We start from the raw sequence: 56,370 nt of genomic DNA, 5'->3' as shown, positions 1-56,370 counted from the left end.
GGCGCAGCACCGTGGCGACGAGCGAGGTCGTCGTGGTTTTTCCGTGCGAACCCGCGATGGCCACGCCGTACTTCACGCGCATCAGCTCGGCGAGCATCTCGGCGCGGCCGATGACGGGGATGCCGAGGGCGCGGGCCTCGACGAGCTCGGGGTTTTCCGGGCGGATCGCGCTCGAATACACGACGACGTCGACGCCGCGCACGTTCTCGGCGCGGTGGCCGATGTCGATGCGCACGCCGAGCGAGGCGAGGCGCTGCGTGGTACCGCCGCTCTTCACGTCGGAGCCGGAGACGTCGAACTCGAGCGAGCGGAGGATCTCCGCGAGGCCGCTCATGCCAACGCCGCCGATGCCCACGAAGTGGATGTGCCGGACGCGCCCGCGGAACATCATGCCGTCCTTCCCCGGGCTTTCTCCCGGTGTTTCGATTCCCGCAAACGCGCGAGCTCGAGCAGATCTGCCGCCACGGCCTTCGCCGCGTCGGGCGCCCCGATCTCGGCCGCGGCGCGCGCCATGGAAACGCGTCGTTCGGGCGACTCCGCGAGCCTCCGGATCTCGTCCGCGACCCGATCGGCCGTGGCCTCGGACTGCGGCAGCGCCACGGCCGCGCCGCGCTTCTCCAGCGAACGCGCGTTCTTGAGCTGATGATCGTCGGCCGCGAACGGATACGGGACGAGGATCGCGGGACGGCCGACGGCGCAGAGCTCGGCGAGCGTGGAGGCGCCGGCACGAGCGATCACGAGGTCGGCCGAGGCGAGCGCGCGGGCCATGTCGTCGATGAACGGGACGACCTCGGCGGTCCCGGACAAACCGAGCGATTCGTAGAGCGCACGGGCCTCGACCTCGCGCTCGCGGCCGGTTTGATGAAGGACGCGCAGGCCCGGGACCTGGCTTCCGATCTGGGAAATCGCACGCGGCACCGTCTCGTTCAGGGCCTTCGCGCCCTGGCTGCCGCCGAGAACGAGGATCGAGAGTTTGTCCTTCTGGACCTCGTACGGCGCGGGGGCGAAGGCCTTGCGGAGCGGCACGCCGAGACGGCGCACGATGCTCGGGCGGAAGAAACGATCGACCTCGGGAAACGTGGTGTACGCACGGACGGCGAACGGCGCGAGCAGGCGGTTCGACAGGCCCATCACGCTGTTCGGTTCGAGCACGGTGACGGCGACGCCGAGCGTGCGCGCGGCGAAGCAGACGGGGCCGCCCGCGTATCCGCCGACCGAGAGGACGGCCGAAGGACCGAGGCGGCGGACGAGATCCCGCGCCGCGGGGATCGAGGCCGCGGCGTGCTGCGCGCCCTTCAAGAACCCGGACAAACCACCACCACGAAGAGGCAGGATGTCGAGCAGCTCGAGCTCGCCGCCCTGCTCGGGCACGACGCGCGCTTCGAGGCCGCGAGCGGTGCCGACGTAGACGACACGCGCGGAAGGGTCGGCGGCGCGGACGGCTTCGCCCACCGCGAGCATCGGGAAGACGTGGCCGCCGGTGCCGCCGCCTGCGAGAAGAAGGGTCGTCACGCGCTCACTCCCTCCGCGGCGCCTTCCTGGGCCTCCGTCGCGATGAGGACCGACGCGCTCGGCGCGCCCTCGCTCGTGCGCACGGGCGCGGGTTTGTCTTGCGGAACTTCGTTCGTCCGCGGACGGCTGATGCTGAGCAGGATGCCCGCGCCGGCGGCGTTCACGAGCAGCGACGAGCCGCCGTAGCTCATGAACGGCAGCGTGAGACCCTTCGTCGGCAGGATGGCCATGGCGACGGCGAGGTTCACGAGCGCCTGCACGCCGAAGAGCGTGGCGATGCCGAAGGCCATGAAGCTGCCGTAGTCGTCGTGCGCCTCGAGGGCGATCTTCACGCCGCGCGAGACGATGACGAGGTAGGCGCTGACGAGGCCGAGGATGCCGAGGAAGCCGAGCTCCTCGCCGATGATCGCGCTGATGAAGTCCGTGTGCGCCTCGGGCAGGTAGAGCACCTGCAGGCCCTTGCCGAGCCCGAGCCCGGTCCAGCCGCCCGAGCCGAAGCTCATGACGGACTGGAACGGCTGATAGGCGAGGTCCTGGCGGTGGTTGTCCATGTCGATGAACGCCAGGTAGCGCCGGTAGCGGTAGTCGCTGAACGCGACGAGCGCGGCGGCGCCCATGCCGAGCAGGGCCGTGAACGCCGCGATGTACGGCAGGCGCGCTCCTGCCACGAAGAGCAGCGTGAACGTGAGGAACAGGAGCACGACGGCGCTGCCGAAGTCGGGCTGCTTCAAGAGCAGCATGATGAGGAAGCCGACGACGATCAGGTGCGGCAAGAAGCCGATCGAGAAGCTTTTGATCTTTTCGGCCTTCTTCGACAGCGAGTACGCGAGCCAGAGGACGATGCCGAGCTTGGCGGTCTCTGCTGGCTGGATGTGCACGGGGCCGATCGCGATCCAGCGGTAGGCGTTGCCCGCCTTGTGGCCGAGGCCGAGGATCGTCAGGCCCAGCATGAGCGTGACCGCGACGAGGATCGGGTACGTGAAGGGCTTGAGCTTGCGGTAGTCGAAGCGGCTCACGAGCCACATCGTCGAGAGCGCGACGAGCGCGTAGATGCCCTGGCGCTTCAGGAAGAACTGCGCGTCGTGGTACTTCACGGTCGCTTCGATCGCGCTCGCGCTGTAGACCATGACGACGCCGAACCCGACGAGCGCGATCACCACGGCCGCGAGCACCGAGTCGACGGGGCCGGCCTTGCTGGAACGCAAAAGCGCGGTGACGCCGCTGCCGGCGCTCTCCTTGCGCGGCGCGCGGGGTTCGTTCTTCGGCGCGGGCGGCGGCGGATCACTCGGCGGAAGGAGGCGGTTCCTCGGCGGAGGCGCGCTCGAATGGCGGCGCTCGCCGACGACGTTGTTGCCCGAGAGGACGGCGCTGCTGCTCACGACCGAACCTCCAGCATGGACTGGACCGCCTGGGCAAATTGATCGCCGCGATCCTTGTAGTCGCGGAACATGTCGAAGCTCGCGCAGGCCGGGCTGAGCAGGACGGCATCGCCGGCCTCGGCCAGGCGGCGCGCGATCTGCACGGCCTCGGCCATGGATCCGGCGCGCTCGATGGGGAGCACGCCCTTGGCGGCCGCGGCGATACGATCGGCCGCCTCACCGATGAGCACGAGGGCGCGGCCCTTGTCGCGGAGCGCATCGACGAGCGGCTCGTACGCGCCGAGTTTGTCCTTGCCGCCCGCGATGAGGACGGCCTTGTCCTCGGAGAGACCACGCAGCGCGGCAACCGAGGCGCCGACGTTCGTGCCCTTCGAGTCGTCGTAGTAACGCACGCCGTCGATCTCGCCGACGAGCACGGTGCGATGGCCGAGGCCGCGGAAGTTGCGGACGGCACGCGCGAGCCACGAGTCGGCGCTGTCGTCGAATGGGACGTCGAACCCGGCCACGACGCCGAGCGCCGCGCAGGCGTTCTCGATGTTGTGTTTGCCGGCGATCTGGAGCGCGCCCCGCGGGAAGCTGTGCCACGCGTCGCGATGCACGATCGAGCCGCCGACGGGGCGCACGGTGGCCGCCTCGTCGGTCGCGCTGAACGTGACCACACGTGCGCCGCCACGCGCCGCCTGCCTCGCGCAGAGCGCGTCGCCGTGCGGGATCACGGCCGTGTCTTGCGGCCCCATCGTGACGAAGGGATTTCCCTTGGCGTCGGCGTACGCCTCGAAGCTCGGGTACCTGTCGAGGTGATCGTCCGTGATGTTGAGCAGCGCGTGCGCGCGTGCATGCAACGTGGGCACGCGCTCGGCCTGGAAGCTTGAAATCTCGAGGACGATCGCGTCGAACGACTGCCCCACGACCTCCGCGAGCGGCGTGCCGAAGTTGCCGCCGATGAACGTCTTTTTCCCGGCCGATTCGAGCATCGCGTGCACGAGCGCCGTCGTCGTGCTCTTGCCGTTCGTCCCGCCGATCAGCGCGATCGGCGTCCCCACGAAAAACCGCGCCGCAAGCTCCAGCTCGCCGATGACCTCGCCGCCCGCCCTCTCGAACGCTTCGAGTGCGGGGAACGAGGGCACGCCGGGCGAGATCACGACGAGGTCGATCCCATCGAAGATCGAGGCCGGATGCCCGCCCGCGACGAGCGTCGCGCCCGCGGCTTCGAGCGCGAGCGCCTCCTTGGACAAACGCTCGCGCGCAGTCGCGTCGGTCGCCGTGACACGCGCGCCCTTGTCGAGGCAAAGCCGCGCCGCAGCAACGCCGCTGCGGCCGAGCCCGATGGTGAGAACCCTTTGACCTCCAAGATCCATGGGCTTCACCGGAGCTTCATGGACGCCAGCGAGACCAGCGCCAGGAGGATGGAGATGATCCAGAAGCGAACGATGATCTTGGGCTCCGCCCACCCCTTCTTCTCGTAGTGGTGGTGGATCGGCGCCATCAAGAACACGCGCTTGCCCGTGAGCTTGAACGACGTCACCTGCGCGATGACGCTGATCGTCTCGACGAAGAAGACGCCGCCGAGCAGGACGCTCAAGAGCTCGTTCTTCGTGAAGATCGCCAGCATGCCGAGGCCCCCGCCGAGGGCCAGCGATCCCACGTCGCCCATGAAGACCTGGGCTGGGTAGGTGTTGTACCAGAGGAACCCGATGCCCGCGCCGATGACCGAGCCGCAGTAGACGCTGAGCTCGCCGGCGGAGGCGATCTTCGGGATGTCGAGGTAGTTCGCTAGTGAGAAGTTCGCGATGGTCGCGCCCGCGACGTACGACCAGATGAGGTACGTGCCCGCGTTGATCATCACGGGGCCGATCGCGAGGCCGTCGAGGCCGTCGGTGAGGTTCACGGCGTTCGACCAGGCCACGACGACGAAGACCGCGAACGGGACGTAGAACCAGACCGGCAGATCGATCGAGTGCTTCGAAAAGGCCGCGAACGGGAGCGCGAGCCGCGTCTTGATCTCGGCCCAGTCGGCCGGAAGCTTGGAGGTGAAAAGAAACGTGTACGAGATGGCCGAGCCGCCGATGAGGACCTGACCGATCAGCTTGTACCGTCCGGGCAAACCGCCCGTGTTCTTGCGCTTGATCTTGAGGTAGTCGTCGAGGTAGCCGATGACGCCGTAGCCCGCCGTCACCGCGGTCGTCGCGAGGACGAAGGGGTTGCGCAAGTCGGCCCAGAGCGCGGTCGGCAGGAGCAGCGAGAGCAGGATCAACGCGCCGCCCATGGTCGGCGTGCCCGCCTTGACCTTGTGCGTCTCGGGGCCCTCCTTGCGGACGACCTGCCCGATCTGCTTGCGCCGGAGCTCGCGGATGAACCACGGCGCCAGCACGAACGTGAGGATCATGGCGGTGATCGTCGCCATGATGGTCCGGAACGGGATGTACCGGAGGACGTTCAGCCAGGAGAGCGAGCTGTAATGAAACTTGAGCGGGTAGAAGAGCTCGTAGATCACGACGGAACCTCCGCGAGGGCACGCACGATTCGCTCGGTCCCGACGCCGCGCGAACCCTTCACGAGGACCAGATCCCCAGGCTGAACCGCGAGCGCGACGGCCGGGGCCGCGTCAGCGCTCGTCTCGAAGAACCTCGCAGGAACACCTGCTTCCGCAGCGCGATCGGCGATCCGACGCGCATCGCCATTGACCGCGAAGACGAGCGCCGCGCCGCTCGCCGCCGCGACGCGGCCGACGTCGTCGTGCCCGCGCGGCGACTCGTGGCCGAGCTCGTACATCGCGCCGAGCACGAGCACGAGCCTGCGACCCGCGTCACGCGCGAGCTCGGCCGCCGTGCGGATCGACGCGGAGGACGAAGCAGGATTCGCGTTGTAGCTGTCGTCGATCACGATGACGTCGCGGGCGAGGAGGCGCGGAACCAGGCGACCGCCGCCGCCGCCCACGTCCGCGAGGGAGAACGCTTCCTCGGCGATCAGCGACGTCACGTGCTCCCCCGTGAGGGCCTCCGCAGCCGCCACGGCCGCGGCGCATGCATAGGCGCCGGCCTCGCCGATGAGCGGGGTCCGGAACCAGAACGACGAGCCGTCCGGGCGCGCGAGCGTGACGCGCGACGAGGAAAAACCGTCCGGCCGACGCTCGACGATCCGCAGATCGAGCCCGTCTCCCGTGCCGTAACGGACACGGCGCGTCGCGGGCGAACTTGCCATCTCCGCTGCGACACGCGCGTCGTCGCCGTTGCCGATCGCGACGCCGCTCTCCGAGAGCGCGCGAAAGAGCGCTCCTTTCTCGTGCGCGACGCCCTCGATCGAGCCGCACCCCTCGACGTGCGCAGCCGCGACGAGCGTCACGATCGCGACGTCCGGCTGGGCCATCGCCGCGAGGGACGCGATCTCGCCGGGCTTGTTCATGCCCATCTCGACGACCGCGTACTTGTGCTGCCTGTCGAGCCCGAACAGCACCATCGGCACGCCGACCTGGTTGTTCAAGTTGCCCCGCGTCGCGTGCACGGCCTCCGGGAAGAGGCGTTCGAGGAGTGCAGCCGTCGCCGAACGCGTCGTGGTTTTACCCGCCGAACCCGTGATCGCGACGATCTTGCGGTCGCCCTTCCCGCGCGCGCGCCACGCGTCGACGTGGGCCCGCGCGAGCGCGCCGAGCGCGTCGATCGTCGAGCGAACGCGAAACATGGTCAGGCCCGGGACGTCGTCGACGGGCCGCTCCACGAGCGCCGCGCGTGCGCCTTTTTCCGCGGCCTCTGCGAGGTAGTCGTGCCCGTCGAAGCTCTCGCCCTTGAGGGCCACGAAGAGCCCGCCGGGCACGATCGTGCGCGTGTCGGTCGAGACGCCTTGCACCGAGCCGAGCAGGAAGAGGCTGCGGCCGTAGAGGACGTCGCCTTGCACGATCTGGATCAGATCGAGGGCCTGGAAAAAGGCATGATTCGTGGGGATGGGCGTGCCCATGTCAGGCCCCTCCCCGCGCCGCGCGACGCAGCCCGAGCGCGCGCTCGGCCTCGACCCGATCGTCGAACGGCAGCGTGACCGCGCCAATGATCTGGTAGGGCTCGTGCCCCTTGCCCGCGACGAGCACGACGTCGCCCGGCGCCGCATCGAGCACCGCATGCTCGATGGCCTTCGCGCGATCGAGCTCGACGCGCACCGTGGCCTTCCCGCCCGCGAGCCCCGGCAGGATCGCGTCCGCGATGGCGCGCGGATCCTCGCTGCGCGGGTTGTCGTTCGTGACGATCGCGACGTCCGCGCCACGCGCCACGGCCTCGCCCATGAGCGGGCGTTTCTTCGGATCCCGATCGCCGCCGCAGCCGAAAACGCAGTGCACGCGACCCTGCCCGAACGCGCGCACGCTCTGGAGAACCCGATCGAGCGCGTCCGGCGTGTGCGCGTAGTCGACGAGGACGATGACGTCGTCCCGCGTCGGATCGTCGCAACGCTCGAGCCGCCCCGGCACGCGGATCGTCCCCGAGAGGACACGCGCCGCGGCGTGGAGGTCGATCTCCAGAAGCCAGCAGATCGCCACGGTCGCGAGCAGGTTCTGCACGTTGTGCGCGCCGACGAGCGGCGACCGGATCGAGAGCTGCCCCGCGGGCGTCCGCGCCACGAGCCAGATGCCCGACGACGTGTGCTCCACCGAGACGGGCGCGATGTCGGCCTCGTCCGGCGAGATGCCGATCCGCGTGGAAAACCGCGCGATCGTCGACGACGACGGTCCTGCCAAACCACGCGGCGCGAGCCTCTTCACGAGCTCGGCACCGAACGGATCGTCGACGTTGATCGCCGCCGAGCCGGGTCCGAGGTCGACGAAGAGGCGCGCCTTCGCCTCGGCGTAGGCCTCCATCGTGCCGTGGTAGTCGAGGTGATCCTGCGTGAGGTTGAGGAACGCCGCGACGCGGAAGCGCACGGCCTCGACGCGACGCGCCGCGAGCGCGATGCTCGACACTTCCATCACGAGGTGCGAGGCGCCGCGCAGGTGCATCGCCGCGGCGATCCGCGCGAGCTCGTCGGCCTCGGGGCTCGTGTGCGTCGACGGCAGGTCGAGATCACCGAACCGATACCCGAGCGTGCCCACGATCCCCGGCCGCTGTCCCGCGGCCGCGAGGCACGCCTGCACGAGGTGCGTCGTCGTGGTCTTGCCGTTCGTCCCCGTAACGCCCACGACTTCCAGCGCGAACGTCGGGTGCCCGTACACGGCCGCCGACGCGTACGCGAGCGCGCTCGGCACGTCCACGACCTCGATCCGCGGCAGGCCGTTCGTCTCGACGCTCGCCCCCGACGCCGTGAGCACCGCGCTCGCGCCGCGTCCGATCGCGTCCACCACGAAGCGCTCGCCGCTCGTGTGCGCGCCCGACCGCGCGACGAAAAGGTCGCCCGGGGAGACACGCCGCGAGTCGTGATGCACGCCCGTGATGAAGACGCTCGGATCCCCGAAGGCGAGCTTTGCGCCCGGGATCTCGTTCACGAGATCGCCGAGCTTGCGGCCGAGCTTCGCCTGCTTGCAGGACGGCGGCGCGCCTTCGCTCGTCTCCCGCGGGTGGAGGAGCTCTTCGTTCGTCCTTTCGTTCGTCATGACGAGGGCTCGAAGAAAAGCTTCACCGTCGAACCTTTGGGCAGCACCGTCCCCGCGGGCGGCTCGGCCCGCGACAGGCGGCCCGTGCCGAACGCCGTGGGCGAAAGGCCCGCCGCGCTCGCCGCGCGGATCGCCTCGCGCACGGGTTGTCCCGTCAGATCCGGGACACGCGTCTCGCCGCTCTTCATCGGCGCCGACGGCGTCACGACGCCTGCCGTGATCGGAGCCACGGCCGCGCGCGCCTCCGTGAGGACCTGGTACGTACTCGTCGCCGGATCCCCGACCTTCGCTCGCTCCGAAACCTCGCTCAGCTTCATGGGCACACTGCCGCGAGGTGTGACACCGAGGTAACGCAGCGCCATCTCGCCGATGCGACGGAACACCGGCGCCGCGACCGAGCCACCGCCGTAGGTGCCGCCGAGCGGCTCGTCGAGCACCACCGAGATCACGAGACGCGGCTTGTCCGCCGGGACGAACCCGACGAACGAGGCGACATAGTGCGTGTCCGTATATCGCCCCGTCGCCGGGTCGATCTTCTGCGCCGTCCCGGTCTTCCCGGCGACACGAAAGCCTGGAATCGCGGCCTCGACGCCCGTGCCTTCGCCCTCGGTGACGGCGACGAGCATCTCCGACATCATCTTCGCGACCGTCGCCGACACGGCCTCGCGCCTGACGCGCGGCTGCGTCTCCGAGAGCATCGTGCCCCCGCCGTCCGTCACGCGCTTGATCAGCACGGGCTCGAGGAGTTTGCCCCCGTTCGCGATCGCGACCATCGCCATCGTGAGCTGCAGCGTGGTCACGCTGATGCCCTGACCGAACGAGGCCGCCGCCGTCTCGACCGAGACCCACGGCCTGCCGCGCGGCCGCAAGACACCCATGCTCTCGCCGGGGAACGGGATGCCCGTGGTGTCGCCGAAGCCGAACCGGCGGAAGCCCTCGTAGAGCCGCTGCTCGCCGAGGCCGAGCGCGATCTTCGACGTCCCGATGTTCGAGGACAAACTGAGGATCTGCGTGACGCTCAGAAACTTCGCCGGGTGCGTGTCGTGGATGACGACGTTGTCGATCGCCATGTTCCCCTCCTCGCAGTAGATCGAGGCGGTGGGGCTCACGCTGCGCGCGGCGAGCGCGGTGCCGATCGAGAAGATTTTGATCGTCGAGCCGGGCTCGAAGCGATCGACGACGCAGCGGTTCCTGCGCGCGTCGGGGTCGGCGACCGAGTAGTCGTTCGGGTTGTAGCCGGGCGCGCTCGCCATCGCGAGGATCTCGCCGCTCGACGGATCCGCCACGACGACCGCGCCGCCCGTGGCCTCGTACGTCTTCATCGCGGCCTCGAGCTCACGCTCGGCCGTGAACTGAATCCCCTTGTCGATCGTGAGGTAGACGTTGTGGCCCGCGAGCGCGGCCTCGTCCTCGATCCCCTCGGAGAAGATCAAACGACCCGAGCGATCACGCAGACCGCGCACCTCGGAGCTCTTGCCGCGCAACTCGTGATCGAGCGCGAGCTCGAGGCCCTCGCGCCCCTCGCCGTCCGGCGAGACGAACCCGATGAGCGGGCCGCCGAGCTCGCGGTTCGGGTAAAACCGATGGCCCTCGCCCTCGATCTGGAGGCCACGCAGCGGGTAGCGCTGGTTCTTCTCGCCGAGCGCGCGCACGGCCGCGACCTCGGCCTCCGAGACGCGGCGCTTCAGCCACACGAAGCGCCGGCGACGGCTGATCTTGTCGACGACCTCCTCCTGCGGGAGGTTCAAGGCCTGCGCGATGCGCTCGCCGTACTGCTGGATCCGCATCGGCAGGTAGCGGTCCTCGATGCCACGCAGAAGCTCGACCGCGTCGAGCGAGACGCTCGGCACCTCGACGCTCTCCGCGAGCGACGCGCCGTTGCGGTCGTAGATCGTGCCGCGCTTCGGCGTCACGTGCAGGCGCCGCTGACGCTGCCGCTCGGCGAGGTCGTACCAGTCCTGCCCGTCCTCGACCTGGATGCGGTGCGCGCCCGACACGATCACGCCGAGCCCGAGGCCCATCATCCCGCAGAGGATCCCCATGCGGATGCGGATCCAGCGCGCGCGCTTGGGATCGAGGTTTTTCACGGAGAACCTCCGGGCGCAGGGGCAGCGGGATCCGCGGCCGTCGCAGCCGGATCCGGCGCCGCGCCCTCCTGCGCCTGTTCGTCCTGGATCTTCACGACCCAGCGCACCGGGACGACGCGCTCCGGCGGCGGCGGCGTCATGCCGAGCAGCGTCCGCGCGACCATCTCGACGCGCTGCGGGGTCTCGTAGCTCGCCGCCTCCAGCGAGAGCACGCGCTTCACCTCGCGCAGGCGCCCTTGCTCGGCGCGCGCGCGGCCGAGCTTGTAGCCGAGATCCACGATCTTCCCGCGGAGGCCCAAGTGCACGACGAACGCCGCCACGCTCGCGACGACCGCGAGCGACCAGAGCGCGAGGAACGGCCGCTGCTTCATGCGCTCGTTCATGCGAACACCTCGTCCCCCGCGAGCGCGACGCGACGCGCCGCCCGGAGCTTCGCGCTCCTCGCGCGCGGGTTCCCCGCGACCTCCTCGTCCGACGCGACGAGCGGCTTCTTCCAGAGCTGCTCCCACACGCTCGCCTCGCGCAGCGCGTGCTTGACGATCCGGTCCTCCAGCGAGTGGAACGAGATCACCGCCACGATGCCGCCGATCTTGAGGACACGCGTCGCCGCGCGGATCAGCGCTTCCAGCTCGTCGAGCTCGCCGTTCACCGCGACGCGCAACGCCTGGAACGTCCGCGTCGCCGGATCGACCCCGCCCACGCGTGACGGCCCCACGGCTCGCACCACGGCGCGGCGAAGATCCAGCGTCGTCTTCAGTTCCCCGTTCGCCAGCGCTTGCTTGATGCAGCGCGCCACCCGGCGAGACCTTCGCTCCTCGCCGTAGTGGTAGATCACGTTCGCCAGCTCGTCGTCGTCGAGCCGCTCGATCAGCTCGAGCGCCGTCTCGCCCGTCGACGGATCCATCCGCATGTCGAGCGGACCTTCGGCGCGGAAGCTCATCCCGCGCGTCGCGTCATCGATCTGCATCGACGACACGCCCACGTCGGCGACGAGCCCGTCCACCGGACCCACGCCGAGTTTCGCGAGGTGGTCCTCCACGTCCGAGAACCGCCCGTGCACGAGCGTTACCCGATCGCCGAATGGAGCGAGCCGCTCCTTGGCCAGCGCGAGCGCTGTCTCGTCGCGATCGAGCCCGATGAGCCGGCAGCCTGGGGCTGCTTCGAGGATTGCCTCGGCGTGGCCGCCTGCGCCGAGGGTTGCGTCCACGTAGACGCCGCCTGTTTCGGGCGCGAGTGCCTCGACCACCTCGCGGCGGAGGACGGTCACGTGGGGCGCCTTTTGCGGCTCGGGGGGCGGGGGGGCCTTGTCTCGCATCGGCACGACGTTCACCACGTTCATAGGCGGAACTGCTCCGCGATCGCGGCCTTGAAGCTCGCGAGCTCGGCCTCGCTCATCGTCTGGGCGGCCTTCCACCGCTCCTTCGACCAGAGCTCGGCTGTCGCGCCCATCCCGGCCCACAGGACTTCCTTGTGCAGATCCGCGTGCTCGCGGAGCGACGGCGGCACGAGGATCCGTCCTTGTTTGTCGAGCTCGCACTCGACTGCGGCCGACAGGTATTTCCGGCGGAAGGCGACGACGTTTGGCTCGAACTGGGGGAGCGCCGCGATCTTGGCTTCGAGCTCCTCCCAGGCGCGCAGCGGGTAGCAGTGCAGGCAGGGGTCGAAGAGAGCGGGCGTCAGGATCAGCGCGATCTGCCCCTCGGGGGCTTCGAGCACGTCGCGAAAGCGCGCGGGCAGGCTGGTCCGCCCTTTCGCGTCGATCGCGTGCTCGAAATGACCGCGAAACATGGTTCCCACCGAGTCGGCTCCGCTCGTGCCCGCTGGCCGGACGAGACGCCCGCGCCGGAGGTACCCTCCGGGTCATGGGCATCTTTGCCACTTTCTCCCACGGGGCACCGCCACGCTACGGAGAGGGCCCTTGGGTGTCAACAGTTTGCATTTTTTGTGGAGTTTGGCGGATCCCAAGGAAGGTGGGAGTCCTCCCCTCTCCTACCTTTCCAGACCAACCCCGGACCCGACGAACCGGCCGTCGGAGGCGAGATCCAGGCTCTGGTGGGAAGAGGTGGTGGGATCTGGATCGACCCGCGGGTGGTCACTGGACGATCCGGAACCGATGCGCCTCTGCACGAGTGCGCAGGTAGACCGATAACGATGGAAATGGCCAAAAAAGCGGCGCCGTTTGGCGAGACCGCTTTCCTTGGCTTTTGGTTGAGGAGGAAGGAAGTTCGCAGGCTTGCATCGACCGCATCGCGGTCGATGCACCTTCGGTCCAGGCCGTGCCTGGTCCGGGTCCAGGGGTGGACAACCCCTGGTCGGGGTCTGGGGTGAAACCCCAGCGCTACGGCCTACGCGGCCACGTGTTCGTGGACCCAGTCGATGATGCTCTTCAGCGGGGTCCCGGGGGTGAAGACCCCCTTCACGCCGGCTTCTTTCAGCCGGACGATGTCGTCGTCGGGGATGATTCCGCCTCCGAACACCACGATGTCGTCTGCGCCGCGGGCGCGGAGGGCCTGGATTACGGCGGGGAACAGGGTGTTGTGGGCGCCGGACATGATCGACAGGCCCACGGCGTCCACGTCCTCCTGGATGGCGGCGCTGGCGATCATGTCGGGCGTCTGGTGCAGGCCTGTGTAGATGACCTCGAACCCCGCGTCTCGTAGCGCGCGCGCGACGACCTTGGCGCCGCGATCGTGGCCGTCGAGGCCGGGCTTGGCGACGAGGATGCGGATCTTTCGTTCGGTCATGGCGATTCGATACCGTCCTCTCCTCAGGAAATCAAAGCGGTTTTGTCGTTCGGGCTCATTGCGCCGCGAACACGAATGGGATGTTCACCGGGGTGGAGCCCCCGGAGGCTGGGAATTTCCAGCCCTTGATGCGGCCTGCGATGCAGCTCGACAAGCCCGGATAATCCTTTTCTGCCCCACTCGCGCTCACCGATTGCACCGTCCCTGAAGGCGCGATGACAATCGAGGCCGACACGCGTGCCGACGAGCCGCCCATCCCCTTCGTGGCGTCGAGGGCCGGCTGCCAGCAGCGGCGCTTGACCAGGGGCCGGTTTGCCTCGACGACGGCGCTGATCTCGCCCGTGGAGAGCTGCCCCGCGCCGGCCGTCTGGGGGCCGCCCGTGGTGCCGGCGGTCGGGCCGGCCACGTTGGGGCCCTGGAAGCCGGACATGTCGATGGCGGCGGCTGGCGTGCCGGTCTTCGCCGTCTGCGGCCAGGGTCCGCCGAGGGGCCGCGCTGAGGCGCCGGCCTTGGGGGCCTCGGTGGGGTCGCCTACGGGGGCGGTGGCCTCCGTGGTGGGACCGCCCGAGGGCGGGGCCGTCGGGGCGGCGCTGGCGGAGGCCGTCACGTAGACGATCTGCGTCGGCTGCGGGGCTGGGCGGAGGAGGAGGAAGGCTGCGACCCCGCCGAAGACGGCGCCCGCGGCGATCAGGGCGAGCGCGGCCGGGTGGAGGGAGCCTTTTTTGCGACGGCCGAGGAGGGCGTCCTCGTCGATGTCGTCCGGGACCTCGGGGGCGAGGGTGCCGAGTGACGTGGCTGGGGCGCGCGGGGGCTCGAGGGGCTCTGGGGCGGGCGCGGGGGCCGGGCGGACGAGGGTCGCGGCGGCGTCGCTCGTGGTCGCCGCGCCGGGGGAGACCTGGGGTGCCTCGGCGAAGGGGTCGCGCAGGGCGAAGGGGTCTTCGAGGACGTCGAGCGCGTCGGATGCGGCTGCGGACGCGTTTTTTTCCGTGGGAAACGTCTCCGCGGCCGCCACGAACGCGTTTTCTACCCGATCAGGCGCCTTCGCAGCCGCCGCGAACGCGTTTTCTGTCGGAAAAACGGGTTCGGGCGCGCCGGGAGCCGTTTCCCCCTGAAACATCGGGTTCGCGGGCGCCCCGAAGCCGTTTCCCATCGGCACGGGCGCCTTCGCGGCCGGCGCGAACGCGTTTCCCACGCGCGGCGGCGCGATCGGGCGCGGCGCGGAAGGACCGACGGCCGAGGCGCCGATCCCGGTGGGCCGGGGCGGAAGGCCTGCCGGTGCGCGCGGCGGGACGAAGCTCACGTGCCCGCACGATGCACACGTCACGCGGCCTGTCGCGCCGGGGTCCAAGGGGGCTTTGCACTTCTGGCAAGAGAGGTTCATCGACTGACGCCGCGCGCGGAGGCTCGGAGTCTACTCGACTCGGTCGCGGGGCGAAACTTCCGGGCGCAGAGCCTTGGGTGCGCTGCCCGCGTTGAAGCTTCACGGCGGTCCATTTATCCCTGAGGTCGGATGGAAACGTCGAGCGACGGCTTCAGCTACGTCGGACCCCACCTCATACGGTTCGAGCCGCCGGACATCGTCTTTTGCAGGCCCATCGGACGGATCTCGGCCGCCGACGTGCGCGGCGTGCTCGACTTCAACGCGACGATCGCCAAGCAGATCGGGCGCGGCACCTTTTATCTGGGGGATTCGTCGCGGATCACGGGGTACTCGATCGCCTCGTCGCTCCAGCTCTTCCAGTCGAGCCCGATGGAGTACCTGCGGGGCACGGCCATCTTCGGCGCGAACTTCCATCAGCGCACGCAGAACAGCGCGGTCCTGCGCGCCATCCGGCTGCTCGGGCAACCGATGAGCCGCCTGCCGATCGAGACGTTCCCCGACGAAGCCTCGGCGCGCGCCTGGATCGACGAGCTCCGCCGCAAAGGATAGACATCAAGAGATGGACACGCCGAGCGACGGCTGGGAGTACCTGGGTCGCCATCCCATCCGGTTCGAGCCGCCGGACATCGTCATCTGCCGGCCCATCGGCGCCGTCACCGCCGACGACGTGCGCGCGGGGATGGCGTATCTGGACAGGACCTCGAAGCAGATCGGGCGCGGCGTGATCTACCTGGCGGACCTGTCGGAGCTCACGCGGTACGCGCCCGAGATGGTGTTGCAGAACTTCAAGAGCTTCCCGGTGGGCGCCATGCGCGCGTCGGCGATGTTCGGCGCGAACGCCTACCAGCGCGCGGTCACCGACATGATCCTGCGCGCCACCCGACTGCTCGGGCTCGAGATAGGCCGCATTCCAATCGCGTCGTTCCCCGACGAAGCCGCCGCCCGCGCCTGGGTCGAGGAGCTCCGCCGCAAGGGCTAGAGCAGGCCGACGAGGATTTCCTTGATGGACTGGCGCGTCGGTTCGTCCGGCGCGACCCGCAGCGCGCGCTCCCAGATCTCGACCGCTTTGTTCCGGAAGCCAGCCTTTTGGTAGAGGACCGCGAGGTTCTTCAGGGCCGGGAAATGCCGGTCGTTGATGCGCAGCGCCGTTTCGAGCTCGCTGATCGCGTCGTAGATCTGGCCACGCTTGCCGAGCAAGAGGCCGAGGTGGAAGTGCAGGCGGTACGCGAGCGGATCGATCTTCGTCCCCTCGCGGAGAAACGCGATCGCCTCGTCGAAGTTGCCGGCCTGGTACGCCGCGATCCCCGCCGCGAGCTTCTTCTCCGCCTCCGCCGAGATCCGCTCCGGATCCGCCGGCGCCGCCTTGCCCTGCCCCTGCTCGATCGCGCGTTCGAGCGCCTCGATGACGTCCGTCACGCGGAACGGTTTTTCGACGTACGCGTCGACCTTGTAACTCGCCTTGAGGTCCTCCGCGAACCGCCAGCCCCGGTACACCGCCGAGACGATCACGATCGGGATGTGCCCGTACCGCTCCGAACCCTTGAGCTGACGCGCGATGTCGAACCCATGCAGCTCGCCCGGGAGCATGGCGTCGAGGACGATCGCGTCGGGCACCTCCTCCTTGAGGATGCGCAGCGCCGCCTCGCCGCGATCGGCTTCGAGGACGCGGTAGCCGCGCTGCTCGAGGACGAGGCGGAGGATGTTGCGGATCTCGACCTCGTCGTCGACGACGAGCACGGTGCGTTTGCCCGGCTGGCGCGGCGGGCGGAGCGCGCCCGGGCCCGCGATGACCGAGAGATCACGCGGAGCCTTGCCGAAGTCGGCGTCGGAGACGTCGGCGTCCGCGGCCGCGCGTTGCATGGCGTCGTCGACGATCGCGCCGATCTGGTTGCGCGTCGTGACGCGCTTCGGCGGCGGGATCGCGGCGTGCGAGGCGTCGGCCGGCGTAGGCGCGGGCGCGACGACGCTGCCCTCGAAGGGCGCCTCGGTCGCGCCGACTTGCGTGCGCGTGGGGAGCGGGACGCCGGCCTTGCGGCGGACCTCGGGCGGGCAGTTCGGCCCGACGTAGTGCGATTCGCCCCGCTCCTTCATTTCGTACGCGATCGGAATGACCTTGAGGAGCTGGGCTTCGAGCGCGACGTACGGGAAGACGCGTTTGCCGGTGGTGAACTCGATCTCGTCGATGACCTTGCGGTTCGTCGGGGCCGCCATCGCGAGGTGGACCTTGTCGTCCCGCACGACCACCGGGAGCAGCTTGTGCTGCAACGCGATCTGACGCGGCACGATCGCGAGGTCGGTGAGCTTCAAGCAGATCTGCTTGAGGTCGACGCCTGGCACGCCGTTCTGCTCGCTGAGCGCCTTCAAGGCGGCGAGCTCGCTGATCGTGCCTGCCTCGGTCAAACGCGACGCGAGGGGAACGGCCGAGCCCTTGCCCGTTTCCAGCGCCCGCTCGAGCTGCTCTTCGGAGAGCGCGCGTTGCTGGACCAAGATCTTACCGATCGGCTTTTTGTTAGGAATTTCCACGCCGTTCCGCGCCTCTACCTCCACCGTATCCGAGCGGGAAATTCCGGGCAAGATGCGCACGGGCGCGCCGGGGCCGAGCAGGAGGGTGCCGCGCCGAGCCCCCCGATTTCCGCGTTTCCAGGCCAAGACACCCAGCAAGCGCTGGTACGGCGCTCGCTCGGGTGCGAGGGGTGCGACTCGACGCGTGGCTCAAGCGGTATTTTCCGGTTGTCGTGGGCCTGCTCCTCCTGGCTTCGGCCTATTTCCAGGCCAAGGGGCTCGGCTACCTCGCAGGCGCGGCGATGATCGACGAGGCCCCGGTGACGAAGCGGCCGGGGCCGAAGATCGCCGCGCATCACGAAGAAGAGCCTGCCCGGCCGAGCGCAAACGTGATCCTCGAGCGCAATCCGTTCGACTCGTTGACGGGCCCGCTGGTGCCGCAAGAGCCCCTCGGGCCTCTACCGACGCATCCGCTCGCCGATCCGCCGTGCGAGGTCGGCATGGTGACGCTGATCGTGTGGTCGGAGGAGGACCCCGCCTGGTCGTTCGCGGCGATCGCAGGGCCGGAGGGCGTGCATCTGCATCGGCAAGGCGATCAGCTCGGCAGCTTCCAGGTGGCGCACATCGGGCCGGATCGGATCTGGCTGATGCGCGAGGGGCGGTTCTGCCAGATCGAGGTGCACGACACGGAGCGGCGCAAGGCGATGCAGGGGCCGCCGCCGATGAACGAGCCGCCGCGGATGACGCCGCCGATGAACGGGAACGGGCCTCAAGCGGCGCCGCCGGCGACGCCGGGCAAGAGGCCGAAGGGGCAACTGCCGCCGCACATCGCCGAGCGGATCCGGCAAACGGGGCCGAACCAGTACGACATCGACCGCACGGTGGTGGACGAGATCCTGACGAACCAGGCGGAGTATCTGCAGAAGGTGCGCGTGGTGCCGGCGCGGCAGGGCGATCAGACGACGGGCATGAAGGTCATGGGCGTGCGCAAAGGCACGGCGCTCGACGCGATCGGGCTGAAGCACGGCGATCAGCTCCAGCGCATCAACGGGTTCGAGATGACGAACCCGCAGAGCGCGCTCGAGGCCTACGCGCGGCTGATGTCGGCGAACCAGATCCGCGTGGACGTGATCCGAAATGGCCAGCCGACGACGCTGGAGCTGAACATCAAGTAGCCATCTCCCCTCTCCCGCCAGGGAGAGGGGGCGGGGTGAGGGAGTCGCTCTACGCAGAACGTGCTTCCAGCCCCGCGAGCCACTCCTTCGCGAACGCGTCGTACCGCCCCGCGAGGATCGCCTCGCGCGCCTCGCGCACGAGCGTGCCGTAGAGGTGCAGGTTGTGCGCGGTGATGAGGCGCAGGACGAGGATCTCGCCCGCGAGGAAAAGGTGCCGGAGGTAGGCGCGCGAGTAGCCCGCGGCGCAGGTCGGGCAGGTGCAGGTGGGATCGAGCGGCGATGGATCGGTCCGGTAGCGCGCCTGCTTGATGACGACCTTGCCGGTGCGCGTGAGGGCCTGGCCGTTGCGCGCGTTGCGGGTCGGCAAGACGCAGTCGAACATGTCGACGCCCGCGCCGATGGCTCGCACGAGATCGTAAGGCGTGCCGACACCCATGAGGTAATGCGGTCGCTCGGGATCGAGCGTGGGCCCGACCTCCATGAGGACCTCATGCATGCGGGCGATCGGCTCGCCAACGGAAAAACCGCCGAGCGCGAGGCCGTCGAAGGGCATCGCCGCGAGCTCCTCGGCATGCGCGCGCCGGAGGGCCGGATCGGTGCCGCCCTGCACGATGCCGAAGACGGCTTGATCCGGCCGCTTGGCCGCGAGGCACCGCTTGGCCCAGCGCGTGGTGCGCGCGCAGGCGGCCTCGAACTCGGCGCGCGAGGCGTCGCCGGGCGGGCAGATGTCGAGCTGCATGGCGATGTCGGCGCCGATCTGTCCCTGCACCTGCATCGCCACCTCGGGCGTGAGGACCTTCTTCGAGCCGTCGAGGTGCGAGCGGAAGACGAACCCGTCCTCGCTCGTCTGCCGCCGCTCGGCGAGCGAGAAGGCCTGAAAGCCGCCCGAGTCCGTGAGCATCGCGTGCGGCCACTTCGTGAAGCCGTGCAGGCCCCCGAGCCCGGCGACGACCTCGGGGCCGGGCCGGAGCCAGAGGTGGTAGGTGTTGCCGAGGACGATACGCGCGCCCGTGGCCGCGACCTCCTCCGGGCTCATGGTCTTCACGCTGCCCTGCGTGCCGACGGGCATGAACGTCGGCGTGGGGACCTCGCCGTGTGGCGTCGTCAGGATGCCCGCGCGCGCCGCGCCGCTCGTGGCGAGGGTGCGGAAGGCATATCCGGGCGTGCTCGGCCCGCTCATCGTTGTCTCCTCAGCAGCATCGCGTCGCCGTACGAGTAAAACCGGTACCTCTCCTCGATCGCGACGCGGTAACTCTCGAGGACACGCGGCAGGCCCGCGAAGGCGCCGACAAGTGCGAGCAGTGTCGACTCCGGCAGGTGAAAATTCGTCAGCAGCCGATCGACCACGCGAAAGCGATAGCCCGGCTGGATCAAAAGGCGCGTCTCCCCTTCCCGCGCGACGACGTGGCCCTCGCGCTCGGGGTCCGCGGCGCTCTCCAGGGCGCGCACGCTGGTCGTCCCGATCGCCACGATCTCCCGTCCTTTCAGACGCGCGCGGGCCACGGCCTCGGCCGTCTCGGGCGGCACGCGGTAGGCCTCGGCGTGCATCGGGTGATCATCGAGATCGGACACTGTCACCGGCTGGAACGTGCCAAGCCCGACGTGCAACGTGACCCGCGCAAGCTCCATCCCGCGCGCGGAAAACCGCTCGATCAAGGTCTCGGTCAGGTGCAGGCCCGCGGTCGGCGCGGCGACGGCGCCGGGCTCGCGGGCGTAGACGGTCTGATAACGCGCGCGGTCCGTGGCGTCGTCGTCGCGGCGGATGTACGGCGGGAGCGGGACGTGGCCGGCGGCCTCGACGGCATCGGGGACGGAGCGGCCCTCGGGCGAGAAGAGGACGACGTCGAAAAGGCCTTCGGGGTCCTTGCCTTCGATGCGCGCGACGAGCGAGACAGGGCCGTCGATCGTGATCTCGGCGCCTTCGCGGAGGGGTTTGGAGGAGCGACCGAGGGCGCGCCATCGCTCGGCGGGGAGGCGCTGGCCGCTGCGATCGACGTGCGTCTCCGCGACCTTCCGAACGAGGAAGATCTCGACCTTGCCGCCGCTCGTGGTCTTGCGGCCGAGGAGCCGTGCGGGCAGGACGCGGGTGTCGTTGACGACGACGAGCGCGCCTTCGGGCAAGCGGTCGGGCAGGTCGCGGATGAAGGCGTGTTCGAGGCGGCCGGGCTCGTCGTCGACGACGAGCAGGCGTGCGCTTTCACGATCCGCGGACGGATGCGCGGCGATGAGCTCGGGCGGGAGTTCGTACGTGAGAAGGTCGCGGCGCACGCGCGCCTGTTAGCACGCGACTTGCGCCGGAGCCGGCGTCTTGCTCTGCAAGAGACGGCTGAGCTCGGAGAGGGCGTAGGGCTTGGGGATGAAGCCGGCGGCGCCGCAGTCGGCGCGCTCCATCTGGCGCGAGGAGAGGTGGTAGGCGCTCGCGAGGTAGACGCGCACGTTCGGGAACATGCGGCGAATCTGACGCACGAGGTCCAGACCACTCATGCCTGGAAGCATCAGGTCGACCATCGCAACGTCGACGGGCTTCTCGGCAAGCAAGCGCAGCGCCTCTTCCCCGGAGGCCGCGCCGAGGACCTCGAAGCCCTCCAGCCGAAGGCCAATGGAGAGCGTCTTGCGTTGATTCTCCTCGTCGTCGACGATCAACACGCGCGGCATGGGAAGGACCCCTTCGGAGACGACGCCGACACGAAAGCGCTCGGGTTCGTCTTTGCCGTTTTTCAAAGCAACGCGCGTTCCATCGATGGATCCCGCGGAAAACCTGCGGTGATCGACGCCGCAACGCATCATCCGGGGCAGATGATTTTCGCCTCGAACATTGCATGTCGGAAAGGTGCTCCGTGGAACACCTTGCAGATCTGCAATGTCTCGGGGGCGGAATCCGGGGGTTGGGCGGGGTTCAGGCGGGGGGATAGGTGATCGCCAGGCGTGTCATCTTGCGCCAGAGCGTGGTGGCGCTGATGCCGAGCACCTCGGCGGCGCGCTCGCGGCTGCCGTCGCACTCGCGCAGCGCCACCTCGATGGCTTGACGTTCGGCGGAGTCGACCACGTCGGCGAGGGCGCGGCCGCCGCTTGTCGGGGCCGTCTTCTGCGAAGGACCGGGCGTGAGGCCGAGGTCGTCGATCGTGATGATGCCGCCGCCCGAGAGCGCGACGGCCTGCTCGACGAGGTTCTCGAGCTCGCGGATGTTGCCCGGGAACTCGTAGCCCGAGACCGCCTCGAGCACGCCGTCGGCGACGCGCGCCTTGGCGCTCATCTTGCGGTTGTACTTGTCGAGGAAGAACTCGAAGAGGACCGGGATGTCCTCGCGACGCTCGCGCAAGGGCGGCAGGATGAACCGCGCCACGTTGAGGCGGTAGTAGAGGTCCTGCCGGAAGCGACGCTCGGCGACGGAGGTCAGGAGGTCCTGGTTCGTCGCGGCGATGATGCGCACGTCGACCCGGATCGGCTTGTTCTCGCCGACGCGGCGGATCTCGTTCTCCTGGATCGCGCGGAGGAGCTTCGCCTGGAAGGTCAGCGGCGTCTCGGCGATCTCGTCGAAGAAGAACGTGCCGCCGTCGGCCTCCTCGAAGAGGCCCTTGCGCGCCGAGACCGCGCCCGTGAAGGACCCTCGCGCATGGCCGAAGAGCTCGCTCTCGAGGAGCGTCTCGCTGATGGCCGCGCAGTTGACGGGGACGAAGGGACGATCGGCACGCTTCGAGTTCGCGTGGATCGCCTTGGCCACGAGCTCCTTGCCCGTGCCGCTCTCGCCCGTGATGAGCACCGTCGCGTCCGTGGGCGCGACGCGCACGATGCGCGCGAGCACCTCGCGGATCGCGTGCGAGCGGCCGATGATGTTCTCGAACTTGTATCGCTCGCGGAACTCGGTCGCGAAGAGCGAGACCTGGCCCGTGAGCCTGCGGTTCGCGATCGCGCGCTCGACCTTCACGAGCAGCTCCTGCTCCGTGAAGGGCTTCTGGATGTAATCGAAGGCGCCGAGGCGCATGGCCTCGACGGCGCTCTCGATTGTGCCGTACGCGGTCATCACGATGACCTCGGTCATCGCGTGCGTCTCTTTGACCGAACGCAGGACGCCGATGCCGTCGTTACCGCCCATGCGCAGATCAGTGAGCACAAGGTCGTATGCGCCCTTCGAGCCCCGATCTGCGCCTTCTTTTCCGTCGCTCGCCTCGTCGACTTCGTAGCCCGCGCTTCGCAGCATCATCGCGAGCGTCGTGCGCATGTTGCGCTGATCATCGACGACGAGAATCTTCGCCATGGATTCCCCCGGCCTCCGTCTGGGGGCCTTGTGCACGTGAGAGCGTGTCGCGCGGACAGCCAGCTACCTGGTGCCGCGCGACCCTATCATCGCCACGATTGGCCCGCTCGTCAGCTCTTGTGGTGCGAGAGCTGCTGCGAAAGGTAGAGCGGTTCGCCCAGCTTCTGAAGCAAATCGAGCTGTGTTTCGAGCCAGTCGATGTGCTCTTCCTCGCCAGCCAGGATGCTTCGGAGCAAGGATTCGCTCGTGTGGTCACCCTTCTCACGACAGAGAGCGATCGAGCTGTTCAGTCGGGTGACGGCCGCGTACTCGAGATCGAGATCGCTCTTGAACTGCTCGGGCACGGTCTGGCCCACGTTCAGCTTGTCGAGACGCTGCAGGTTCGGCAGCCCTTCGAGGAAGAGGATGCGCTGCATGATCGCCTCGGCATGGCGCATCTCGTCGATCGATTCGTCACGGCTGCGCGCGGCGAGCGCCAGATATCCCCAGTTCTCGCACATCTTGGCGTGCATGAAATACTGGTTGATCGCCACGAGCTCGGCGGCGAGCACCTCGTTCAGCGCGTGGATGACGTCTCTGTCGCCCTTCATGGAAGACCTCTAGCCTGCAAGGGTTACGGCTCCGGCGATACGGTCGCCGCGATGTCCGCCTAGCACGCTATCGGAAAAATGGGCAGGCTCTCGATACAAAACACCCCCCAGCACGCGACAAACGCAGCCGCGCGCACGTAACGCTGGAGATGTCGAAAACCAATATCGAGAACCGAACGAGCCGAGCCGAACCGTCAAGCCGCCGACGAAGCGGATCGAATCATGCGCAACCGACGAACCCCGCACGTCGGGGCGGAATCGGCGCATTCCGTCGAAACCGGTCCGTCCCCCTCGACGAGGGACTTCACGGTCGCCCGACACGAGCCGCATCGCGTGCCAGCCCGCGTCTTTTCCATGACCTCATGGGCCGTCGAGGCACCAGCGCCCACGAGGTCCAAGATGTCCTGCTCCGATACCGCCTCACAGATGCAGACGTACATAGGTGCTTCCGACCGTCCGGCGTCCTGTTGATGTTGAGAATAGCTTTCAACATCATCAGGGTCAACCCCGTTCGCAAGGATCGGCCGTCTGTTCGAGGCGGAGGGGTCACATGGCGAGGCCGCCGTCGACGTCGATGGTGCGGCCGTTGAAATACTCGCACTCGATGACGAAACGGACCGCGAGCCAGAGGTCCTCGGGCAGGCCGATGCGGCCGACGGGAATCGCGGCGACGAGGGCGTCCTTGGCCTTCTGGTTCATGCCCTGGGTCATGGGCGTCTCGACCATGCCCGGCGCGACACAGCCGACGCGGATGCCAAACGGCGCGAACTCGAGGGCCCAGGTCTTGGTGTTGGTGGCAAGTGCGGCCTTCGCGGCGCTGTAGTTCGACTGTCCACGGTTTCCATGGCGCGCGATCGAGCTGATGTTGACGATGACGCCCTTTTCGCCGCTTGCCGCCATCTTGGCGACGACGTCGCGGACCATGTAGGTCGCGCCGGTGAGGTTGACGTCGATGACGGCCTGCCACTGCTGGGCCGAAAGCTTCGTGATCGCGCCCGTCGTGCGGTCCTTCTTCACGAGCAGGCCGTCGCGCAGGATGCCGGCGTTGTTGACGAGGCCGTTCAAGCCGCCCATGGCCTCGTGCGCGAAGTCGACGAACGCGGAGACCTCGGCCTCGCTGCCGACGTCGATGCGCTTCGGGTGAATTTTGCCGCGGAGATCCTTGGCTTCCTCGGCGAGCGAGGCGAGCGCGGCCTCGTTCACGTCGCCCGCGACCACCTGTCCGCCCGCCTCCGCGAGGCGATAGGCGTAATGACGGCCGAGGCCCGAGGCGGCGCCGGTGACGATGAACTTGGTGTCTTCGAGTCGCATGGTCTCCTCCAGAGAACGAGGGCCGAAGAGCCCTCGGAGCGGGGTGATACACGGGCCGATGGAGATCGGGAAGGCCACGCTTGCACCGGATGCGCCGGGTGTTATTTCCCGAGCCATGCTCCGCCGCGCGCTGCTCGTTCTGTGCATGGCCCTCGGCTCCGTGGCCGCATGCAACCGCGACGTGTCCGTCCCCGCCTCGTCCGATCCCAACGGGAAGGACCTGGTGGAGGGCGCCGTCGTTGCGGCCGCCGAGTCGAGTGGAGGCATCCGGCTCTACAAGATCGTCCACGTCGACGACTACCCGGAGCCCGCAGGGCCCGAGTACCACATGATCGCCTACAACCCGAAGGTGCCGACGTTCCAGGACGCGGCAAACCTTTGGAAGCACAAGCGAAGCGAGGTCACGGTCGCGCTCGACCACATCTTCGTGCGGCTCGTGAGCTTCGGCAAACGCGACCACCGGGTGCTGTTCGTCGAGCCGGTGACCGAAGACGAGAAGGCGCCGTACCTGAAGGCACGGCGCTAGAACATCGATGCTCTAACGCGTCCGGGCCGCGATCGCAGTCGCGAGCGACTGGATCGCCTGCGCGTGCAGGCGACTCGCCCAGCTCTTGCTGATGCCGAGGTCCGCGGCGATCTCGTCGAAATCCTCGCCCTGGAAGTAGTGCCGCTCGACGAGCGTGCGCTCGCGTTCGGGGAGCGCGCCGATGGCATGGCGGAGGGCGTGTGCCATCTCGGCGCGCGAGGTGTGCTCCTCGGGCGTGCCCGCGCCCGAGACGAGGCCGAGCGCGAGCGCCGCAGCATGCGCTTCGAGGAGGCGATCGAGGGCGGAGACGTGGTCGTCCTCGGAGAAGCCCGCATCGTCCGGGGCCGAGGCGAGCTCGAGGGAGAGACGCTCGGCACAGAGAAGGGCCGTGGCGCGGGAGAGCGCCCGGCGTGAGCGGCGCTCGCGCTTGACGCCGTCGAGGATGGCCCAGCGGACCTTGCGCGCGACGTACGTGGGGAGCGAGGCGCGGGTCGGATCGAAGGTGCGCACGGCTTCGAGCAGGCCTTCGTGCGCACAGGCGCGCATGTCTTCGGGCGGGACCATGTTCCCGAGCCTGCGCTCCATCCAGCGCAGGACATGCTCCAGCACGGGCCGTCCCTCGTTGTAGTAGCGCTCGATCGCGGGGTCTTCGCCGAACGGAGCGACGCGCAGGTTCACTCGCCGGCCCCGGACCCAGTTCGCCGAGAACGAATGCCGCTGGCCCGCCGGGTCTCGGGCGCATCCTCGCCTTCGAGGGCCGCACCAATGAACGCCTCGCCGCTCTCTTCGACATGCCTCGGCGCAGCCCGGCGGAGGACACGCGCCGCGTGCTCGTCGGTCGCGAGCCGCTCGGCGAGCTCATCCCGCAGGAAATCGAGGTCCGCGCTGGGAAGGAGGCCGCGGTACGGGGCGACGGCTGCGTCGATGCGCGCCGCGACCCAGGGGTCGGCAAGGAGAGGGTGCATCGGTAAGGACAAACCTAGCACCCGGAGGAGCGGCGAAACAAGGGGAAAGTGCACGGCCGAGGTCTGCTCGGACGAACCCGGTTTTTCCGCGGGGTTTTTCCGGGGCGCGCGGGCGAACGGCGCGCCCTCGGATCACTTCGGCGGGTTCTCCCCGTTGAGACACTCGTCGAACGCCTTCACGCTCTTCGAGGCCATCGCGCACTCGAGGCGCTTCCTCTCGGCCACCTTGCCGACGAGGCTCTCGATGCAGCCGTTCGCCCACGGCTCGCCCATCTTGCCGACCACCGCGTCGATGTTCTTCACAGCCTGCTCGCGCTGTTTGTCCGTGAGCCTCTTGTCGAGCCCGGCGATCTGGTCTGCGCGCTGCACCGCGACGTACTGCTTGCCGAGCTCGATGCAGTCCTTCTCCGTCAGCGTGTAGTCGTTGGCGGCGCCCTCGTCGGTGATCTTCTTCGCGCCGTGCGAGAGCGGCTTCGGCTCGGGTGCCGTGGGCTCCGTCGTGGCCTCGTGCGGCTCGCTCGCCCCGTCGTCCGGGGCAGAGTCGTTCTTGCTCGTGGCGTCCTCGGGCGGCGGGGTGGAGGCGCCGCAGCCGAGGGCCGCGAGCGAGAGGAGCGTTGCGAACGTCGTGGCGAGCGCGGGCGCGGCGAGCGTGGAGAGCAGGGAGCGACCGTTCATGGACGGAGAAGCGTACGCTCGCTCCTTTTGGCCTGTCCATCCTCGCCGGTACGTCGGTGCACGGACCGAGGTCCTTGCCAGGCCGATCGCCGTTGGCAAAGCGCGTGCAGGCAGGTCGCACGGGGCGGAAACCAATGCGATCGTTCTGGGTTTACATCCTGCTCGTCGTGGGCGCGGTGCTCCTGCTCGGCTCGCTCGAGGGGAGCGAAGAGCGAATTCCTTACGCTCGGTTCCGGGACATGGCCGAGCAAGGCGTGCTCACCGAGGTGCAGATCAAAGGGGATACGTACATCGGGCGCACGGCGCCGAACGCGCCCGTCGGCACGTCGCAGACGTTCCGGACCGGGCGTATCGAGGGAGCCGAGACCGCCCTGCTCGCGACGCTCGACGCGAAGGACGTCCCGTACACCCGGGTCTCCGACGGCGGGCCGTCGCTGTCCATGATGCTGCTCTGGGCGCTTCCGCTCGTGGGCGTGCTCCTGCTCGTGGGCTCGATGTCGCGCAAGGCGCCGACGCCGAACATCACGAACCCCGCGCTGAACTTCGGCAAACACAAGGCGCGGCTCTACGTGGACAAGGGTGCGCCGATCACGTTCCGCGACGTGGCCGGCAGCCACGAGGCGAAAGCGGAGCTCACCGAGATCGTCGAGTTCCTGAAGGCCCCGGAGCGCTATCGCAGGCTCGGCGGGCGCATCCCGAAGGGGTGCTTGCTCGTGGGGCCCCCCGGAACGGGCAAGACGCTGCTCGCGCGGGCCGTGGCCGGCGAGGCGAACGTGCCGTTCTTCAGCATCTGCGGCTCGGAGTTCGTGGAGATGTTCGTCGGCGTGGGCGCGGCGCGCGTGCGCGACCTCTTCGCCCAGGCGCGCGAGAAGCCGGCCGCGATCCTGTTCGTCGACGAGCTCGACGCGGTCGGCAAGGCGCGCGGCGCGGCCGGGCCGATCGGCGGCAACGACGAGCGCGAGCAGACGCTGAACCAGCTCCTCACGGAGATGGACGGCTTCGACGGCGCGACGGGCCTCGTGGTGATCGCCGCGACGAACCGCCCCGAGATCCTCGACCCGGCGCTCACGCGCGCCGGGCGCTTCGATCGGCGCGTCTACGTCGATCGGCCGGACCTCCGGGAGCGGCGCGAGATCCTGGAGGTGCACGCCCGCCGGGTGCTGCTCGGCCCGGACGTGAACCTCGACGACATGGCCGCGCAGACAACAGGGCTCGTGGGCGCGGACCTCGCGAACCTGCTCAACGAGGCGGCGCTGCTCGCGGCGCGCAGGCACGCGACCGCGGTGAGCAAGACGGATCTCGAGGAGGCGATCGAGCGCGTGATCGCGGGGCTCGAGCGGAAGAGCCGTCGGCTCGGCGCGCACGAGCGGGTGGTCGTGGCGTACCACGAGGCGGGGCACGCGATCGCGGCGGAGCTCTTGCCGACGCAGGATCCGGTGCGGAAGGTGTCGATCGTTCCGCGCGGGATCGGCGCGCTCGGCTACACGCTGCAGAAGCCGCGCGAGGATCGGTACCTGATGAGCCGGCAGGAGATCCTCGATCGGCTCGTGGTGCTGCTCGGCGGGCGCGTGGCGGAGCAGCGGACGTTCGGCGACGCGTCGACGGGCGCGCAGGACGACCTCGTGAACGCGACGGACATCGCGCGGCGCATGGTGCGCGAGCTCGGGATGGGCGGCGCGTCGATGGGGCTCGCGTCGTTCGATCCGCGGCGAAGCGTGACGTTCGAGCGCGGCGGCTACGACTACAGCGAGGAGACGGCGCGGGCCGTGGACGCCGAGGTGGGGCGGCTGCTCGCCGACGCGGAGGCGCGGACGAAGGCGCTCGTCAACGAGCACTTCGCGGCGCTCGAACGGATCGCGCGGCGGCTGCTCGAGGTGGAGACGCTGTCGGGCGAGGAGGTGCGAGCGCTCTTGCACGCGCCGTCCGCAGAGAAGCCGAAGGCGGAGACGGAGAACGTCGACGTGACGATCGAGGACGTGCCGACGAGCGAGGCGCGGCCGCGGGCGGCCTGTCGGTAGGAGGGGGATCAGAGCTCGCCGGCTGCGGGCTCTTCGTCCTCTTCGTCGTCCCCGAAAAGAATGCCTACCTGGAGCGGGATCGCGTCGAACGGCTCGGCGCGAACCCGCTCGCCGCGTTCGGCGACGAGGATCTCCAGGTAGCCGGCAGGCTCCCAGCGATACACGGACAGGCTCTCCTCGACCGGATCGACGATCCAGTAGTGAGGGACCTCGTGCCGATGGTAGACGCGCTTCTTCTTGACGAGATCGTTGCGTCGGTTCGTCGAGAGAATTTCGCAGACCCAGTCGGGGCGAACGCGGATGGGAAAATCCGTCGGGAGCTCGAGGAGGCGCTCGCGTCGCCAGCCCGCGATGTCCGGGATGAAGGTGTTCGTCGCGTCGAAGAAGACGTCGACCTCCGTGCTGAACCACCAGCCGCCGGGGAAGCGGCCACCAGGTCGACGACCGAACGGCGCTGTCCAGCCAGACAGCGCCCACTGCGAGCTCCCATGCCGCACGGTCGCTGCCCCCTTCTCGACGATCGAGCCCTCGATCAGCTCGTGCCGCCGCTTTTCCTCGGGGATGGCGTACAGGTCCTCCAGGGTCGCGGGAGGCGGAGCAGGAGGAGCCTTGCGAGCCGGCACGTTCATGCGCCCGAGGATACTCGATCCCCGCGCGCCCCGCCCCTCACCGGATCGACCGGAACAACCGCTCGAAATCGAGCCCCTCTCCCCGGAACAGCACCCCGAGCACCTGCCCGCGCACGAGCGCGCTCGGCACCGTGCCCATCACCCGGCTGTCGAGCGACGCGGGGCGGTTGTCGCCCATCACGAACAGGTGATCCGGAGGCACCACCGCAGGGCCGAAGTCCTCGAAGTCGCGGCCTCCCGACTCGTGCGCGAGCGCGCCGAGGTGCTCGAGGAACCGGCCGTCGGGGAGCCGCTCGATGCGCTGCGGACGACCGTCGATGTAGAGGATCCCCCGCTTCACCGCGACAGACTGTCCCTCCGTCGCGACCACGCGCTTGACCAGCGGGATCGCGCCGCCGCGCGGATCGGCGAAGACCACGACGTCCCCGGGGCGCGGGCTCCTGTGGTGGAAGAGCCAGGCTTCGGTGAACGGGATGCGCAGGCCGTAGGCGGCTTTCGCCACGAAGATGCGATCGCCTGGCTCGATCGTCGGCCACATCGAACCCGTGGGCACGTGGTACTGGTCGGCGAGCGAGGCGCGCGCCGCCGTCAGCACGAAGACGAGCGCGACGAACTTGAGGGTCCGCTTGAAGAGGGCTGCGAGGAGGCGCTTGCGTCGCGACGCGACGGGCGGCGCAGCCTCTTCGGAGAGCGTGAGGGAAGGCTCGAACGAGGCCATCGCGTGGTGGTCGGTAGCATCAGGGCCAAGGCCGATCCAGCCTGCGCGCATGACGAACGCCCACGCCTCCGGCGCGAAGCTCACGCTCTGTGGATCGATTTCGCTTTATCCGGTCTCCCTCGGCTCCGCGATGCATCTGGCGGGCTACCGCGCGCTCGGCTTGCCGTTCACGTACGTGCCGTTCCGCGTGACCGATCTCGGCGGCGCGATCACGGGCATGCGCGCGCTCGGGATCCGCGGGCTCGGCGTGTCGATGCCGTACAAGCAGCAGATCCTCCCGCTGCTCGACGCGATCGATCCCCTCGCGGCGAGGATCGGCGCGGTGAACACGGTCGTGCAGGAGGACGGGCGGCTCCTCGGGTACAACACTGACTGCGTGGGCGCGGTGCGCGCGCTCGAAGAGGTCGCGAAGGTGTCGGGCGCGCGCGCGCTCGTGCTCGGGGCCGGCGGGGCCGGGCGCGCGGTGGCGCACGGGCTCGCGGATGCAGGCGCGAAGGTTGTCGTGACGAACCGGAGCCTCGACAAGGCCGAGGCGCTCGCGGCCGAGGTCGGAGGACGCGCGGCCGGCGTGGAGGAGGCGCGGAACGCGGGGGACTACGACATCGTGGTGAACGCGACGTCCGTGGGCATGGGAGAGATCGCGGCGACGAGCCCGGTGCCGGAGGAGGCGATCCCCGCGGGGCTGCTCGTGATGGACATCGTGTACAAGCCGATCGAAACGGCGCTCGTTCGCGCGGCGAGCCGGCGAGGCGCGCGGGTGATCCACGGCGGGCGCATGCTCTTGCACCAGGCGGCGCGGCAGTTCGAGCTCTACACGGGCGAGCGAGCGCCGCTCGACGCGATGGATGCCGCGCTTCGGGAGCAGATCGCCATGCTCGGGTGAGCCCGGCCCGAGGCAGGCCCTCTGTCAAACGATGGGGGCTACGCTCGGACAAGCCGAGCTACGCCCCCAAGCCCCCTTTTGTTTGCAGACCGTCGTCGACTGTCGGCATGCTCCGCGCCGTGGATCGTCGGGCCTTGCTCCTTGCGCTGCTCTCCGTCGTGGCCCTCGGATGCAGCGTCGAGGCATCGCCCGCGCCCGCGCCCGCCTCGACGAACGTCGCCGCAGCCGCAGCCGCAACCGCTCCCGCTTCCGCTTCCGCCGCCGCTTCCGCTTCCGCTTCCGCCGCCGCTTCCGCTTCCGCTCCCGCGCCCGAGCCTCCGCCCGAGGGCATGATCGCCCTCCCGCCGGCCATCTACCTCATGGGCTCACGCGCGCTCGAGGGGCTGCCCGAGGAGAAGCCGATGCACGAGGTCGTCCTCGCCGGCTTCTATCTCGACCGCACCGAGGTCACCGTCGCCGCCTACCGCGCCTGCGTCGCCGCCGGCGCTTGCACCCCCGCGCACACCGGCGAGACCTTCTGCCCCGGCGACGCCCCCGACAAGGCGGATCACCCCATCAGCTGCATCGACTTCCCCCAGGCCGAGGCCTACTGCGCCTTCGCCAAGAAGCGCCTGCCCACCGAACGCGAGTGGGAGTACGCCGCCCGCGCCGGTAGCGAGCACCGCAAGTTCTCCTGGGGCGACGACCCGCCCGACGAGAAACACGCCTGCTACGACCACCCCGGCACCTGCCCCGTCGCCTCGTTCCCCGCCGGCGCCTTCGGCCTGTACGACATGTCGGGCAATGTGTGGGAATGGACCTCCACCGTTTACGGCTCCTACCCGGACGAGCTCACCACCGGCACCCACCGCGTCTACCGCGGCGGAAGCTGGAGCCGCCGCTTCCCCAAGTGGCTCCGCACGGCCCTGCGCAATCGTTACGAACCCACCAAGTGGAGCGCCTCACTCGGCGTGCGTTGCGCGAAGTCGCAAACCCCCCTCACCTGCCCTCCCGAGACCGAGCCCCGCGGCGCTGCCTGCGTCCGTGTGAAGGGCGCACCCATGTGTGAGCCCGGCCTCTCGTGGAATGGGAAAGCTTGCTCGCTCGGTGGCGTCGCCCTGCCCGTCGCCGAGGTCGCCGCGACCCCAGCCGCCACGACCGCCCCCGCGGCCGTTCCCCCCGCCTCTGAGCCCGCGCCCGTCCGCCGCACCCGCACGCCTCGATTCGACGATGATTGCAAGGCGCATTACGCCGGACGCCCTGCGGCTTATCGTTACGAGGGAGGCACGTTTTACAGCCGGAACCCGGTCATCGCCGGCGACGGCTGCACAAAACGGGATATGGGCGAGAACTGGACGAGCGCATGCTGTTCGGGTTAACGCACCCACCGGGGGTGCGGTTTTCGCGGGGCCGCCGGAGCTCGTCACCGTCCCAGGTGGCCTAAGGCCGCTCGCCCATCTAGGCTGTCGCGCCTCTGGGGGACCCCGCTGAGCTCGGACAAGCCGAGCCACCGCGCCACCCGAGCCTCAGTTTCCCATGCTGCCCTACGAGATTCGCGCCGCCACCCTCGGTGATGAGGAGCAGATGCTCCGCGTCGCGCGACACCTCAACTCGGTCAACCTGCCGCACGATCGGGACGAGATTCACGAGATCGTGAGTGTCTCCCACAAGAGCTTCACCGGCGAGATCAAGGATCCACGCCTGCGGCAGTACGTCTTCGTGCTCATCGACAACGAAAAGCAGCACATCGTCGGCACGTCGATGATCATCGCGCAGCTCGGCCGGCGCGGCGCGCCCTACATCTACTTCGACGTGCTCGACGAGGAGCGGTACTCGGCCACGATCGACCGGCACTTCCACCACACGCTCCTGCGCATCGGCTACTCGTACGACGGCCCGACCGAGATCGGCGGCCTCGTGATCATGCCCGAGTACCGCCGCACCGACCGGCTCGGCACGCTCATCTCGTATGTGCGGTTCCTCTATCTCGCCGCCCACCGCGAGCTCTTCCAGCAGGAGGTCCTCGCCGAGCTCCTGCCCCCGCTCGAGCCCGACGGCACGAGCCACCTCTGGGAGGCCCTCGGCCGGCGCTTCACGGACATGACGTACGCCGAGGCCGACCGGCTCTCGAAGAAGAACAAGGAGTTCATCAAGGGCCTCTTCCCCGAAGGACCCATCCACGCGTCGCTCCTGCCCGAGGACGCGCAGAAGGTCATCGGCAAGACGGGCATGCAGACCCGCGGCGTGGAAAAACTCCTGCGCCGCATCGGCTTCCGCTACGCCCACCGCGTCGACCCCTTCGACGGCGGCCCGCACTACACGGCGCGGATGGATGAGATCACGCTCATCGCCGACACGAAGCGCACCCGCGCCGATCGCCCCTACGCCCCGAGCCCCGGCGACCGCAAAGGCATCCTCGCCGTCGAGATGCCCGAGCCCCCGTTCTTCCGGGCCGTCCTCGGCCACCTGCGCGAGGGCCCGCGCGGCGTCGCGATCGACGACGAGGCCTGGGAGACGCTCAACCTCCACCACTCGAGCCCGCTCATCGTCCTCCCGATCGAATGACGCTTGGGGGCTACGCTCGGCGAGCCGAGCTGCGCCCCCAAACCCCCCGGCCGCGGCGCGCTGCGGCACGGCCGTGTTCGCCCCCTTGTATTCTGTGCGTTCTTTCGCTACAGAATTTTTAGTACACAAGGGAGCCACGCATGGTTGCTCACCCGGACCCTTCGCTCTCCGTCCCCAGCGATCCCGCGGGCCTCTCGCGTGGCCTGCGTCGCAAGGCGCCGGCCCCCGCACGCGCCGACCGAGACCGGTGGCTCTCCGCGCGTGAGCTCGACATCCTGACGGCGGTCGCCGAGGCCGCCCTCCCCCCGGGACGTTTCCTCGAAGGGGCGGGCCGCGCGACCGCCGAGGCCACGCACCGCTACCTGTCCGACATCCCCCGCGAGGCGATCCGCGTCTTTCAGGCCTCGCTCTGGGCCGTCGAGCTCTCCACGCTGCCCACGAAACGAAGGCCGTTCTCGGAGCTCTCCGCGGAGGACCGGCTCTCGGCGCTCCGGCGCTTCGAGCAATCGCGCGTGCTGCCGATCCGCGAGATCGTCCGGGTCCTGCTCACGCCGCTCAAGGCCATGCATTTCGACCGGCCCGAGATGTTCCGCCACGTCGGCTGCCGCTACGAGCTCGAGACGGTGCGCGACGAAAAACCCCGCTGGATGGCCCGCGTGACCGACGGGCGCGAAGTCGATACGGATCTCGACCTCGAATGCGAGGTCGTCGTCGTCGGCACGGGCGCGGGCGGCGCCGCCGCGGCCTACGAGCTCGCCTCGCGCGGGCGAGCCGTGCTCCTCTTGGAGGAGGGGCATTACCACCGGCGATCGAGCTTCAACGGCAGGCCCTCGCGGGCGTTTGGCAATCTCTATCGCGACAAGGGAATGACCGTCGCCCTCGGCAACGTGAACATTCCCGTTTGGGCCGGCCGCGCCGTCGGCGGCAGCACGGTCATCAACTCGGGCACCTGCTACCGCGCCCCCGCCCGCACCTTCGCCTACTGGCGTGATCATCACGGCCTGCCCCGCGACTTCTCGCCCGAGGGCCTCGGCCCTTATTACGAGCGCGTCGAGGCCATGCTCGGCGTCGCCCCCGCGAATCCGCTTCATCTCGGCAAGATCGCCGGCATCATCGCGCGCGGCGCCGAGCACCTGGGACTGCATCACCACGCGCTCACCCGCAACGCCCCCGATTGCGACGGCCAAGGCATTTGCTGCTTCGGCTGCCCCACGGGCGCCAAGCGCTCCACCGACGTGAGTTACGTGCCCGCCGCGCTCGCTCGCGGCGCCGAGCTCGTGACGGCCGCGCGCGTCGATTTCGTCGACATCGTGGCCGGACGCGCCCGCGGCGTCACCGCGACGCTCGGCGCCGAACGGACGAACGGCCGCGCCCCGCGCCTCCGCGTCCGCGCGGATGCCGTCGTCGTCGCCGGCGGCGCGCTCATGACGCCGCTCCTCCTCCGCCGCAGCGGCGCGTGTTTGTCCTCGGGGATGCTCGGGAAAAACCTCTCGATCCACCCCGCCTCGAAGGTGATGGCGCTCTTCGACGACCGCGTCGATCAATGGAACGGGATCCCGCAAGGGTATTCGATCGACCATTTCGCCGAGGAAGGCCTGCTCTTCGAGGGTGGCTCGCTCCCGTTCGACGTCGCCGCGCTCGGCGTACCCTGGTCGGGGCCGAGGTACGTCGAGGTGATGGAAAAATACCCATACCTCGCGACGTTCGGCTTCATGATCCAGGACCATAGCCGCGGCGAGGTCCGCACGGGCCCCGGCGGCCGACCGCTGCTCTTTTATCGCATGAACGAGCGGGATACGCGGCTCCTCCAGCGCGGCGTCGAGATCCTCTGCGACGTCTTTCAGGCCGCCGGCGCGCGCCGCGTCCTGCCTTTCGTCGCGGGTCATGACGAGGTGAGCACGAAAGAGGCCCTTGCCCGGCTCCGGTCGAGCCGCATTCAGCCGAGCGACATCGAGGTGACGGCGTACCACCCCCTCGGAACGTGCCGTATCGGAACCAATCCTGCCCGCTCCTGCCTCGGCCCCGACCACGAGGCTCACGACGTCGCCGGACTCTACGTATGCGACGGCAGCGCCATCCCGTCGTCCCTCGGCGTGAACCCGCAGATGACCATCATGGCCATGGCCCTGCGCGCCGCCGAAATCCTCCATCAGCGGCTAGGCTAGCAGCGATTCCACTTTGCTAGACAGAATGCCGCTTTAACAGACATTTTCCCTGGTCATCGGACATTCCACGTCCTTCCGAGAATCGTCCGACGCTTCCACGTCCGTCCAAGCAGTGGTAAGGTCGGTCGCCCGAGGGACGGTCCCCGGGGCGATTCCAGCGGATCATTTCCTTCCGAAAACTGCGGCATGGTCGCCTGAAAAAGTACCGCGCGTGCGGCCGGAGCGCCGACGAACGCGAAAGACCGTGCGGTGGGGGACAGAAATGAACCGCTCGAATCGAGATGTGCCTGCTTTCCAGGAAGGTTCCAACAGCAATGAGTAGCAAAGCGCAGTCCCCCCGCGGGGGGTGGCGATGGGCGCTCACGGCGGCTTTCATGAGCCTCGCCGTGGCTTCGTGGACGGGGTGTAGCGACGGCGGCGGATCGAACACGACCGACGGCAATGGCGGCGCCGGCGCGACCGGCGGCAACGGCGGCAGCGGTGGCGCGGGCGGCGGCACCGGCGGCACCGGCGGCGGCGAAACGTGTCCGTCCGGACAAACCGACTGCGACGGCACCTGCACGCTCACCGACATCGATCCGAACAACTGCGGCGCGTGTGGCAAGGCGTGCGCGGCCGGCGAGACCTGCACCGCGGGGATGTGCGGCCTCGCGTGTGCCGGCGGCACGACGAACTGCGAAGGCAAATGCGTCGACACGACCATCGACCCGACGAACTGCGGCACGTGCGGCACGGCCTGCGCGGCCGGTGAGGTCTGCTCGGCCGGCCAGTGTGGCACGCAATGCGTCGGCGGCACGACGAACTGCGAGGGCAAGTGCGTCGACACGACCATCGACCCGACGAACTGCGGCATGTGCGGCACGGCCTGCGCGGCCGGCGAGGTCTGCGCGAACGGGCAATGCGGCCTCGCCTGCGTCGGCGGCACGACGAACTGCAATGGCAAGTGCGTCGACCTCACCATCGACGCGCTGAACTGCGGCATGTGCGGCACGGCGTGCCCGGCCGGCCAGGCTTGCTCGAACGGCCAGTGCGCCACGCAATGCGTCGGCGGCACGACGAACTGCAATGGCAAGTGCGTCGATACCACCATCGACCCGACGAATTGCGGCATGTGCGGCACGGCCTGCGCGGCCGGCCAGGTCTGCGCGAACGGCCAATGCGGCCTCGCCTGCGTCGGCGGCACGACGAACTGCAATGGCAAGTGTGTCGATACCACCGTCGACCCGCTGAACTGCGGCATGTGCGGCACGGCGTGTCCGAACGGCCAGGTCTGCTCGAACGGGATGTGCCAGCTCGCCTGCGTCGGCGGCACCACGGTCTGCAATGGCAAGTGCAGCGACCTGTCGCTCGACCCGCTGAATTGCGGCGCCTGCGGCACGGCGTGTCCCTTCGGCGAGGTCTGCACGGCCGGCAAGTGCCAGCTCAACTGCGTCGGTCAAACGACGAAGTGCGGCTCGCTCTGCGTCGACATCAAGACGGACACGGCGAACTGCGGCATGTGCGGCAAAGCCTGCGCCGCTGGCCAGGTCTGCTCGAACGGCGTCTGCCAGCTCAGCTGCGTCGGCGGCACGACGAAGTGCGGCAACGAGTGCGTCGATACCGAGACGGACGGCGCGAACTGCGGCATGTGCGGCAAGGTCTGCGCGGCCGGCGAGGTCTGCGCGGCCGGTCAATGCAACCTGAACTGCGTCGGCGGCACGAAGAAGTGCGCGAACACCTGCGTCGACACAAAGAACGACCCGGGCAACTGCGGCGCCTGCGGCAACGTCTGCGCCGCCGGCCAGGTCTGCACGAACGGCCAGTGCGCCGCGCAATGCGGCCCCGGCACGACGAAGTGCGGCAACGTCTGCGTCGACACGAAGCTCGACCCGAGCAACTGCGGCATGTGCGGCAATGCCTGCGCCCCCGGCCAGGTCTGCTCGAACGGGCAATGCGGCGCGACCTGCGCGGCCGGCACGACGAAGTGCGGCAGCGAATGCGTCGACACGCAGACGGACGAGGCAAACTGCGGCATGTGCGACAACGCCTGCCTGGCCAGCGTCGCCTGTTATGCCGGCGTCTGCCAGCCGCCCGGTGGCTGTGACACGCTCGGGAGTTGCGGCACCTGCAATCAATGCGCGTTCGACGGCGTCTGCTCGGACGAGCTCGCGACGTGCGCGAACGACCAGGACTGCGTCACGCTCTTCAACTGCCTGAACCCCCCGAGCGGCGTCTGCGACGCGGCCTGCCAGGACATGTGCGTGCAGCAAACGACGCAGGCCGCCATCGACCAGTACAACAACATCATCGAGTGCATCTTCTGCCAGGAGTGCGGGACGAGCTGCAACGTGGACCCGATGGCGGCTGGCTGCCCGGCGAGCTGTGACAACAACCCCAATGGCTGCAACGGCTGCTATGCCTGCGCCGCGGGGATGGGCGGCAACTGCGAGGACGACCTGCAGATCTGCCTCAACAACCCCGAATGCGTCGCGCTCGACGACTGCTTCGTGATGTGCCCGCCCGGCGATCAGCAGTGCCAGCTCAACTGCGAGCAGGCGCACGTGTTCGGCATCGCCGACTACAACGCCATCGTTCTCTGCGGCTTCTACCAGGAATGCCCGAACGACTGCCTCGGGCCGTGAAGCCCTAAGCGTTTGTCCGAATCCCGGTTTTCCCGGGATTCGGACAAACGCGGTACCCGGCCTCACGTGGGCGGAGTAAGCTCCGCCCATGCCGAAGACCCCTCCCCAAAAGCGCGGCCCGGGCCCGAAGAAGCCGTCCGGCGTCGAGCTCCCGCCCGCGCAACGATTCGCCCCCCTCGCGATCGGCCTCGGCATCGGCATGATGTTGCTGATCACGGTGACGGCGCTGCGAAGGCGGCCCCCGCCGGCGCCCGCCGCCTCGGCCGAGCCGGGCACCGAAACCCCCGCGCAACGAAGCGAACGGCTCGCCCGCGCCTGCGAGGCCGCGCGCACGATGCTCTGGACCGGCAGCTCCTGGGGCGCGATGCCGCTCGAAGGATTCACGGTGCGGCTGTGGCTCGGCCCGAAAGACGGGAAGATGGTCACGCATCCGGTGATCGAGGCCGCGGGCCAGAAGAGCAAGCTCGGCGAGGACGTGGACGCGGTGCTCGCGAAGGTGAACGACGGGTCCGTCTCCGTGGTGCGCCACGAGCCCGAGGGCGAGCTCGAAATCGCTTTCTCGGAAGGGTATGCGCGGGCCTTTTTCGAGCTCGAAGGCCGCAATCGATTCATCGGCCTCGGCGAGCGAATCGCGCGCGAGACGAACGCCGACGGCGCCGCGCTCTACGCCGGCTGCGCTCATCTCGACACGCGCGACGTCGGCGCCTGGTTCCACGGCAAGGACACGAAAAAGGCCGCCGCCGCCCTCGTCTATGTGATGGGTTTGCCCGGGGGCGTCCGCACGCCGAAACACGTGCCGGCCGCGAAAGATCTGGCCACGATTCAGGCCGCCACGGCCCCGCTCGACGAGAGCACGATCCTCGAGATCGTGCGCGACGACGGCGCGCGCACGGTCACGACCGACGGCGTCTCGATCACGTTCCCGTTCTCGAACCCGGTCCGCGCCGCGCAATCGAGCGCGAAGATCGCGGAGAAACTCTCCCTGGCAAAACCCTAGGCTTCGGCCGCCGCTGCGGGCGCCGCGGCCGCAGCGCCCGCTTTTTCGCTCTCGAACGGGGATTGACCGCGACGCACGTCGCTCTCGATCCTCCCGTCGGTCACCGTCACCATCCGCGGCATCGACTCGGCGAAGCTCGGATTGTGCGTGACGACCACGATCGTCGTGCCGTGCTTGCGATTGATCTCGAAGAAGAGGTCGTGCATCGCCTTCGAGGTGCTCGAATCGAGGTTGCCCGTCGGCTCGTCGGCGAGCAAAAGCTTCGGCGAGAGCACGAGCGCGCGCGCCAGCGCCACGCGTTGCTGCTCGCCGCCCGAGAGCTCGCCGGGCCGATGCGTCACGCGGTGCGCGAGACCCACCTCCGTGAGCAGCGCCGTCGCGGGCGCCTCCATTTCCCGGCGTGATTTGCCCTGGATCAGGCCGGGCATCATCACGTTCTCCAGCGCATTGAACTCGGGCAGGAGGTGGTGGAACTGGAACACGAAGCCAATCGTGCGGTTCCGGATCGCCGCAAGCCGCGCGCTCGGCAGGCCCACGAGGTGCTCGCCTGCGAGCTTGATCTTCCCGGCCGTCGGCAAATCGAGCGTGCCGATGCAATGGAGGAGCGTGCTCTTGCCCGCGCCCGAGGGGCCGACGATCGCCACGACCTCGCCTTGATCGATGACGAGATCGATCCCGCGGAGCACGTCGAGCCGACGCCCCATGTGGACGAACGATTTTTGCAGATTCTCGATGACGATGAGCGGCTCGCTCATGGGCTCACTCGTAACGGAGCCCGTCGACGGGCGATAGCCTCGACGCCGCGCGGGCCGGATAAAGGGTGGCGATCGTGCAGATGATGAGCGCGGCGACCGCGACCATCGCGTAGTCGCTCCCGTTCACGTTCACCGGCAATCGGTCGATGTAATACACCTCGGGATCCAATCGGACCCCGAAGCGCGCGAGGCCCGAGCAGGCGGCGAACGCGGTGCCCACGCCGAACACGGTGCCGATGCCGCCGATGATGACGCCTTCGAGCATGAAGATGCGCATGATCGCGCCGTCCGAAGCGCCGAGCGCCTTCAGGATCGCGATCTCCTTGCCCTTCTCGGTCACCATGAGGAGCAGCGTGCAGACGATGCAGAAGCTCGCGACCGCGATTGCGATCGAGAGGATGATGAACGTCGCGATCTTCTCCAGCTTGAGGGCGCTGAAGAGGTTCTTGTTCATCTCCACCCAGTCGCGCACGCGGAGCGGCTCCTTGCCCTCCCCCATGTCGAACTTCGCGGCCGCAGCCTGTACGAGCGGCGTCACCTCCGCGACCCGCTCGGGATCCGGCACGCGCACGTCGATCTGGCTGATGTTGTCGCCCATGCTGAAGAAGCTCTGGGCCACGTCGAGCTTGATGTACGCGTGCGTCGCGTCGTACTCGTACATCCCGCTGTAGAAGATCGCCGCGACGCGGAACCTGCGCGTCCGCGGCATCACGCCCATCGGGCCGAGCTCGCCCATCGGCGAGAGCAACGTGATCTCGTCGCCCACGAGCACGTGCAGGCTCTTCGCGAGCTCCTTGCCGATGATCACGCCCGGCAGGATCTTCACGTCCTTGCGCAGCGCCGCCTTCACGGCCGGATCGAGGTCCGCCGAGGCGCGCAGGTCCGGCCCCTTGAAGTACGGCTCGCCCCCGGGGCCCCGGCCGATGATCGTATCGGCCGGCAGATCCGCGAGCTTCTCCGGGTCGTCGAGCCAGTCGAAGTTGCCGACCTCGATGTTCTGCTTGAGGTCGATCACCTGCGCGATCGTGTTCGTGTCGATGCCACGCACGAGCGCGCCCGCGGTGTTCGACGCCGACGAGCCCATCGCGTCGCCCGCCACGACCGGCGTCGCCGCCCCGCCCTTCGGCGCGACCGCGAGCCTTATGCCGTCGAGCTTGTCCTCCCAGTCGCCGTAACCGCCGGGCCGCGTCACGTCGACGACGATGTGCGCGTTGTTGCCCAGGATCTTGCGCTTCAGGTCGGCGCCGAAGCCGCCCATGATGCTCGTCACGGAGCAGAGCGCGCACGAGCTCACGGCGACGCCGGCCATGCTGAGCACGCTGATCACCGTGAGAAATCCGCTCTTCGTGGCGCGCACGTGCCGTGCGCCCACGTACGAGCTGAAGCCCCGGCGCTCGAGCAGGTCGAGGATCACCGGCAAGAGCGCGGCGAGCACCGCGAGAAGGAAGACGACGCCCGTGCCGAGCGCGGAGAACCCGACGATCTCGTCCCGCAGCTTGAACGGCGCGAATCGCTCGCGCGGGGTCTTCGCCGCGAAGTGCGAAAGCACGACGAAGGCGAACCCGAACAGCGATCCGAAGATCCAGCCGATGCCCCGCGGCGAACCTGCGTGCAGGCGCCGGACGCCGAGCACGGCAAGCCACACGGCCGCGAGGACGGAGAGGATTTGCAGGACGAGGAAGGGCGCCTTGTCGATCAACTGCCGCTCGCCTCGGGCCGGAGGAGGGGGAAAAGGATGACGTCGCGGATCGACGCGGCGCCCGTGAGCAGCATCGTGAGCCTATCGACGCCCATGCCGAAGCCCGCGGTCGGCGGCATGCCGTACTCGAGCGCGCGCACGTAATCGGCGTCGTAGTCCATCGTCTCCTCGGCGCCTTTGGCCTTCTTCTCGACCTGCGCCCGGAAGCGTGCGTCCTGATCCTCGGGATCGTTCAGCTCGCTGAAGGCGTTGCAGAGCTCGCGGCCGTCGACGAAGAGCTCGAACCTGTCGACGAGCGCTTCATTCCCGTCCTTCTTCCGCGCCAGCGGCGAAACCTCGAACGGGTAGTCGATGATGAACACGGGCAGGCTCTTCGAGCCGTCGTCCGTGCGGTAATCCGCGGTGAGGAAGGGCTCGGCGAGGTACTCGTAGGCGCAGAAGACGCGCTCACCCTCGCTGTCGCACTTCTTCATGCCCGAGCGGAAGTTCGCCCAGTCGATCTCGCGCTTCTTCTCCTTGGCCGCCTTCGCCCAGGCCTTGATCGGCGCGTCGTCGTCGGCGACACGCGTGGCGACCTCGGGGGGCAAACCGGAGCGGGCGAGGGCGTTCTCGATGGCCTTCGCCATCGGGACCCGAACGAACCGCTCGAAGGACCAGGTGCGCGCCTTCGCCCAAGACGCGTGCTCCTCGGGAACGGCCGCGGCGAGCGCCTCGTCGACGGCGCGCAGCATGGCCTCGGTCTGGTCCATGAGCGTCTCGTACGTGGCGTAGGCCTGGTAGTACTCGAGCATCGTGAACTCGGGGTTGTGCCGCGTGGAGAGCCCCTCGTTCCGATAACAGCGCGCGATCTCGTAGACGCGCTCGAAGCCGCCCACGACGAGACGCTTCAGGTAGAGCTCCGGCGCGATGCGCATGAAGAGCTCCATGTCGAGCGTGTTGTGGTGCGTCTTGAAGGGCCGGGCCGCGGCGCCGCCGATGATCGTGTGCATCGTGGGCGTCTCGACCTCGAGGAACCCTTTGCCGTCGAAGAAACGGCGCAGCGCCGAGATGATGAACGTACGCGCCCGGAAGACCGTGGCGACCTCGCGGTTCGCCACGAGGTCGACGTAGCGCATGCGGTAACGCGCCTCGACGTCCTTGAAGCTCGTCTTCGTGGGCAGCGGTCGATAGGCCTTCGTGAGCAGGCGGAAGCTCGTCGCCTTGACGCTGAGCTCGCCCTTCTGCGTGGCCATCGCCGTGCCGCTCGCCTCGATGATGTCGCCGAGGTCGATCTCCTCGTGCAGGCGCGCGTAGGCCTCGCCGAGCACGGCCTCGTCGCAGTAGAGCTGCAGCTCGCCCGTGCGATCGCGGAGGCGCACGAACGAGACGCCGCCCATCTGCCGCAGGAAGAGCACCCGGCCCGAGATACGCAGGGGCTCGGGCGCGACCTTCTCGGCGTCGTACCGGCCTGCGGCGTTTTTCGCGCCGTCGAACCGCGCGCGGGCAGCCGCGAGATCCACGAGCGGCTCGCCCGACGTGACGTCGTTGGCGAACGGGTTTTCCCCGCGCCCGCGGATCTTCGTGGCCTTCTCTTTGCGAACGGCGATGAGGGTCTCCTCGGCGTGCTGCGTTGCCGCAGCCGCCGAAGAGGACCCCTTCTTTTCCTGCTTGTCCTCGCTCACGCGTCGTCCTCTGCGACCACCTGGCCGCCCTTCTTCAGCGTGCCGCCCGCCGCGGCCATGAGGTACGCCTCGATGAACGAGTCGAGATCCCCGTCGAGCACCGCGTCCACGTTGCCCGACTCCGTCGCGGTCCGCACGTCCTTCACGAGGCGGTAGGGGGCGAGCACGTAGTTGCGGATCTGGCTGCCGAAGTTGATCGCGGTCTTCGAGGCCTGGTACGCGGCGTTCTCGGCGTCGCGCCGCGCGAGCTCGCGCTCGTAGAGCTTCGCCTTCAGCATCTTGAGCGCCATCGCCCGGTTCTGATGCTGGCTGCGCTCGGCGCGGCAGACGATGTTGATCGTCGGATCGGGAAGGTATCGGAGCCGGACCGCCGTCTCGACCTTGTTCACGTTCTGCCCGCCCTTGCCGCCGGCGCGCATCGTCGTGATCTCGATGTCCTTCTCGTTGACCTCGATCTGGATGTCGTCGCCGACATCAGGCGTGATCTCGACCGCGGCGAACGCGGTTTGTCGCGTGTGATCCGCGTTGAACGGGCTCATGCGCACGAGCCGATGCACGCCGGTCTCCGAGCGCAGATAGCCGTAGGCGCCCGGCCCCGAGACGGTGAACGAGACGGCGTCGATGCCGGCCTCGTCGCCGTCCTGGTAGTCGATGATCTCCGTCTTGTAGCCGCGCCTCTCGCAGAAGCGCAGGTACATGCGGAGCAGCATCGAGGCCCAGTCCTTGGCGTCCGTGCCGCCGGCGCCCGGGTGGATGCTGACGATCGCGTTCGACTGATCGGCCGGCCCGCTCAGCATCCGTTCGAGCTCGACCTTGCGCAGGCGCGCATCGAGCTCGACGACTTGCTTCTCGCAGTCGGCGATCGCGGCGTCGTCGTTCTCGGCGGCCGCGAGCTCCAGGTACTCGGCGGTGTCGTCGATCGCGCGGCCGAGCGTCTGCGCGACCTCAAGCTTCTGCTCGACGTCCGCGCGCTTGCGCAACGTGGCCTGCGCCTTCGTTTGATCGTTCCAGAAACCAGGCTCGAGCGACTTTTGCGTCAGCTCGGCGAGCATGCGGGACAGCTTGGGGACGTCAAAGATGCCCCCTTAGCGCCGCATAGCGCCTTTTAAGGTCTTCGATTTTCTCGCGGGTCTCGGACAGCATGGGCGGCGGTTTATTCGATTTCCGCCGCCCACGCTAGGGGGGACGAACCGATCACGTGGGATCGGGGCCGGGCGTCTTCTCGCCGTTCGCGGGCAGCTCGGGCTTCTTGATGTACTCCTGCGGGATCTCGCCCGTCAGCGATTTCAGGAAGGCCACGATGTCCGCGACGTCCGCCTCGGGCAGCTCCTTGCCGAGCTGGTGGTAGGCCATCGCCTGCACCGCCGCCTCCAGCCGATCGAAGGCGCCGTCGTGGAACCACGGGCCCGTCTCCGCCACGTTGCGCAGCGTCGGGACCCGGAAGACCATCTTGTCTTCTTCCTTCTTCGTGACCTCGTAGCGGCCGAGATCCTTCTGGTTCGGGTACGCCTTGATCAGGCCGAGCTTCTGGAAGGTCGAGCCGCCGAGCGCGCTGCCGCTGTGGCACGAGGTGCAGCCGTTCTGCACGAACTTCGTCAGGCCCGCGCGCTCCTGATCCGTCAGCGCGCCCTTGTCGCCGGCCATGTACTTGTCGAAGCGCGACGGCGTCACGAGCTGCCGCTCGAACGCGCCGATCGCCTTCGCCAGGTTGTCGTACGAGATCGGCTCCTTGTCGTCGGGGAAGGCCTTCTTGAAGGCGTCTTCGTAGCCCGGGATCGACTCGAGCACCGCGACGACGCTCGCCTCGTCCTTCATCGCCATCTCGACCGGGTTCAGGATCGGGCCCTTGGCCTGATCTTCGAGCGTGCCCGCGCGGCCGTCCCAGAACTGCGCGACGAACCCGCCGGCGTTGTACACGGTGGGCGCGTTGCGGCCGCCGAGCTGGCCTTTGTGGCCCTTCGAGACCTTCGTGCCGTCGACGCCGAACTTGTCGAGCAGGTGGCACGAGTTGCACGAGAGGTCCTGGTTCTTCGAGAGCCGCGTGTCGAAGTAGAGCTGGCGGCCGAGAGCGACCTTGTCGGGCGTGATCGGGTTCGTGTCGGTCTCGCCGCTCTTCGCCTCGTACTTGGCGGGCAGCGTGCCGAAGTTGTTCTTCATGTCCGCGAGGTCGAGCTCCGCGAGCTTCGCGGCCTCTGCGGAGGCGTTCGCCCCCTTCTTCTTCTGCTGGAACGGGAGCGGCGTGGCCTCACGCTCGCCGCAGCCGGCAGCGCCTGCGAACGCCGCGGCAGAGATCAAGAGCAGTGGCAGGAACTGGCGGAAGCGCATCGGTGACGTGTCTCCTCGCAACACGGGAGCCCAGATTGCGTACGAGGGGGCTCCTCGGCGCTTCGTCTTAGGTGACAACCCCCGGCCGCGTCAACGATCGGCTGCCAAGACGACGGATCGAACAAAAGGTGCCCCAACGGAAGCGGGAGCCCGAACGCCGGTCGGGCTCGCCCGCCGCAGCGGAGCCATCGGGATCGCAATGCCGTGGCCCGGTCGGGTACGATGCGGAAGAACGGGGAGGAGGCACCGTGGGAGGGATGCAGGATACGTCGGGGAAACGTGCTTCGCGGTTTGGAGGAGCGTTGCTCCTCGCCCTCGCGGGTTTGCTCACGTCCGCGGACGGGAAGGCCGCTGACGAGGGAGCCTTCGAGCGGGAGCTCGCCGAGCAGATCCAGAAGCTCGATCCCGACGCGGCAAAGGTGTTTGCCGAGGCAAACGCGGCCCGCGAGCGCGGCGATCTCGCGGGCGCCGCAGAGCTCTACGAGAAGGTGCGCGCGCGCGTGCCGAAGTTCTCGGCCGCGACGCGAAGACTCTGCACGGTGAAGCTCCACCAGGACGCGCGGAACGAGGCCGTCGCGCTCTGTCGCAAGGCGCTCGCGACCGAGGACGTGGCCGAAAACAAGGCCGCGCTGGCGCAAGCGCTCCTGATGCGGCCGCAAGGCACGACGCCGAACATGTCCGAGGTGCGAGAAGCGTTCGAGCTCGCGACCTCGGCCGCGGCGCGAAAACCCGACGACAAGTTCGCCCAGCTCCTCGTCTGCGAGTCCGCGCTCCAGAACAGCCGCTTCGATCACCTGCGGACCTGCTCGCGCGCGCTCGAGCGCATCGCCCCGGAGTTCGCCCCGACGCACCTCTACGCGTCGATGGTCGACGCGTCCGAGGGCAAACTCGGCGACGCCATCGGGAAGCTCGATCGCGCGAAATCGCTGGGCCTCGACGACCAGACCTACACGTCGCTCAAGGGCCAGTACGAGGAGGCGATGCCGTTTTACGAGCGATACGGCACGACGCTCCTCTACGGCTTCCTCGGGTGGCTCGCGGGGCTCGCCGCACTGCTCGGGCTCGGAGGGGTGCTCAGCAAGCTGACGCTGCGCGCGGCGACGGCCGTGCCGAAGTCGGCGGACGAGAACGCGACGGGCGCGGACAAGTGGCTGCGGCGCATCTACGGCGTCGTGCTCTGGGCCTGCTGCGCCTACTACTACATCAGCCTCCCGATCGTGATGTCGCTCGTGCTCGTCGCGGGCGGCGGCATCATTTACGGCTTCGTCGCGATCGGGCGGATCCCCGTGAAGCTCGTGGCGATCGTCGCGATCTTCACGCTCGTGTCGCTCTGGGCGATGCTGAAGAGCATCTTCTTCCGGCCGAAGGAGAGCGAACCCGGCGACAAACTCGACCTCGCCGAGCACCCGAAGCTCTGCGCCGTGCTCGAAGAGGTGGCCGGGCGCATCGGCACGCGGCCGGTGGACAACGTGTACATGACGCCGACGACGGACGTGGGCGTCTTCGAGCGCGGCGGCCTGCTCCGGCAGCTCACGGGGCGCACGGAGCGTTGCCTCGTGCTCGGCGCGGGCGTGCTCGACGGCTTCTCGATCGGCGCGTTCAAGGCCGTCCTGGCGCACGAGTACGGGCATTTCCACAACGAGGACACGGCTGGCGGCGGCTTCGCGCTGGCCGTGCGGCGGAGCGTGTTCACGATGGCGCTCTCGCTCGCGCAGGGCGGAGCCGCGGCCTGGTACAACCCGGCGTGGCTGTTCGTGAGCGGCTTCCACAAGATCTTCCTGCGGATCTCGCAAGGCGCGTCGCGCTTGCAGGAGGTGCTCGCGGATCGATGGGCGGCCTTCGCGTACGGCGCGGAGGCGTTCACGGAGGGCCTGAAGCACGTGATCGAGCGGTCGATCCGCTTCGACGTGCACACGCAAGTCGCGCTCTCCGAGGTGATCCAGGAGAAGCGCGCGCTCGCGAACCTCTACCGCTACCGCGTCCGCGGAAAAACCCCGGAGGAGGCCGAGATCGAGAAGGCGGTCGACGAGGCGATCCACGCCGAGCCCTCGCCCTACGACAGCCACCCGAAGCCCGCAGATCGTTTCGCGTGGGTGAACGCGCTACCGAAGCGCGCGCTCGAGGGCTCACCCGACGACACGCTGGAGGTCTGGGCGCTGTTCGGGGACCGCGCGAAGATCGAGAAGCAGATGACGCAGAAGATCCGCGAAGCCGTGGCGATGAACCACGGCGTGATCATCCCCGCGGGCAAACCGAAGGCGAAGAAAGACGCAGGCGAAGAGGAGACGGACGAGGCGGAGGAGCAGGCCCCGGAGGCAGCCGGGGCCGCTTGACCTCACCCACCCCGGCCCTCCCTCTCCACGCGGTGGAGAGGGAGGGAGAAGGGCCTCAGGCCATTTCGAGGAAGAGGCGATCCGGGTTCTCGAGGTACCCGATGATCTCGTAGGCGAACGCCGCGCCGACGTGGCCGTCGATGATGCGGTGGTCGAAGGACAAACTCAGCAGCATCACGTCGCCGATCACGATCTGACCGTCGCGCACCACCGGCTTCTGCTTCATCTGGTGGATGCCGAGGATCGCGACCTCGGGGAAGTTCAGGATCGGCGTCGCGAAGAGGCCGCCCTGCGCTCCAAGCGAGGTGATCGTGAACGTGGAGCCGCCGAGGTCCTCGGACCGAACCTTGCCGGCCTTCGTGTCGTCGCCGAGGCGCTGGATGTCCCGGGCGATGTCGAGGATGCTCTTCCGATCGGCGCGACGCACGACAGGCACGATGAGTCCCGCGTCGGTGGCCGACGCGATGCCGATGTCGAAGTAGCGGCGCTGCACGATCTCTTGCGTGGTCTCGTCGAAGGCGCTGTTCAGCGAGGGGTGCTTCTTCAGCGCGGCGACGACGGCCTTCACGAAGAACGGCAAGAACGTGAGTTTCACGTTTGCCTTGTCCGCCGCGGGCTTGAGGCGCGCGCGGAGCTCCTTCAGCGCCGTGACGTCGCACTCCTCGACGAACGTGAAGTGCGCCGCGGTGTGCTTCGAGCGGCTCATCTGGTCGAAGATCCGCCTGCGCATGCCGCGCAGCGGGATCCGCTCTTCCAGCGACTCCTCGCCGGCCGGAGGCGGCGGGACCCGCATGGGCGCAGGAGCCTTCGCCGTGACCGGGGCAGGCGCGGCCGCGGGGTGCGGCTCGCCCGCCGCGATGGGCTTCGGCAGCGGCGCGGGCGCCGTCGGAAGCGACTCCGGCACGTGCGCGGTCACGGCCGTGTGCATCGCGAGAGGCACCGGCGTGGTCGCCGTGCTCGCGCCGCGGACGTCGTCCTTCGTGACCCGACCACTCGGGCCCGTGGGCGAGACCCGACGCAGATCCACGCCGAGATCCCGCGCGAGCTTGCGCGTGGCCGGCGTGGCGAGGGGTTTTTCGTTGTAGTACGCGGCCACGGGCGCCGCCGTGATGCCGTTCGTCGTGTGCGAGGAGCCGAGCGGCATGAGGTTCATGCCGGGCAGGTCCTCCTTGATGTCACCGACCGCCGTCGCGGCCGGGCCATCATTCTTCACTGCCTTGGGCGTGCTCGCCGCCGTCGGCTCGGCCGCCACGGCGGGCGCGAGCGCAACCGCAGGCGCGGCCGCGGGTTTGTCGCCGTCGAGATCGAACACGACGAGCACCGAGTGCACGGCGACGACCTGACCCTCCTTGGCGCGCGTTTCCAGGATCTTGCCGGCCTTCGGCGCGGTGATCGTGACGGTCGCTTTGTCCGTCATCACCTCGACCATCGGCTGGTCTTCCTTGACGATGTCGCCCGGCGCGACGAGCCACTTGACGATCTCGCCTTCGGTGACGCCCTCGCCGATGTCGGGCAGCTTGAACTCGAAGCTTGCCATCTCAGTACCTCGCGGTCTCGATGATCGCCGGCAGGATGCGGTGGGAGAGCGGCAGGTACTCCATCTCGAGCGTGTACGGGAACGGCGTGTCGAAGCCGGTCACGCGCTTCGGCGGCGCCTCGAGGTGGAGGAAGGCCTTCTCGTTGATGAGCGCGACGATCTCGCCGCCGAGCCCGCAGCTCTTCGGCGCCTCGTGCACCACGACCACGCGGCCCGTCTTCTTCACCGACGTGAGGATCGTGTCGATGTCGAGCGGCCAGAGCGTGCGCAGGTCGATGATCTCGCAGTCGATGCCCTGCGCCGCCGCCTGGTTCGCCGCGTCGAGCGCCTCGTAGAGCATCGCGCCCCAGACGACGATCGTGACGTGCTGACCCTTGCGCACGACGCTGGCCTTGCCGAGCGGGACCGTGTGATCCCCCTCGGGGACCTCGCCCTTCGCCGCGCGGTAGATGCGCTTCGGCTCGAAGAAGAGGACCGGATCCGGGTCGCGGATCGAGGCGAGGAGCAGGCCCTTCGCGTCGGCCGGGTTCGACGGACAAACCACCTTGAGGCCCGCGACGTGGATGAACTGCGCCTCGGGCGACTGCGAGTGGTAGTGGCCGCCGCGAATGCCGCCGCCCGTGGGCGTGCGGATGACGAGCTTCGCCGGATACTCGCCGCCCGAGCGATAGCGGTACTTCGCCAGCTCGGAGACGATCTGATCGTACGCGGGGAAGATGAAGTCGGAGAACTGGATCTCGGGGACCGGAACCAGGCCGTAGAGGGCCATGCCGATCGCGGTGCCGATGATGCCACCCTCGGACAGCGGGGTGTCGATCACGCGGTCGTCGCCGAACTCGTCGAAGAGGCCCTGCGTGACGCGGAAGACGCCGCCGACCTTCCCGACATCCTCGCCGAGGACGACGACGCGATTGTCGCGCCGCATCTCGTGGCGGAGGGCGTCGTTGATGGCCTGGACCATGTTCATCTGAGGCATCGTGCTATCTCTCCGTGACCTTCTCGAAAGGAGGGCGGGTTTCCCCGAGGATCAGTGGCCGTGCCCCTTGGCGCGCGGGCCGCGCAGAAGCTCGTCCCGCTGCTCTTGCAGGTGCCAGGGCAGCTCGCCGTAGACGTCTTCGAAGAGCGACTCGAGCGGGGGCGCCTGGGTCTTCTCGGAGACCGCGATCGCAGCCTTGAGCTCGGCGTCGAGCTCGGTCTCGAGCTCCTTGTCCTGCGCGTCGGTCCAGCCGATCGTGCGCTCGATGTACCGGCGCAGGCGCGGGATCGGGTCGAGGCGGCGCCAGGAATCGAGGCCCGCCTCGGGCCGGTACGCCTTGGGATCGTCGCTCGTCGAGTGACCTTCGAGCCGGTAGGTGAGCGCCTCGATGATCGTCGGGCCTTCCCCACGCGCGGCACGAGCGACCGCGTCACGCGTCACCTTGACGACGGCGAAGAGGTCGTTGCCGTCGCAACGAACGCCGGGGACGCCGTAGGCGATGCCCTTCTGCGCGAAGGTCTCGCTCGCGGTCTGCCGCTCGGTCGGCACGCTGATGGCCCAGCCGTTGTTGCGGCAGAAGAAGACCGTCGGGGCCTTGAAGACGCCCGCGAAGTTCATGCCGTTGTGGAACTCGTTCGAGCTCGTGGCGCCGTCGCCGAAGTACACGAGGACCGCCGTGTCCTCCTTGCGGGTCTTCGCGGCCCAGGCAAACCCGACGGCCTGCGTGATCTGGGTGCCGATCGGCGAGCTGACCGAGCCGAACTTGCCGCTCTTCCACGTGTAGTGGTCCGGCATCTGGCGACCCTTCACGGGGTCGTTCGCGTTGCCGAACATGTTGTCGACGTACCGCTGGAGGGGCATCCCGCGCCAGAGCGCCGCGGCAAACTCGCGGTAGCACGGGAAGATCCAGTCGTTCTGCCGCATGGCGAAGGCGCTGCCGAGGATGCTCGCCTCCTCGCCCTTGCAGCCGATGTGGAAGCCGATGCGCCCCTGCCGTTGCAGGAGGACGAGGCGCTCGTCGAGCAAGCGCGCGCGCACCATCGCGCGGTAAAGGGTGAGCACCTCGTCGCTGCGAAGACCAGGATCATTCGTCGGATCGAGGGTGCCGTCGTCGCGGAGAACACGCACGACGTCAGGCGCGTGCGCGTCGAGCGGATGCCGCGCGACCGGGTGGGCGGAGCCTTCCATGCTGCCCCCCGAGGCAGTGGAGGCGAGGCTCGATGCGGGTTGGGTGGCAGTGCTCATGATGGCGCCCGGACCGTAGTCAAAGGGCGACAGAATGGCCAGGGGCCAAGCGCAGATCACGCCATTTTACAACACGCCGCGTCGTGACTGCTGCATGTGCGAAGAGCGCGCAGAATAGCCGGCAATCATTGCGCGAATTCGTGCTGCACATGCAGCATGACGGGCATGCACGAGAGGAGGCGTACGCGTCCGCGTGTCACGCTTCAGACGGTGCCGAGCGCTTCGCTGGCTTCCGTGATCACAGCGTCGACCGCCGCCGCGCCGAGCGAGAAGCGCTGCGCGAGACGATCGAGGAGCGCGCGCTCGGAAGGTCGGATGCCGCCCGACGCGCGCGCCATGATCGCCGCGATGCGCAGGACCTCACGCTGATGATCCCGATGCGTGATCATCTGAGCGATGTGTGCGACGCGCTCGTCTTCACTCTCGCGTTGTTGCGCGGAGACAAGCTCGCCGAAGAGGGCCTCGATCTGCTCGGCCGAGACCTTGCCATCGCAGCCGATGCCGATGATCGCGCGAAGCACGGCGTCCTCGGTCGACGAGAGCGGGCCATCGGAGGTGGCCACGAGGTACGCGCTCTCGACGGTGCCCTCGAAGAGCGCAGCCGCCGCAGGATCAAAGCCGGAAGGGGCCGTGGCCTCGTCCCCGATGGGGGCGCTCTGCGCGAGGCGCGCCGCCTGCGCCAGGATCGAGTGCTGCACGCCGCGCGGGGCGTTCGGCCCAGGCCGTGCGATGCACTGCGTGACGCGCTCGATGAACTTCTGGTCAGGGGAGCTCATGCCGGGATCCTTCCCTCAAAGCCCCTTTTCACACACTCTGGACGAAACGCCAAGCCCCGTGCTCGAACGTCACCGACGGACGAGTGACGCAGCCGGGACGAGGCCCGCAGCCTCGGAACGAGCGCCGAGCGGGATCTCGACACTCGAAGGAGAGCCGAGCTCCAGGGCGACGCGCGCAGCCTCCCGACGCGCGACATCGAGCCGCGCATCGAGCTCGGCCTGCACGTCGCCGCCCTCACCGCCCTTGCCCCGCAAGAGGCTGCGCAGGAACACCTCGGCCGCGCGGTAGCTCGACCGAACGAGCGGGCCGGACGCGGCGTAGAGGAACCCCATCGCGAGGGCCTCTTCCTCGTACCGCGCGAAGGTCTCCGGCGGCACGAACCGCAGGACCTCGTGATGCTTGGGCGTGGGCCGGAGATACTGGCCGATGGTGACGACGTCGACGCCGACGCCGCGAAGATCCCGCATGGTCTCGACGACCTCGTCGTCAGTCTCGCCGACGCCGACCATGATGGAGCTCTTCGTGAGTTGACCCTCGATCCCCTGCGCCCGCGCGCGCGCCTTGGCCCGCTCGAGCACGGCGAGGGACTGGTCGTAGCTCGATCGGACGTCACGCACGGTGCGCGTGAGGCGGCGGATGGTCTCGACGTTGTGCGCGAAGACGTCGGGCCGGGCATCGACGACGGTGTCGACAGCGGAGAGATGTCCGCAGAAGTCCCCGACGAGGGTCTCGACGAGGATGTCGGGGCGGAGCGACTTCAAGCGCTGGACGGTGCGGCCGACGTGCTCGGCGCCGCCGTCGAGGAGGTCGTCGCGGTTGACCATGGTCATGACGACGTACTGGAGATCGAGCCGTGCGATTGCGCGCGCGACGTGCTCGGGCTCGCGGGTGTCGACAGCGCCGCGCGGGTTGCCGGTGGTGACGGCGCAGAAGCGGCAGCCGCGGGTGCAAACGTCGCCGAGGAGCATCACCGTCGCCGTGCCCTCGCGCCAGCACTCGCCCACGTTGGGGCAACGCGCTTCCTCGCAGACGGTGTGGAGATCGAGCTCGCGGAAGGTCTGCTTGAGGTGATGGTAGGTGTCGCCGCCCGGCGCGCGAACTTTGAGCCAGGGGGGCTTGGGGGCAAAGCGGGAAGCGGCGGTCATGGGGGAAGGTTCTGGTGCCGTGGAGTCGGGGTGGCAAGGGTGATGTAGGGAGCGAGCAGAACCGCTGAGGACGAGCGGGCAAGACGGCAGCGGTGAGGCGCTGGAGGGGCCCGGACGTGACTGCTACGATCGTTTGCCCATGCTCGCCCGCGACGAGCATCACGAGCACGTGCGCCGCGCGCTCCTGCGAGACGGCTGGACGATCACGCACGACCCGCTCCGTGTTCGATGGGGCGCGCGGGACATGTACATCGATCTCGGCGCCGAGCGGCTGATCGCGGCGGAGAAGGCGGAGCGCAAGATCGCCGTGGAGGTCAAGAGCTTCGGCGGGCTCTCGCCGATCGACGACCTGGAGAAGGCGATCGGGCAGTTCGTCATCTACCACGACGTGCTCGCGGCGGTGGAGCCCGAGCGCACGCTGTACCTCGCGGTGAGCGACCTCGTCTACGACGACATCTTCTCCGAGCCGATCGGGCAGCTCCTCGTGGAGAAGCGGCGGGTCAGGCTCATGGTTTTCAGCACGGAGACGGAGAGCATACGCGAATGGACACCCGAGCCACCGATGGTCAAGTGATCGAGCGCGTGCTGTCGGAGTACGCCGCGATCCCGTACGCACACGGGGACGTGCAGACGCAGACGGTGTTCGACCGGGAGCGCGGGCACTTCCTCTTGATGATCGTAGGGCGCGAGGGGAGGAAGCGGGTGCACGGCTGCCTCGTGCACATCGATCTCGTGGGGGACGATGTGGTGATCCAGCGGGATGGGATCGAGCATGGGATCGCGCCGGAGCTCGTGCGGGGTGGGATCGCGCCGGAGAGGATCGTGCTCGCGTTCCATGTGTACGGGGCGAAGAGGTATTCGGAGTTGTTGGCGGCTTGAGAAGCGAGCGGCGGTCGAGCATGGTGCCATGCGACCGGAGGCGCTATCCATTCATTGACCGAGGAGTCGCTACAGACGAGGAGACCATAACGAATGGCCTACACGCTGGGTTTCGGCAAGCATAAGGACAAGACGCTTGAGTGGCTCTTCTTTAATGACCCCGGGTACGTCTGGTGGATACTGAGCCAAGGCGCGCAGAAGAATCTCAAAGGAGCCGCGCGTACGCGCTTCGACGACCTTGTCCGACGAGCGAAGCATCTCGCGATTCCCGGCAAGTGCGCGCATTGTCCCCAGACCGTCTCCCAGATGAGTCTCACCAGGCATCCAAGCGGAGGACTTGCCTGCGTCGATTTCTTCTGTAGCAGGTGTCACCACGATGGGGGTTCGTTTTCCGTGCTCACCACGCCTGCTTTCTACACGCCGGACTTCTTTAAGAACTACGACAAGCTCGGAGGGAAATTTCTAGTGGATGCCATCAAGTATGCCTACTTCGGCAAGAAGGTCCGAATGACGCAGGCGAAGATGGAGGAGTTCTTTGACAAGCCCAGCAACTTTGTAAACCCGTAGCAGTTATCCTTGCGCGAACACGTGCGCGGGTTGGCCGATTTATTCCGCAGGTAGACCGCTCAAAACGCAACGGCTCTGGCATTGTACCAGACTGGCTTGTTCTCCTCTCGCGAGCCGTGATCGGGCACACGACGGCGCGGCCCGTTCCCCCCGACGCCCCCTCCACGCTCCCCCTCCGTCCCCTGTCCCACCCATGATGCCTCCACCACGGTTCCACTCCGTGGGCTCCCCTCATCGCAACGTTGCTGTCACGGACGCCCCCCGTCCCCCTCCCCCGTCGCAACACTGCTCCCACGGACCGCCACCGTGAATCTTTCCTCCCCCGCGGCGTTCTTCTCGCACCCCTACACCAAGGAGGCACGTCGATGGGAAACCTCAAGGACATCTCCACCGCCCGGATGGTTCGTATCACCGAGGCATGGCTCGACCCCGCGCGTGATCGCCCCACGATCGAAGCGCTCCCCTCGGGCCCCACCCTCATCGGCAAGATCGAAGCTGCCCACGCGGGCCTGCTCTCCACCCAGAAGAAGGACCTCTCCACCTCGAAAGAGCTCGCCACGCTCTCCGACAAACAAGCCGTCGCCGACAAACGACACGACCGCAAGATCCGCGCGTCGTGGTTCGTGCTCACCGGCTTCGCCGAGGCCGCCGACGATCCCAAGGACGCCGAGGCCATCCTCGCCGCACGCGATGAGCTCCTGCCGAACGGACTCAGCGCGACGAAGGAGAGTTATCACGACGAGGCCGGCGCCGTGGAGCTCACGGATGCGCGTATCTCCGAGAAGACACGCGCACTCCTGAAGAAGCTACCCGTGCCCGGCGGCAAGCTCTGGAACGTCGCCGAAGCCTGGTTCGAAGCAGGTCGCGAGCTCGGGCAACTCGAAGATCAGAAGGAAAAACTCACCATCGCCGTCGGCGCCACAGGCCCCTCGAAAATGGACGCCCTCAAGGCGCGCAACTTCTGGATCAAAGTCGCGCGCCACGTCGAGACGACCCTCGAACTGGAAAGCGCGAGCGAGCAGATCGTGAGCGCGATCCTCGGACCCCTGCACGCGGCAGAGAAGGAGACCACGCGACGCGTGCCGTCGAGTGAGCTCCTTGGAAACGATGCCGCGGTGCAACCTGCAGCGCCCGCGTAAAACCTACCCGCTCGCCTCCCCCGCCCGCGCAATCTCCCCCGCGGCAAACTCTCCCCGCTCCGTGAAAATCGCCGTGATCAGCTCGG

At 68.6% G+C, this 56,370-nt stretch carries 53 protein-coding genes (2 of these 53 running past the window's edge); 16 read left to right on the top strand and 37 right to left on the bottom strand.

From position 1 onward, the window contains the following. The 13 genes from murC to KEG38_RS55760 all read right to left on the bottom strand — a co-directional run. Window positions 1-391 carry the 5' end (the start) of a UDP-N-acetylmuramate--L-alanine ligase gene (gene murC, locus KEG38_RS36335; RefSeq protein WP_276074167.1) on the bottom strand. Its footprint begins 1,034 nt before the window's first position, so 391 of the gene's 1,425 nt are visible here — the first part of the coding sequence; the start codon lies at window positions 389-391; the stop codon falls past the left edge of the window. Beyond that, window positions 388-1,512, bottom strand: a complete 1,125-nt coding sequence (murG, locus tag KEG38_RS36330; protein WP_272424985.1) for an undecaprenyldiphospho-muramoylpentapeptide beta-N-acetylglucosaminyltransferase — start codon at window positions 1,510-1,512, stop codon at window positions 388-390. The genes murC and murG overlap by 4 nt, the downstream gene beginning before the upstream one ends. After that, entirely contained in the window at window positions 1,509-2,891 is a 1,383-nt protein-coding gene (ftsW, locus tag KEG38_RS36325; RefSeq protein ID WP_272424984.1) for a putative lipid II flippase FtsW, read from the bottom strand. Before ftsW ends, murG begins: the two co-directional genes overlap by 4 nt. Then, a complete protein-coding gene (murD, locus tag KEG38_RS36320; RefSeq protein ID WP_272424983.1) occupies window positions 2,888-4,249 on the bottom strand; it encodes a UDP-N-acetylmuramoyl-L-alanine--D-glutamate ligase in 1,362 nt (453 codons plus the stop codon). The genes ftsW and murD overlap by 4 nt, the downstream gene beginning before the upstream one ends. Before the next feature lie 5 nt (window positions 4,250-4,254). Next, complete coding sequence (gene mraY / locus KEG38_RS36315) at window positions 4,255-5,385, bottom strand: phospho-N-acetylmuramoyl-pentapeptide-transferase (RefSeq protein WP_272424982.1); 1,131 nt, start codon at window positions 5,383-5,385, stop codon at window positions 4,255-4,257. Further along, window positions 5,382-6,842, bottom strand: a complete 1,461-nt coding sequence (locus tag KEG38_RS36310) for a UDP-N-acetylmuramoyl-tripeptide--D-alanyl-D-alanine ligase (RefSeq protein ID WP_272424981.1) — start codon at window positions 6,840-6,842, stop codon at window positions 5,382-5,384. The genes mraY and KEG38_RS36310 overlap by 4 nt, the downstream gene beginning before the upstream one ends. A 1-nt stretch (window position 6,843) precedes the next feature. Next, window positions 6,844-8,460, bottom strand: coding sequence for a UDP-N-acetylmuramoyl-L-alanyl-D-glutamate--2,6-diaminopimelate ligase (locus KEG38_RS36305; RefSeq protein ID WP_272424980.1), 1,617 nt, complete (start codon window positions 8,458-8,460; stop codon window positions 6,844-6,846). After that, window positions 8,457-10,547: a PASTA domain-containing penicillin-binding protein gene (locus KEG38_RS36300; RefSeq protein ID WP_272424979.1), complete on the bottom strand. Its 2,091-nt coding sequence runs from the start codon at window positions 10,545-10,547 to the stop codon at window positions 8,457-8,459. The genes KEG38_RS36305 and KEG38_RS36300 overlap by 4 nt, the downstream gene beginning before the upstream one ends. Then, complete coding sequence (locus KEG38_RS36295) at window positions 10,544-10,930, bottom strand: cell division protein FtsL (protein WP_272424978.1); 387 nt, start codon at window positions 10,928-10,930, stop codon at window positions 10,544-10,546. The genes KEG38_RS36300 and KEG38_RS36295 overlap by 4 nt, the downstream gene beginning before the upstream one ends. Then, a complete protein-coding gene (gene rsmH / locus KEG38_RS36290) occupies window positions 10,927-11,886 on the bottom strand; it encodes a 16S rRNA (cytosine(1402)-N(4))-methyltransferase RsmH (RefSeq protein WP_276074163.1) in 960 nt (319 codons plus the stop codon). The genes KEG38_RS36295 and rsmH overlap by 4 nt, the downstream gene beginning before the upstream one ends. Next, window positions 11,883-12,335, bottom strand: a complete 453-nt coding sequence (mraZ, locus tag KEG38_RS36285; RefSeq protein ID WP_272425002.1) for a division/cell wall cluster transcriptional repressor MraZ — start codon at window positions 12,333-12,335, stop codon at window positions 11,883-11,885. The genes rsmH and mraZ overlap by 4 nt, the downstream gene beginning before the upstream one ends. Window positions 12,336-12,892: 557 nt before the next feature. After that, window positions 12,893-13,291: a cobalamin B12-binding domain-containing protein gene (locus KEG38_RS36280; RefSeq protein ID WP_272424977.1), complete on the bottom strand. Its 399-nt coding sequence runs from the start codon at window positions 13,289-13,291 to the stop codon at window positions 12,893-12,895. 55 nt (window positions 13,292-13,346) lie between these two features. Then, the gene (locus KEG38_RS55760) at window positions 13,347-14,591 is read right to left on the bottom strand and encodes an AgmX/PglI C-terminal domain-containing protein (RefSeq protein ID WP_272424976.1); all 1,245 of its coding nucleotides are present in this window, start codon (window positions 14,589-14,591) and stop codon (window positions 13,347-13,349) included. 210 nt (window positions 14,592-14,801) lie between these two features. On the opposite strand from KEG38_RS55760, the gene KEG38_RS36270 reads away from it, so the two are divergent. Next, window positions 14,802-15,221 carry a SpoIIAA family protein gene (locus KEG38_RS36270; RefSeq protein ID WP_272424975.1) on the top strand — a complete coding sequence of 140 codons (420 nt, stop codon included), beginning with the start codon at window positions 14,802-14,804 and terminating at the stop codon, window positions 15,219-15,221. A gap of 10 nt (window positions 15,222-15,231) precedes the next feature. Further along, window positions 15,232-15,651 (top strand): SpoIIAA family protein, encoded by a 420-nt coding sequence (locus KEG38_RS36265; RefSeq protein ID WP_272424974.1) that lies wholly within the window; start codon window positions 15,232-15,234, stop codon window positions 15,649-15,651. Here KEG38_RS36265 and KEG38_RS36260 read toward each other — a convergent pair. Beyond that, window positions 15,648-17,195 carry a response regulator gene (locus KEG38_RS36260; protein ID WP_272424973.1) on the bottom strand — a complete coding sequence of 516 codons (1,548 nt, stop codon included), beginning with the start codon at window positions 17,193-17,195 and terminating at the stop codon, window positions 15,648-15,650. The two genes, KEG38_RS36265 and KEG38_RS36260, sit on opposite strands and share 4 nt — an antisense overlap. Before the next feature lie 170 nt (window positions 17,196-17,365). Here KEG38_RS36260 and gspC point away from each other — a divergent pair, with 170 nt between their 5' ends. After that, window positions 17,366-18,349, top strand: coding sequence for a type II secretion system protein GspC (gene gspC, locus KEG38_RS36255; protein WP_272424971.1), 984 nt, complete (start codon window positions 17,366-17,368; stop codon window positions 18,347-18,349). 49 nt (window positions 18,350-18,398) lie between these two features. On the opposite strand, the gene tgt is transcribed toward gspC, so the two are convergent. From tgt to KEG38_RS36220, 7 genes are all read right to left on the bottom strand, one after another. Then, the gene (tgt, locus tag KEG38_RS36250; RefSeq protein WP_272424970.1) at window positions 18,399-19,529 is read right to left on the bottom strand and encodes a tRNA guanosine(34) transglycosylase Tgt; all 1,131 of its coding nucleotides are present in this window, start codon (window positions 19,527-19,529) and stop codon (window positions 18,399-18,401) included. Then, entirely contained in the window at window positions 19,526-20,617 is a 1,092-nt protein-coding gene (gene queA, locus KEG38_RS36245) for a tRNA preQ1(34) S-adenosylmethionine ribosyltransferase-isomerase QueA (RefSeq protein ID WP_272424969.1), read from the bottom strand. Before queA ends, tgt begins: the two co-directional genes overlap by 4 nt. 9 nt (window positions 20,618-20,626) lie before the next feature. Further along, window positions 20,627-21,004 carry a response regulator gene (locus KEG38_RS36240; protein ID WP_272424968.1) on the bottom strand — a complete coding sequence of 126 codons (378 nt, stop codon included), beginning with the start codon at window positions 21,002-21,004 and terminating at the stop codon, window positions 20,627-20,629. 241 nt (window positions 21,005-21,245) lie between these two features. Next, window positions 21,246-22,604 carry a sigma-54-dependent transcriptional regulator gene (locus tag KEG38_RS36235; protein WP_272424966.1) on the bottom strand — a complete coding sequence of 453 codons (1,359 nt, stop codon included), beginning with the start codon at window positions 22,602-22,604 and terminating at the stop codon, window positions 21,246-21,248. Window positions 22,605-22,714: 110 nt separating this feature from the next. Next, complete coding sequence (gene bfr / locus KEG38_RS36230) at window positions 22,715-23,194, bottom strand: bacterioferritin (protein ID WP_272424965.1); 480 nt, start codon at window positions 23,192-23,194, stop codon at window positions 22,715-22,717. A gap of 194 nt (window positions 23,195-23,388) precedes the next feature. Further along, window positions 23,389-23,634 (bottom strand): (2Fe-2S)-binding protein, encoded by a 246-nt coding sequence (locus tag KEG38_RS36225; RefSeq protein ID WP_272424964.1) that lies wholly within the window; start codon window positions 23,632-23,634, stop codon window positions 23,389-23,391. Between the two features lie 106 nt (window positions 23,635-23,740). Continuing rightward, entirely contained in the window at window positions 23,741-24,505 is a 765-nt protein-coding gene (locus KEG38_RS36220; RefSeq protein ID WP_272424963.1) for an SDR family NAD(P)-dependent oxidoreductase, read from the bottom strand. 115 nt (window positions 24,506-24,620) lie between these two features. On the opposite strand from KEG38_RS36220, the gene KEG38_RS36215 reads away from it, so the two are divergent. Then, window positions 24,621-25,031 carry a hypothetical protein gene (locus KEG38_RS36215; protein ID WP_272424962.1) on the top strand — a complete coding sequence of 137 codons (411 nt, stop codon included), beginning with the start codon at window positions 24,621-24,623 and terminating at the stop codon, window positions 25,029-25,031. Window positions 25,032-25,043: 12 nt separating this feature from the next. Here KEG38_RS36215 and KEG38_RS36210 read toward each other — a convergent pair whose 3' ends face one another. The 3 genes from KEG38_RS36210 to KEG38_RS36200 form a co-directional block, all read right to left on the bottom strand. Beyond that, the gene (locus KEG38_RS36210) at window positions 25,044-25,709 is read right to left on the bottom strand and encodes a sigma-70 family RNA polymerase sigma factor (RefSeq protein WP_272424961.1); all 666 of its coding nucleotides are present in this window, start codon (window positions 25,707-25,709) and stop codon (window positions 25,044-25,046) included. Then, window positions 25,706-25,996, bottom strand: a complete 291-nt coding sequence (locus KEG38_RS36205) for a hypothetical protein (RefSeq protein ID WP_272424960.1) — start codon at window positions 25,994-25,996, stop codon at window positions 25,706-25,708. The genes KEG38_RS36210 and KEG38_RS36205 overlap by 4 nt, the downstream gene beginning before the upstream one ends. A gap of 132 nt (window positions 25,997-26,128) precedes the next feature. Beyond that, the gene (locus KEG38_RS36200) at window positions 26,129-26,671 is read right to left on the bottom strand and encodes a hypothetical protein (protein ID WP_272424959.1); all 543 of its coding nucleotides are present in this window, start codon (window positions 26,669-26,671) and stop codon (window positions 26,129-26,131) included. Window positions 26,672-26,805: 134 nt separating this feature from the next. Between KEG38_RS36200 and ftsH the strand changes: the two genes are divergently transcribed. Continuing rightward, entirely contained in the window at window positions 26,806-28,689 is a 1,884-nt protein-coding gene (gene ftsH, locus KEG38_RS36195; RefSeq protein WP_272424958.1) for an ATP-dependent zinc metalloprotease FtsH, read from the top strand. A gap of 8 nt (window positions 28,690-28,697) precedes the next feature. On the opposite strand, the gene KEG38_RS36190 is transcribed toward ftsH, so the two are convergent. Together KEG38_RS36190 and lepB are read right to left on the bottom strand one after the other, a co-directional pair. Beyond that, window positions 28,698-29,318, bottom strand: coding sequence for a Uma2 family endonuclease (locus KEG38_RS36190; RefSeq protein ID WP_272424957.1), 621 nt, complete (start codon window positions 29,316-29,318; stop codon window positions 28,698-28,700). Window positions 29,319-29,355: 37 nt separating this feature from the next. Further along, window positions 29,356-30,120 carry a signal peptidase I gene (lepB, locus tag KEG38_RS36185; RefSeq protein ID WP_272424956.1) on the bottom strand — a complete coding sequence of 255 codons (765 nt, stop codon included), beginning with the start codon at window positions 30,118-30,120 and terminating at the stop codon, window positions 29,356-29,358. Here lepB and KEG38_RS36180 point away from each other — a divergent pair. From KEG38_RS36180 to KEG38_RS36155, 6 genes are all read left to right on the top strand, one after another. Continuing rightward, window positions 30,086-30,919, top strand: a complete 834-nt coding sequence (locus KEG38_RS36180) for a shikimate dehydrogenase (protein WP_272424955.1) — start codon at window positions 30,086-30,088, stop codon at window positions 30,917-30,919. The two genes, lepB and KEG38_RS36180, sit on opposite strands and share 35 nt — an antisense overlap. 119 nt (window positions 30,920-31,038) lie before the next feature. After that, entirely contained in the window at window positions 31,039-32,277 is a 1,239-nt protein-coding gene (locus tag KEG38_RS36175) for a formylglycine-generating enzyme family protein (RefSeq protein WP_272424954.1), read from the top strand. Window positions 32,278-32,434: 157 nt separating this feature from the next. Then, on the top strand, window positions 32,435-33,463 hold the full coding sequence (locus KEG38_RS36170; RefSeq protein WP_272424953.1) for an arginine N-succinyltransferase: 1,029 nt from the start codon (window positions 32,435-32,437) through the stop codon (window positions 33,461-33,463). Window positions 33,464-33,603: 140 nt separating this feature from the next. Continuing rightward, window positions 33,604-35,628 (top strand): GMC family oxidoreductase, encoded by a 2,025-nt coding sequence (locus KEG38_RS36165; RefSeq protein ID WP_272424952.1) that lies wholly within the window; start codon window positions 33,604-33,606, stop codon window positions 35,626-35,628. Window positions 35,629-36,002: 374 nt separating this feature from the next. Beyond that, on the top strand, window positions 36,003-38,249 hold the full coding sequence (locus KEG38_RS36160; protein ID WP_272424951.1) for an MXAN_6577-like cysteine-rich protein: 2,247 nt from the start codon (window positions 36,003-36,005) through the stop codon (window positions 38,247-38,249). 88 nt (window positions 38,250-38,337) lie between these two features. Continuing rightward, window positions 38,338-39,246: a hypothetical protein gene (locus tag KEG38_RS36155; RefSeq protein ID WP_272424950.1), complete on the top strand. Its 909-nt coding sequence runs from the start codon at window positions 38,338-38,340 to the stop codon at window positions 39,244-39,246. On the opposite strand, the gene KEG38_RS36150 is transcribed toward KEG38_RS36155, so the two are convergent. The 5 genes from KEG38_RS36150 to KEG38_RS36130 form a co-directional block, all read right to left on the bottom strand. Next, complete coding sequence (locus KEG38_RS36150) at window positions 39,243-40,001, bottom strand: ABC transporter ATP-binding protein (protein WP_272424949.1); 759 nt, start codon at window positions 39,999-40,001, stop codon at window positions 39,243-39,245. The genes KEG38_RS36155 and KEG38_RS36150 overlap by 4 nt on opposite strands. A 4-nt stretch (window positions 40,002-40,005) precedes the next feature. Then, the gene (locus KEG38_RS36145) at window positions 40,006-41,700 is read right to left on the bottom strand and encodes an FtsX-like permease family protein (protein ID WP_272424948.1); all 1,695 of its coding nucleotides are present in this window, start codon (window positions 41,698-41,700) and stop codon (window positions 40,006-40,008) included. Further along, on the bottom strand, window positions 41,697-43,361 hold the full coding sequence (lysS, locus tag KEG38_RS36140) for a lysine--tRNA ligase (RefSeq protein ID WP_272424947.1): 1,665 nt from the start codon (window positions 43,359-43,361) through the stop codon (window positions 41,697-41,699). The genes KEG38_RS36145 and lysS overlap by 4 nt, the downstream gene beginning before the upstream one ends. Then, a protein-coding gene (gene prfB, locus KEG38_RS36135; RefSeq protein WP_272424946.1) for a peptide chain release factor 2 occupies window positions 43,358-44,504 on the bottom strand; the annotation gives its coding sequence in 2 pieces (ribosomal slippage) (window positions 43,358-44,434 and window positions 44,436-44,504; 1,146 coding nt in all). Before prfB ends, lysS begins: the two co-directional genes overlap by 4 nt. Window positions 44,505-44,555: 51 nt before the next feature. Next, window positions 44,556-45,686: a cytochrome-c peroxidase gene (locus tag KEG38_RS36130; RefSeq protein ID WP_272424945.1), complete on the bottom strand. Its 1,131-nt coding sequence runs from the start codon at window positions 45,684-45,686 to the stop codon at window positions 44,556-44,558. A 257-nt stretch (window positions 45,687-45,943) separates the two neighbouring features. Here KEG38_RS36130 and KEG38_RS36125 point away from each other — a divergent pair, with 257 nt between their 5' ends. Then, window positions 45,944-48,019 carry a M48 family metalloprotease gene (locus KEG38_RS36125; RefSeq protein ID WP_272425001.1) on the top strand — a complete coding sequence of 692 codons (2,076 nt, stop codon included), beginning with the start codon at window positions 45,944-45,946 and terminating at the stop codon, window positions 48,017-48,019. A gap of 55 nt (window positions 48,020-48,074) precedes the next feature. Here the strand turns inward: KEG38_RS36125 and KEG38_RS36120 are convergent, their stop codons facing one another. The 5 genes from KEG38_RS36120 to lipA all read right to left on the bottom strand — a co-directional run bounded on the left by KEG38_RS36120 (window position 48,075) and on the right by lipA (window position 53,699). Next, entirely contained in the window at window positions 48,075-49,556 is a 1,482-nt protein-coding gene (locus KEG38_RS36120; RefSeq protein WP_272424944.1) for a dihydrolipoamide acetyltransferase family protein, read from the bottom strand. 1 nt (window position 49,557) lies between these two features. Further along, window positions 49,558-50,532 carry an alpha-ketoacid dehydrogenase subunit beta gene (locus KEG38_RS36115; protein ID WP_272424943.1) on the bottom strand — a complete coding sequence of 325 codons (975 nt, stop codon included), beginning with the start codon at window positions 50,530-50,532 and terminating at the stop codon, window positions 49,558-49,560. Between the two features lie 51 nt (window positions 50,533-50,583). Further along, a complete protein-coding gene (locus KEG38_RS36110; RefSeq protein ID WP_272424942.1) occupies window positions 50,584-51,777 on the bottom strand; it encodes a thiamine pyrophosphate-dependent dehydrogenase E1 component subunit alpha in 1,194 nt (397 codons plus the stop codon). Window positions 51,778-51,980: 203 nt separating this feature from the next. Then, window positions 51,981-52,553: a TerB family tellurite resistance protein gene (locus KEG38_RS36105; protein WP_272424941.1), complete on the bottom strand. Its 573-nt coding sequence runs from the start codon at window positions 52,551-52,553 to the stop codon at window positions 51,981-51,983. Between the two features lie 69 nt (window positions 52,554-52,622). After that, complete coding sequence (gene lipA / locus KEG38_RS36100; protein WP_272424940.1) at window positions 52,623-53,699, bottom strand: lipoyl synthase; 1,077 nt, start codon at window positions 53,697-53,699, stop codon at window positions 52,623-52,625. Window positions 53,700-53,838: 139 nt separating this feature from the next. Between lipA and KEG38_RS36095 the strand changes: the two genes are divergently transcribed. The 4 genes from KEG38_RS36095 (at window position 53,839) to KEG38_RS36080 (ending at window position 56,284) form a co-directional block, all read left to right on the top strand. Next, window positions 53,839-54,273, top strand: a complete 435-nt coding sequence (locus KEG38_RS36095) for a XisH family protein (protein WP_272424939.1) — start codon at window positions 53,839-53,841, stop codon at window positions 54,271-54,273. Further along, the gene (locus KEG38_RS36090) at window positions 54,243-54,578 is read left to right on the top strand and encodes a XisI protein (RefSeq protein ID WP_272424938.1); all 336 of its coding nucleotides are present in this window, start codon (window positions 54,243-54,245) and stop codon (window positions 54,576-54,578) included. The genes KEG38_RS36095 and KEG38_RS36090 overlap by 31 nt, the downstream gene beginning before the upstream one ends. A 93-nt stretch (window positions 54,579-54,671) precedes the next feature. Next, window positions 54,672-55,145 (top strand): hypothetical protein, encoded by a 474-nt coding sequence (locus tag KEG38_RS36085; protein WP_272424937.1) that lies wholly within the window; start codon window positions 54,672-54,674, stop codon window positions 55,143-55,145. A gap of 365 nt (window positions 55,146-55,510) precedes the next feature. After that, window positions 55,511-56,284 carry a hypothetical protein gene (locus KEG38_RS36080; protein ID WP_272424936.1) on the top strand — a complete coding sequence of 258 codons (774 nt, stop codon included), beginning with the start codon at window positions 55,511-55,513 and terminating at the stop codon, window positions 56,282-56,284. A 3-nt stretch (window positions 56,285-56,287) separates the two neighbouring features. Here KEG38_RS36080 and mtnA read toward each other — a convergent pair whose 3' ends face one another. Continuing rightward, a protein-coding gene (mtnA, locus tag KEG38_RS36075; protein WP_272424934.1) for an S-methyl-5-thioribose-1-phosphate isomerase crosses the window boundary here: on the bottom strand, window positions 56,288-56,370 show its end. Its footprint extends 1,012 nt past the window's final position; the window shows 83 of its 1,095 coding nt (coding positions 1,013-1,095); the start codon falls outside the window, past its right edge — the gene reads right to left on this strand; the stop codon is at window positions 56,288-56,290.

This window comes from Polyangium jinanense (assembly GCF_028435265.1).
Lineage (GTDB): Bacteria > Myxococcota_A > Polyangia > Polyangiales > Polyangiaceae > Polyangium > Polyangium jinanense.
The sequence above is the reverse complement of the archived record's forward strand: the minus strand, read 5'-3'. Positions and strand labels throughout refer to the sequence as shown.

Excerpts from the sequence above, each read along its gene's own strand:
- murD (WP_272424983.1), bottom strand. The coding sequence starts at position 4,249 with ATGGATCTTGGAGGTCAAAGGGTTCTCACCATCGGGCTCGGCCGCAGC.
- KEG38_RS36310 (WP_272424981.1), bottom strand. The coding sequence starts at position 6,842 with ATGGGCACGCCCATCCCCACGAATCATGCCTTTTTCCAGGCCCTCGAT.
- KEG38_RS36305 (WP_272424980.1), bottom strand. The coding sequence starts at position 8,460 with ATGACGAACGAAAGGACGAACGAAGAGCTCCTCCACCCGCGGGAGACG.
- KEG38_RS36295 (WP_272424978.1), bottom strand. The coding sequence starts at position 10,930 with ATGAACGAGCGCATGAAGCAGCGGCCGTTCCTCGCGCTCTGGTCGCTC.
- rsmH (WP_276074163.1), bottom strand. The coding sequence starts at position 11,886 with ATGAACGTGGTGAACGTCGTGCCGATGCGAGACAAGGCCCCCCCGCCC.
- mraZ (WP_272425002.1), bottom strand. The coding sequence starts at position 12,335 with ATGTTTCGCGGTCATTTCGAGCACGCGATCGACGCGAAAGGGCGGACC.
- KEG38_RS36280 (WP_272424977.1), bottom strand. The coding sequence starts at position 13,291 with ATGACCGAACGAAAGATCCGCATCCTCGTCGCCAAGCCCGGCCTCGAC.
- KEG38_RS36270 (WP_272424975.1), top strand. The coding sequence starts at position 14,802 with ATGGAAACGTCGAGCGACGGCTTCAGCTACGTCGGACCCCACCTCATA.
- KEG38_RS36265 (WP_272424974.1), top strand. The coding sequence starts at position 15,232 with ATGGACACGCCGAGCGACGGCTGGGAGTACCTGGGTCGCCATCCCATC.
- tgt (WP_272424970.1), bottom strand. The coding sequence starts at position 19,529 with ATGAGCGGGCCGAGCACGCCCGGATATGCCTTCCGCACCCTCGCCACG.
- KEG38_RS36240 (WP_272424968.1), bottom strand. The coding sequence starts at position 21,004 with ATGCCGCGCGTGTTGATCGTCGACGACGAGGAGAATCAACGCAAGACG.
- KEG38_RS36235 (WP_272424966.1), bottom strand. The coding sequence starts at position 22,604 with ATGGCGAAGATTCTCGTCGTCGATGATCAGCGCAACATGCGCACGACG.
- bfr (WP_272424965.1), bottom strand. The coding sequence starts at position 23,194 with ATGAAGGGCGACAGAGACGTCATCCACGCGCTGAACGAGGTGCTCGCC.
- KEG38_RS36225 (WP_272424964.1), bottom strand. The coding sequence starts at position 23,634 with ATGTACGTCTGCATCTGTGAGGCGGTATCGGAGCAGGACATCTTGGAC.
- KEG38_RS36220 (WP_272424963.1), bottom strand. The coding sequence starts at position 24,505 with ATGCGACTCGAAGACACCAAGTTCATCGTCACCGGCGCCGCCTCGGGC.
- KEG38_RS36215 (WP_272424962.1), top strand. The coding sequence starts at position 24,621 with ATGCTCCGCCGCGCGCTGCTCGTTCTGTGCATGGCCCTCGGCTCCGTG.
- KEG38_RS36205 (WP_272424960.1), bottom strand. The coding sequence starts at position 25,996 with ATGCACCCTCTCCTTGCCGACCCCTGGGTCGCGGCGCGCATCGACGCA.
- KEG38_RS36200 (WP_272424959.1), bottom strand. The coding sequence starts at position 26,671 with ATGAACGGTCGCTCCCTGCTCTCCACGCTCGCCGCGCCCGCGCTCGCC.
- ftsH (WP_272424958.1), top strand. The coding sequence starts at position 26,806 with ATGCGATCGTTCTGGGTTTACATCCTGCTCGTCGTGGGCGCGGTGCTC.
- KEG38_RS36190 (WP_272424957.1), bottom strand. The coding sequence starts at position 29,318 with ATGAACGTGCCGGCTCGCAAGGCTCCTCCTGCTCCGCCTCCCGCGACC.
- KEG38_RS36180 (WP_272424955.1), top strand. The coding sequence starts at position 30,086 with ATGACGAACGCCCACGCCTCCGGCGCGAAGCTCACGCTCTGTGGATCG.
- KEG38_RS36170 (WP_272424953.1), top strand. The coding sequence starts at position 32,435 with ATGCTGCCCTACGAGATTCGCGCCGCCACCCTCGGTGATGAGGAGCAG.
- KEG38_RS36165 (WP_272424952.1), top strand. The coding sequence starts at position 33,604 with ATGGTTGCTCACCCGGACCCTTCGCTCTCCGTCCCCAGCGATCCCGCG.
- KEG38_RS36160 (WP_272424951.1), top strand. The coding sequence starts at position 36,003 with ATGAGCCTCGCCGTGGCTTCGTGGACGGGGTGTAGCGACGGCGGCGGA.
- KEG38_RS36155 (WP_272424950.1), top strand. The coding sequence starts at position 38,338 with ATGCCGAAGACCCCTCCCCAAAAGCGCGGCCCGGGCCCGAAGAAGCCG.
- KEG38_RS36150 (WP_272424949.1), bottom strand. The coding sequence starts at position 40,001 with ATGAGCGAGCCGCTCATCGTCATCGAGAATCTGCAAAAATCGTTCGTC.
- KEG38_RS36130 (WP_272424945.1), bottom strand. The coding sequence starts at position 45,686 with ATGCGCTTCCGCCAGTTCCTGCCACTGCTCTTGATCTCTGCCGCGGCG.
- KEG38_RS36125 (WP_272425001.1), top strand. The coding sequence starts at position 45,944 with ATGCAGGATACGTCGGGGAAACGTGCTTCGCGGTTTGGAGGAGCGTTG.
- KEG38_RS36120 (WP_272424944.1), bottom strand. The coding sequence starts at position 49,556 with ATGGCAAGCTTCGAGTTCAAGCTGCCCGACATCGGCGAGGGCGTCACC.
- KEG38_RS36115 (WP_272424943.1), bottom strand. The coding sequence starts at position 50,532 with ATGCCTCAGATGAACATGGTCCAGGCCATCAACGACGCCCTCCGCCAC.
- KEG38_RS36110 (WP_272424942.1), bottom strand. The coding sequence starts at position 51,777 with ATGAGCACTGCCACCCAACCCGCATCGAGCCTCGCCTCCACTGCCTCG.
- KEG38_RS36105 (WP_272424941.1), bottom strand. The coding sequence starts at position 52,553 with ATGAGCTCCCCTGACCAGAAGTTCATCGAGCGCGTCACGCAGTGCATC.
- lipA (WP_272424940.1), bottom strand. The coding sequence starts at position 53,699 with ATGACCGCCGCTTCCCGCTTTGCCCCCAAGCCCCCCTGGCTCAAAGTT.
- KEG38_RS36095 (WP_272424939.1), top strand. The coding sequence starts at position 53,839 with ATGCTCGCCCGCGACGAGCATCACGAGCACGTGCGCCGCGCGCTCCTG.
- KEG38_RS36090 (WP_272424938.1), top strand. The coding sequence starts at position 54,243 with ATGGACACCCGAGCCACCGATGGTCAAGTGATCGAGCGCGTGCTGTCG.
- KEG38_RS36085 (WP_272424937.1), top strand. The coding sequence starts at position 54,672 with ATGGCCTACACGCTGGGTTTCGGCAAGCATAAGGACAAGACGCTTGAG.
- KEG38_RS36080 (WP_272424936.1), top strand. The coding sequence starts at position 55,511 with ATGGGAAACCTCAAGGACATCTCCACCGCCCGGATGGTTCGTATCACC.